Annotated in this window: 44 protein-coding genes, 1 tRNA gene, 1 other RNA gene and 2 pseudogenes; 25 read left to right on the top strand and 23 right to left on the bottom strand. The window is 45.5% G+C overall.

Translation table 11 applies throughout. From position 1 onward, the window contains the following. The 4 genes from ACEW9J_RS13420 to ACEW9J_RS13405 form a co-directional block, all read right to left on the bottom strand. Positions 1-1,022, bottom strand: a 1,022-nt coding sequence (locus ACEW9J_RS13420) for a replicative DNA helicase (RefSeq protein ID WP_373545617.1), incomplete at its 3' end; no start/stop codon positions are given. Then, the gene (locus ACEW9J_RS13415) at positions 1,015-1,872 is read right to left on the bottom strand and encodes a DUF6262 family protein (RefSeq protein WP_373545616.1); all 858 of its coding nucleotides are present in this window, start codon (positions 1,870-1,872) and stop codon (positions 1,015-1,017) included. The genes ACEW9J_RS13420 and ACEW9J_RS13415, both read right to left, overlap by 8 nt. Then, complete coding sequence (locus ACEW9J_RS13410) at positions 1,865-3,958, bottom strand: tyrosine-type recombinase/integrase (protein ID WP_373545615.1); 2,094 nt, start codon at positions 3,956-3,958, stop codon at positions 1,865-1,867. Before ACEW9J_RS13410 ends, ACEW9J_RS13415 begins: the two co-directional genes overlap by 8 nt. Then, entirely contained in the window at positions 3,955-5,058 is a 1,104-nt protein-coding gene (locus ACEW9J_RS13405; RefSeq protein WP_373545614.1) for a tyrosine-type recombinase/integrase, read from the bottom strand. The genes ACEW9J_RS13410 and ACEW9J_RS13405 overlap by 4 nt, the downstream gene beginning before the upstream one ends. Before the next feature lie 486 nt (positions 5,059-5,544). Here ACEW9J_RS13405 and smc point away from each other — a divergent pair, with 486 nt between their 5' ends. From smc to ACEW9J_RS13385, 4 genes are all read left to right on the top strand, one after another. Next, on the top strand, positions 5,545-9,153 hold the full coding sequence (gene smc, locus ACEW9J_RS13400) for a chromosome segregation protein SMC (protein WP_373545620.1): 3,609 nt from the start codon (positions 5,545-5,547) through the stop codon (positions 9,151-9,153). A gap of 165 nt (positions 9,154-9,318) precedes the next feature. Beyond that, positions 9,319-10,008: a TIGR04255 family protein gene (locus tag ACEW9J_RS13395; RefSeq protein WP_373545613.1), complete on the top strand. Its 690-nt coding sequence runs from the start codon at positions 9,319-9,321 to the stop codon at positions 10,006-10,008. Next, a complete protein-coding gene (locus tag ACEW9J_RS13390; RefSeq protein ID WP_373545612.1) occupies positions 10,005-10,364 on the top strand; it encodes a hypothetical protein in 360 nt (119 codons plus the stop codon). Before ACEW9J_RS13395 ends, ACEW9J_RS13390 begins: the two co-directional genes overlap by 4 nt. A gap of 1 nt (position 10,365) precedes the next feature. Beyond that, positions 10,366-10,896, top strand: a complete 531-nt coding sequence (locus ACEW9J_RS13385; RefSeq protein ID WP_373545611.1) for a putative toxin-antitoxin system toxin component, PIN family — start codon at positions 10,366-10,368, stop codon at positions 10,894-10,896. A gap of 145 nt (positions 10,897-11,041) precedes the next feature. On the opposite strand, the gene ACEW9J_RS13380 is transcribed toward ACEW9J_RS13385, so the two are convergent. The 3 genes from ACEW9J_RS13380 to ACEW9J_RS13370 all read right to left on the bottom strand — a co-directional run bounded on the left by ACEW9J_RS13380 (position 11,042) and on the right by ACEW9J_RS13370 (position 14,535). Next, on the bottom strand, positions 11,042-12,433 hold the full coding sequence (locus tag ACEW9J_RS13380; RefSeq protein ID WP_373545610.1) for an Eco57I restriction-modification methylase domain-containing protein: 1,392 nt from the start codon (positions 12,431-12,433) through the stop codon (positions 11,042-11,044). A 2-nt stretch (positions 12,434-12,435) separates the two neighbouring features. Beyond that, a complete protein-coding gene (locus tag ACEW9J_RS13375; RefSeq protein WP_373545609.1) occupies positions 12,436-13,395 on the bottom strand; it encodes a XamI family restriction endonuclease in 960 nt (319 codons plus the stop codon). Between the two features lie 408 nt (positions 13,396-13,803). Further along, positions 13,804-14,535, bottom strand: a complete 732-nt coding sequence (locus tag ACEW9J_RS13370; RefSeq protein WP_373545608.1) for a response regulator transcription factor — start codon at positions 14,533-14,535, stop codon at positions 13,804-13,806. Positions 14,536-14,762: 227 nt separating this feature from the next. On the opposite strand from ACEW9J_RS13370, the gene ACEW9J_RS13365 reads away from it, so the two are divergent. After that, on the top strand, positions 14,763-15,641 hold the full coding sequence (locus tag ACEW9J_RS13365; protein WP_373545607.1) for a 4-hydroxybenzoate solanesyltransferase: 879 nt from the start codon (positions 14,763-14,765) through the stop codon (positions 15,639-15,641). Between the two features lie 145 nt (positions 15,642-15,786). Beyond that, a complete protein-coding gene (larB, locus tag ACEW9J_RS13360) occupies positions 15,787-16,572 on the top strand; it encodes a nickel pincer cofactor biosynthesis protein LarB (protein ID WP_373545606.1) in 786 nt (261 codons plus the stop codon). Between the two features lie 296 nt (positions 16,573-16,868). Here larB and ACEW9J_RS13355 read toward each other — a convergent pair whose 3' ends face one another. Next, complete coding sequence (locus tag ACEW9J_RS13355) at positions 16,869-18,050, bottom strand: histidine kinase (RefSeq protein WP_373545605.1); 1,182 nt, start codon at positions 18,048-18,050, stop codon at positions 16,869-16,871. 339 nt (positions 18,051-18,389) lie between these two features. On the opposite strand from ACEW9J_RS13355, the gene ACEW9J_RS13350 reads away from it, so the two are divergent. From ACEW9J_RS13350 to ACEW9J_RS13340, 3 genes are all read left to right on the top strand, one after another. Then, a complete protein-coding gene (locus tag ACEW9J_RS13350) occupies positions 18,390-19,979 on the top strand; it encodes a glycoside hydrolase family 57 protein (protein WP_373545604.1) in 1,590 nt (529 codons plus the stop codon). A gap of 504 nt (positions 19,980-20,483) precedes the next feature. Then, positions 20,484-20,714: a hypothetical protein gene (locus ACEW9J_RS13345; RefSeq protein WP_373545603.1), complete on the top strand. Its 231-nt coding sequence runs from the start codon at positions 20,484-20,486 to the stop codon at positions 20,712-20,714. Positions 20,715-20,747: 33 nt separating this feature from the next. Further along, positions 20,748-20,990, top strand: a complete 243-nt coding sequence (locus tag ACEW9J_RS13340; RefSeq protein WP_373545602.1) for a hypothetical protein — start codon at positions 20,748-20,750, stop codon at positions 20,988-20,990. Positions 20,991-21,259: 269 nt separating this feature from the next. Here the strand turns inward: ACEW9J_RS13340 and ACEW9J_RS13335 are convergent. After that, positions 21,260-21,388: pseudogene (locus tag ACEW9J_RS13335) on the bottom strand (anion transporter); the annotation flags it as partial. Positions 21,389-21,529: 141 nt separating this feature from the next. Between ACEW9J_RS13335 and ACEW9J_RS13330 the strand changes: the two are divergent. Then, positions 21,530-22,129: a tRNA-(ms[2]io[6]A)-hydroxylase gene (locus ACEW9J_RS13330; RefSeq protein WP_373545601.1), complete on the top strand. Its 600-nt coding sequence runs from the start codon at positions 21,530-21,532 to the stop codon at positions 22,127-22,129. A gap of 2 nt (positions 22,130-22,131) precedes the next feature. Here the strand turns inward: ACEW9J_RS13330 and ACEW9J_RS13325 are convergent, their stop codons facing one another. Further along, complete coding sequence (locus tag ACEW9J_RS13325; RefSeq protein ID WP_373545619.1) at positions 22,132-22,509, bottom strand: MAPEG family protein; 378 nt, start codon at positions 22,507-22,509, stop codon at positions 22,132-22,134. A 162-nt stretch (positions 22,510-22,671) separates the two neighbouring features. Next, positions 22,672-23,250: a PadR family transcriptional regulator gene (locus ACEW9J_RS13320; protein ID WP_373545600.1), complete on the bottom strand. Its 579-nt coding sequence runs from the start codon at positions 23,248-23,250 to the stop codon at positions 22,672-22,674. A gap of 107 nt (positions 23,251-23,357) precedes the next feature. Between ACEW9J_RS13320 and ACEW9J_RS13315 the strand changes: the two genes are divergently transcribed. From ACEW9J_RS13315 to ACEW9J_RS13295, 5 genes are read left to right on the top strand one after another with little or no spacing between them, the layout of a single operon-like run. Further along, positions 23,358-24,080, top strand: coding sequence for a glutathione S-transferase family protein (locus ACEW9J_RS13315; RefSeq protein ID WP_373545599.1), 723 nt, complete (start codon positions 23,358-23,360; stop codon positions 24,078-24,080). A gap of 57 nt (positions 24,081-24,137) precedes the next feature. After that, entirely contained in the window at positions 24,138-25,544 is a 1,407-nt protein-coding gene (locus ACEW9J_RS13310; protein WP_373545598.1) for an HlyD family efflux transporter periplasmic adaptor subunit, read from the top strand. A gap of 18 nt (positions 25,545-25,562) precedes the next feature. Continuing rightward, a complete protein-coding gene (devC, locus tag ACEW9J_RS13305) occupies positions 25,563-26,768 on the top strand; it encodes an ABC transporter permease DevC (RefSeq protein WP_373545618.1) in 1,206 nt (401 codons plus the stop codon). A 36-nt stretch (positions 26,769-26,804) separates the two neighbouring features. Then, a complete protein-coding gene (locus ACEW9J_RS13300; RefSeq protein ID WP_373545597.1) occupies positions 26,805-27,518 on the top strand; it encodes a DevA family ABC transporter ATP-binding protein in 714 nt (237 codons plus the stop codon). Positions 27,519-27,532: 14 nt separating this feature from the next. Then, a complete protein-coding gene (locus ACEW9J_RS13295) occupies positions 27,533-28,048 on the top strand; it encodes a GNAT family N-acetyltransferase (RefSeq protein ID WP_373545596.1) in 516 nt (171 codons plus the stop codon). Positions 28,049-28,181: 133 nt separating this feature from the next. Here ACEW9J_RS13295 and ubiE read toward each other — a convergent pair whose 3' ends face one another. Then, positions 28,182-28,895 carry a bifunctional demethylmenaquinone methyltransferase/2-methoxy-6-polyprenyl-1,4-benzoquinol methylase UbiE gene (gene ubiE, locus ACEW9J_RS13290; protein WP_373545595.1) on the bottom strand — a complete coding sequence of 238 codons (714 nt, stop codon included), beginning with the start codon at positions 28,893-28,895 and terminating at the stop codon, positions 28,182-28,184. A gap of 199 nt (positions 28,896-29,094) precedes the next feature. Then, entirely contained in the window at positions 29,095-29,679 is a 585-nt protein-coding gene (gene hemJ / locus ACEW9J_RS13285; RefSeq protein WP_373545594.1) for a protoporphyrinogen oxidase HemJ, read from the bottom strand. 596 nt (positions 29,680-30,275) lie between these two features. Here hemJ and pyrR point away from each other — a divergent pair. Beyond that, on the top strand, positions 30,276-30,824 hold the full coding sequence (gene pyrR, locus ACEW9J_RS13280) for a bifunctional pyr operon transcriptional regulator/uracil phosphoribosyltransferase PyrR (RefSeq protein WP_373545593.1): 549 nt from the start codon (positions 30,276-30,278) through the stop codon (positions 30,822-30,824). A gap of 43 nt (positions 30,825-30,867) precedes the next feature. Here pyrR and ACEW9J_RS13275 read toward each other — a convergent pair whose 3' ends face one another. The 3 genes from ACEW9J_RS13275 to ACEW9J_RS13265 all read right to left on the bottom strand — a co-directional run bounded on the left by ACEW9J_RS13275 (position 30,868) and on the right by ACEW9J_RS13265 (position 32,302). After that, the gene (locus ACEW9J_RS13275; RefSeq protein WP_373545592.1) at positions 30,868-31,161 is read right to left on the bottom strand and encodes a YggT family protein; all 294 of its coding nucleotides are present in this window, start codon (positions 31,159-31,161) and stop codon (positions 30,868-30,870) included. Positions 31,162-31,320: 159 nt separating this feature from the next. Continuing rightward, on the bottom strand, positions 31,321-32,136 hold the full coding sequence (locus ACEW9J_RS13270; protein ID WP_373545591.1) for a carbon-nitrogen hydrolase family protein: 816 nt from the start codon (positions 32,134-32,136) through the stop codon (positions 31,321-31,323). A gap of 70 nt (positions 32,137-32,206) precedes the next feature. Next, on the bottom strand, positions 32,207-32,302 hold the full coding sequence (locus ACEW9J_RS13265; protein ID WP_373545590.1) for a cytochrome b6-f complex subunit PetL: 96 nt from the start codon (positions 32,300-32,302) through the stop codon (positions 32,207-32,209). A 212-nt stretch (positions 32,303-32,514) separates the two neighbouring features. Between ACEW9J_RS13265 and aroB the strand changes: the two genes are divergently transcribed. The 4 genes from aroB to ACEW9J_RS13245 all read left to right on the top strand — a co-directional run bounded on the left by aroB (position 32,515) and on the right by ACEW9J_RS13245 (position 37,921). Beyond that, the gene (gene aroB, locus ACEW9J_RS13260; RefSeq protein WP_373545589.1) at positions 32,515-33,675 is read left to right on the top strand and encodes a 3-dehydroquinate synthase; all 1,161 of its coding nucleotides are present in this window, start codon (positions 32,515-32,517) and stop codon (positions 33,673-33,675) included. A gap of 90 nt (positions 33,676-33,765) precedes the next feature. Further along, positions 33,766-37,161, top strand: coding sequence for a CHASE2 domain-containing protein (locus ACEW9J_RS13255; protein ID WP_373545588.1), 3,396 nt, complete (start codon positions 33,766-33,768; stop codon positions 37,159-37,161). Between the two features lie 144 nt (positions 37,162-37,305). Then, positions 37,306-37,402, top strand: an RNA gene (gene ffs, locus ACEW9J_RS13250) — signal recognition particle sRNA small type. Between the two features lie 141 nt (positions 37,403-37,543). Beyond that, positions 37,544-37,921, top strand: a complete 378-nt coding sequence (locus tag ACEW9J_RS13245) for a phasin family protein (protein ID WP_373545587.1) — start codon at positions 37,544-37,546, stop codon at positions 37,919-37,921. Positions 37,922-38,121: 200 nt separating this feature from the next. Here the strand turns inward: ACEW9J_RS13245 and ACEW9J_RS13240 are convergent, their stop codons facing one another. Together ACEW9J_RS13240 and ACEW9J_RS13235 are read right to left on the bottom strand one after the other, a co-directional pair. Further along, positions 38,122-38,475, bottom strand: a complete 354-nt coding sequence (locus tag ACEW9J_RS13240; protein ID WP_373545586.1) for an endonuclease domain-containing protein — start codon at positions 38,473-38,475, stop codon at positions 38,122-38,124. Between the two features lie 153 nt (positions 38,476-38,628). Then, positions 38,629-42,306: a DNA methyltransferase gene (locus tag ACEW9J_RS13235; RefSeq protein WP_373545585.1), complete on the bottom strand. Its 3,678-nt coding sequence runs from the start codon at positions 42,304-42,306 to the stop codon at positions 38,629-38,631. Positions 42,307-42,447: 141 nt separating this feature from the next. Here ACEW9J_RS13235 and ACEW9J_RS13230 point away from each other — a divergent pair. From ACEW9J_RS13230 to ACEW9J_RS13210, 5 genes are all read left to right on the top strand, one after another. After that, positions 42,448-42,534, top strand: a tRNA-Ser gene (locus ACEW9J_RS13230). A 904-nt stretch (positions 42,535-43,438) separates the two neighbouring features. Beyond that, complete coding sequence (locus ACEW9J_RS13225) at positions 43,439-45,040, top strand: group II intron reverse transcriptase/maturase (protein WP_373545584.1); 1,602 nt, start codon at positions 43,439-43,441, stop codon at positions 45,038-45,040. Positions 45,041-45,148: 108 nt separating this feature from the next. Beyond that, entirely contained in the window at positions 45,149-45,736 is a 588-nt protein-coding gene (locus ACEW9J_RS13220; protein WP_373545583.1) for a ParA family protein, read from the top strand. A 260-nt stretch (positions 45,737-45,996) separates the two neighbouring features. After that, entirely contained in the window at positions 45,997-47,292 is a 1,296-nt protein-coding gene (gene purB, locus ACEW9J_RS13215; protein ID WP_373545582.1) for an adenylosuccinate lyase, read from the top strand. Positions 47,293-47,473: 181 nt separating this feature from the next. Next, positions 47,474-48,763, top strand: a complete 1,290-nt coding sequence (locus ACEW9J_RS13210; RefSeq protein WP_373545581.1) for a glycerate kinase — start codon at positions 47,474-47,476, stop codon at positions 48,761-48,763. Positions 48,764-49,086: 323 nt separating this feature from the next. Here ACEW9J_RS13210 and dusA read toward each other — a convergent pair whose 3' ends face one another. From dusA to ACEW9J_RS13185, 5 genes and pseudogenes are all read right to left on the bottom strand, one after another. Continuing rightward, on the bottom strand, positions 49,087-50,091 hold the full coding sequence (gene dusA, locus ACEW9J_RS13205) for a tRNA dihydrouridine(20/20a) synthase DusA (protein WP_373545580.1): 1,005 nt from the start codon (positions 50,089-50,091) through the stop codon (positions 49,087-49,089). 38 nt (positions 50,092-50,129) lie between these two features. Then, positions 50,130-50,519, bottom strand: a complete 390-nt coding sequence (locus ACEW9J_RS13200; RefSeq protein ID WP_373545579.1) for a GFA family protein — start codon at positions 50,517-50,519, stop codon at positions 50,130-50,132. A gap of 179 nt (positions 50,520-50,698) precedes the next feature. Further along, positions 50,699-51,520: pseudogene (locus tag ACEW9J_RS13195) on the bottom strand (cation:proton antiporter); the annotation flags it as partial. A 22-nt stretch (positions 51,521-51,542) separates the two neighbouring features. After that, complete coding sequence (locus ACEW9J_RS13190) at positions 51,543-52,049, bottom strand: transposase (RefSeq protein ID WP_373545578.1); 507 nt, start codon at positions 52,047-52,049, stop codon at positions 51,543-51,545. A 55-nt stretch (positions 52,050-52,104) separates the two neighbouring features. Continuing rightward, on the bottom strand, positions 52,105-52,578 hold a 474-nt coding region (locus tag ACEW9J_RS13185), incomplete at its 5' end, for a transposase (RefSeq protein ID WP_373545577.1).

Raw genomic sequence — 52,578 nt, 5'->3', positions numbered from 1 at the left:
TCCTTGAAGGCTCCAGAGAGTTTACCCACTGCTTGCGCTCGATTACCTGCGGCTCTATCGCCTAACTTTTGAATATAATCCATCACCACTAATCCCAAATTACCTCGCTCGGATTTAACCCTTCTGAGTGCAGAGCGCATTCGTGAGGGATTTTGAATGCCAGCAGGAGTATCATCAATAATTAACGGTAGTTGCTTTAATTTCTCCAACCCAGCCACCAATTCTTCATATTCATGCTCGTAGATCTCATTCCTAATTAACCGCTGTGAATCAATACCAGAGTGCATTGCTAAAAACCGCTTAGTCAACTGAGACTTAGACATCTCCGCACTGAAGAAGACTACTGCCTGCTGTTGAGTAGTAGCTAGATAATTAGCTAGATAACACCCCAGCCAAGTTTTACCCATCGAAGCCCTAGCACCAATTACGATTAGGTCTTGCTTGACCAAACCCCCAATCATTCCATCTAGATCTCTCAATCCTGTCGGGTACAGGGGAGGTGAATCTTGACTGATTTGATTGAACACATCAATCAGACAACTTTCAATAGTTTCTGGTTTAAAGCGATCTGCTTTATTGGTACTGATGTTGAATATTTTCTCCTCCGCTTGCTCCATCACTGAATCAATGGGAGTGGCAGTGTCATAAGCCAGATCGGTAATCGATTGAGTAGTGGCAATTAGTTGACGACGTTGGTACTTCTCCTGAACGAGACGTGCTAAATGGTCGATGTTAACAGCACTAACCGTCCGTTCCAACAGTTGAACTAATTTAGCTTCCCCACCTGTCTTCTTTAACAGCTTATGGTCTTTGAGCCAACTGCTGACAGCCAGCATATCTGTTGGCTTTTGCTGCGCGTAAAGGTCTAATATCGCTTGATAGATAACTTGATGCGATTCAATATAGAAAGCTTCAGGGCTAAGGATATCGACAACTCGCAAGATGGCGTGAGGATCTAGTAGCACTCCACCTAGAATGTTTTCCTCAACTTCGATGTTCAATGGTGGTAATTTATCAATCATCGTTATTGAAGATATTGTTTAATGTTTTGAGCTTGTCTAAGGAGACTAATTTAGTCGTCGGTTGTGGTTCGACTAACACAGTGAATATCTCCCTTTGCTGTGGTTGAGATGGACTAATTGGTTCTGCCACTGTCCACCCATCTTGAATAGCAGCAGCTAACCAACCACCAGGATTAGTAACTTCACCTCTAGTTAGTTGGTCTTTTAATGCAGTGATGGCGGCTAAGACTCGTTCCTCGGTCGCGGCTTTTATTCTTTTGGTTAGAGTACTGTTGAGGGATATATTTAGCTGTTCTAGTTCAGTTTTGATTGCGGTACTGACAGATGATTTAGCACCTTGACCGATTGGTGTAACGTTGCTTTGAGCTATTGAGCCTGAACTTATACCTTCATAGGCTTTTAACTGTTCAATGAGATTTTGTATCCGTATTTTTAGAGATTCATTTTCTTTCTTCAATTGTTCGGTTAAGTCGTTAGAACCTTGGACTTGGTGAAGCCTACCTGTTATTGCTTCATTAGCCCGACGGAGTTCAGACATCTCTACCCTAAGTCTTTTTGTCTCTTCCCGCAGAGTATTAATTATTACCGTTTTAGAGTTGTCGGAAGCAATAGGAGCTTGCTTGGGCTTGGCTTGATTCTTTTGCTGGTCGCGTAAAGTGATGATGCGGTTTTTTAGTTCTGGGTACTTGTACAGATAGGCAGTAGAAACATTAGCCGAATGCGATATAGTTTGAAAGTTAATTTTCTGGTTTTGCTTGAGCATCCGTTCGAGAGCTTTCTCTACCCGTTCGGTGGCTTCTTGAGCCTTTAAAGCAGCAGCTTCCTGTAGAGCTTCAATCTTTCTACTCATCGCTACTTACCTCCAAAGATGCGATGACTTTTGCTAGATTATGTTGGATGGGTTCGTTTTTCGTAACCTGTAATTCCCATCCACAGTTACGAGCTTTTTCTATAACTTTAGATGTTCGCTCTAGGGTGTCTCTGAGAACAGGCAAAAAGTGTTTATTAGTCCGCCAATGTGGGCAATTGTAACAGCCATCAAAACCTGGGATATCACAATTACCTAGAAGCTTAGGTCTACCACAATAGCCATGTTCTAACGCCCTGGCTTGAATGTTTTTGGTAAACCATTCGAGATCGTTGTCAGCGGATAGTATAGTTTCCTCTAGCATGACAGTTTCACCTTGAAAGTTAGTTACTCTTGTTTCATGGTATTTCTCCATTTCTTTACGGAGGATATGGTCATGAATGTGGGCATAACGCATAGTCATTTCTGGCGACTCATGCCCTAAATATTTTTGGATAATATGCTGGGGAACACCAGCATTAATCATCCGAGTACCTACTGTATGTCTAAATTGATGTGTCTGAAAATTCCAGATATTGTCTGAACTGTCCTTTATCTTAAAATCTAGAGATAATCTATTTAAATATCTACCAAAAGCTTGTGCAGACATTATCTGCTTAACAGGAATAAATTTGCCTTTATCCTTTCCTTTGCTATGTCCTCTAGCCCTACCACAAAACAAAGAAGAGAAGCTAGTTCCGAACAATTGCTTAATATAAATTTGTTGTTCTTTAATGACTTTAGCTAATTCGTTACTAATAGGCTTGGTATGTTCCTTGTTCATCTTATACATTTGATACTGAATGTACCAACCTTCCTTACCATCAGATTTTAAGCAATCTAATTTCAGCCTAGTTAGTTCTCCAATCCTAAAGCCACATTCTATATCAACCAATAGCATCCGCATCACAGGTTCGGGTAAATGCTCTATATGTTGGGCAACTTGCTTCATTACATATTCTGGAATATATCGCGGATTGTGCTTAGGCTTCTTAGCCCAATCTTCTGGTCTAATTAAAGCAGGTTCAATAATAAACCAGTGGTTAAAAGTTCCTGTTTCAAATAAGGTTTTAAGAGTTGAGATACAATGCGTATATTGGGAGTAAGAGTATTTGTTGATTTTTAAATATGCAAGATAATCTATTATTAAAATCCTGTTTATTTCCTCAAACTCTTGGTTGTAGCCTTGTCCTAAAAGAAATCTAGAAAAAACATTTATGTATCCTACTTTACCAATTAGAGTGGCAAACGCTAATCTAGTGCTAGACAGGTAAAGTATAAATTTCTTGGAGTAATATTTGAGCCAAGACTGTTTGATATAAGAGAAGTTGAGTTTGTAGTGGTGATGGATTCCATCTTCATAGCCTAAATGATTAGCTGTCCAGACATCATGTTCAAAATCAAAGTCTTGAGGGGCATACAAAATATCTGGTCTTTCTGCTCCTACTGTAAATTGTTTTTTACAGTCTTTACATACACACTTTTGCTTTTTCGTTTTGCCTACGCCGCGACGTACAAAATTTTTACTATTGCACCATCGGCAACTTATATTATCCAGGTTCAAATCGTCTCTACCAAAAGCGTTTAAAATATATGTACGCCGACAATCTTTACATCGATACTGCTGCTTTTTTGAAACGATACCATTCAACCAATATTTTATGCTATTACATTGAGGACATACAATCTCTCTTCCTTCTTTATCTAATCTTGGATGAACGCAAAAATATTTATTACAATCCTTACAGCTATAGTTTTGAGTTCCATTTTCCTCTTTACCCCTTCTGAAACAATCATTGCTACTACAGTGAGGGCAAGCAATCGTTTTGTCCTTCTCAAAAATCTTCCATTTTGCATCTGGATAGAACCAATGATTACACTTTTTGCAGTTATATTGTTGTTCTCCATGTCTTGAAAATCCGCGTTTATACAACGCCTTACTATCACATTTAGGACAGCATACTTTTTCCTCTATATCAAGATCTAACTGTGTTTGACTCTCTTGTTCTGTAGTTGGACTACTTTGATGCAATACCTGAAGTTGAAGCGGAGGATTTAACAATTCTTCTATCTGCTTTTCAACTGTCATTCAACTAACTCCCGTTGTTCTAAATACTTGTTGTACTCATTCATCAGATCTTCATTAGATAGATGAACGTAGGTATTAACTGTGGTCTGAATATCAGCATGACCCAATCGCTTTTGAACGTAGGACATATCCCATCCTGCTCGAATCAATTCCGTTGCGTGGGTGTGTCTGAGCAGATGGGGATTGACTTCTATTCCCGTCTTCTTGGACAGTCTTCTAAACAAACTGTTAACGGTCTGATAGCTAAGTGGATTGCCTATTTCCCCTTTACCAGGAGCTTTAGTCACCACAAATACAAAGTCACAATCGAGATCGTCGGGATACTCATCAATTAGATAGGCAGAGTACCACTGCATCAACTCTTTATTGACGTGAACGATCCGTTCTACTCCACCCTTCGCCCTCACAAAGTTGATGTTATCTACTCTAGGTACGACCTTAATTTCGTTGTTATTGCCTGTCACCATATCTTCATGCCTCAACCCCAATGCTTCGCCAATTCTCAATCCACTCTCGTAAAGTAATCGGATGAGGAATTTATCGCGCAGATTGCTACAGGCTTCGACTAGGGTATTAACTTGTTCGGCACTCAAGCAGCCAGGGAAGGTTTTCGGCTCTTTGACTTTGAGCAGTCGGGTCTTGACCTCTTTCCCCTTGCTAATATGGTGGAGGAAGGATTTGTACTTTCGTCCTGGCTGGAGTTGGTAGCGATAGGTTTCAACCCCTGCAAATGTGCCCAGCCGTTCGTGAAACTCGTAGAAGGCGGATACCGTGGTCAAGCAGTGATTGATGGTCTTCTCCGATCGCTTGGAAATCTGCGGCTCGATGGAAATAACCCCTCTGTTTGGGTTTCTGAGCCAATGGATAAAATAAGAAAGGGTTTCTAGGGTGATTTCTCTCCAGTCCTGTCGATTGTCTTCTAGAAACTCCCAGTACAGCTTGAGGTTATGAGCATAGGCAGCAATCGTATTGTGAGAGCGTTGGAGGCTATCCAGATAGTTGAGATACTTTTGGATAGGTTCCACGGGCAGATAATCCCCGTCTAGCACCATCCAGATGAGCTGGTGAGAGTTGGGGATTAGTCCTTTCTGTACCTTCATTGTCTGTTTAGTGGAGATGTACTGACTATATCATAGTTAACAGTAAAGAAATAAAATACATGTGGTTTACATAACGTTGTAGAAATGCTAGTATTTAGTCACGCTGTTGTTGTTGTTAGTATTTATATATTTATAATATATAAAACGGTGCGGCGAACATAATTAGGAAAGTAGCGACAACCTTGGGGCTATGCCTTCGGGGAGTTGGTAGTGGTGCCTTGATGACACCTTTGCGAGTCCGCCTATGGACTGTGCATGAATCCCCTGCCTTAGCCAATCAATCCGCTTGCGGATTGGAGGCGTAGGTATGGGGTACCATCAAGCATCTGGCTCGGTGTCGGCAATTATTTATCTCCAGACTTTGTTCGAGCCTATTCTACATTATCCCCGCTCGAATCCCTCAAACCCACAAACGGACGAGAGTCTGCTAAGATAATCTCTTGGGAAAATGCGGACTCGTGCCGCCAAGGGATGCAGCTAAAACTTATGGTACACATCAAACAGGTAGAACTGTCCCATTTCAAATCCTTCGGTGGTACTACTAAAGTCCCGATTTTACCTGGATTTACTGTGGTGTCAGGGCCGAATGGTTCGGGTAAGTCGAATATTCTCGACGCGCTGTTATTTTGTCTCGGATTGGCTAGTTCCAAGGGGATGCGGGCGGAACGATTGCCGGATTTGGTAAATCACGATCGATCGACTAAGGGCGTGTCTGAGGCGATTGTGACGGTGACTTTCGATCTGGATAATGGGGATGAGCCAGCACCAGAAGTTAAGATCGTCGATATTAGTAGTCTGTCGCCAGCTCCGCCGAAGCAACGGTTGGCGAATGAGTGGGTGGTGACGCGGCGGCTGCGGGTGAATGCTCAGGGTGGTTATACGTCGAATTATTCGATTAATGGGGAGGCTTGCAATCTCGCGGAGTTGCACGACCAATTGAATGCGCTGCGGATTTATCCTGAGGGCTATAATGTGGTGTTGCAGGGGGATGTCACCAGCATCATCTCGATGAATAACAAGGAGCGGCGGGAGATTATTGATGAGTTGGCGGGGGTGGCGGCATTCGATCGCAAGATCGATCGAGCAAAGAGTACACTGGATGAGGTGAAGGAAAAGGTCGAGAAATGCAATATTGTTGCCACAGAATTGGTGGCTCAACGGGACAGATTAGCGCAGGATAAAATTAAGGCTGAAAAGTACCAAAGATTGCGGACGGAATTTCAACAGAAGTCTGTGGAGGAGGTGGTTTTAAAGTGGAAGAATCTGCAACAGAAGCAGTCGAATATTCAGGCGGATTTAGCTAAGGGAAAAGTTGCTCTGGTTGAATTGGATCGACAAGTAATCGATCTTCAAGGTGAGATCGGCACGACAACTACAGAAGTAGAGCGGTTGAATGCTTGTGTGCGGGCATTGGGTGAAGAGAAATTATTAGCGGCTCAAGCGGAATTGGCGACGCAGCAAGCGGAGCAACATCAACTAGTTCAGCAGCAACAAGAGCTAACTATAAATCGCGCGAATACTCATACTAATCAACAGCAATCTGCTACACAATTAGCTAATTATGAGGGCGAGTTTAAAAGTTTAACTAGCACACAACAGCAGTTAGAAACTACCCAGTTGGCGAAACTAAAGATCGATCGCGATGATACTCAATATCAGTTAGGATTAACTAAAGAAAAAGCTAGCTCGATCGCATCCGCATCTACGGCTTGGGTAGAGGAACAAACCCAAGTTAGTCGGCAGATCGAAACCACGCTTCAATTATTAAGTAAACAGCGCACGGCTCAAGCACAACTGACCGAACGTCGCAGTCAGTTAGCTGCAAAAATATCTGAAGAAACCGATCGCTTGGCAACCGTTAGCCCCGAACTAATAGCGAATCAAAATAAAGTCACCCAATTACAAGATAAACTCGCGCAATCGACTGGCGAATTAGCAGTATTAGAAAATAAACTTACCGCCGTTCAAACTAATGTTGATACTCAACTAGAAACCCAAAAACGACTATTACAAGAACAGCGGGATAAACAGCGATTAGTCGATAAATTAGAAGCCCAGAATCAAGTCCAACAAGAAGCACAAGGCACCTTCGCAACCAAGATTATCCAAGAAGCCAAAATCCCTGGCGTACATGGCTTAGTCGCCCAATTAGGTAAAGTCGATCCAGCTTATCAATTAGCTCTAGAAATCTCCGCAGGGGCGAGGCTCGGCAACTTAGTCGTCGAAGATGATGGCGTAGCATCCCGCGCGATCGAAATCCTCAAACAAAAGCGCGGTGGACGAGCGACATTTCTACCATTAAATAAGATTAATCCGCAGCCATTACGCGAGAATGCCTCGTTAAGATCGACCCAAGGTTTCATCGACTATGCAGTTAATTTAGTAGACTTCGATCGCGAGTATGAAAATATCTTTAATTATGTATTTGGTGGGACAATAGTATTCGACAGACTCGATCGAGCGCGGAGTTTATTAGGCAAACATCGAATCGTTACCCTCGACGGCGAATTGCTCGAAGCCAGCGGCGCGATGACAGGGGGAAATATCTCCCAAAAATCCACCCTCCACTTTGGTACAGCCGATGCGAGTGAATCCGCCGAAGTCCGCACCCTCCAACAGCGACTCGCCCAAATCGAACAGATATTGCAAGTCAGCATCGAAGTCGTCAACAAAAGCAACACCGAACTACGTCAACTAAGTACCGCCGTCGCCGATACCCGCCAAAATCAACGGGAAATTAAGCTCAATTTCGATCGCAATCAACAGGAAATCACCCAATTAACCAGTCAACAAACCCAACTCCAGCAGCAGATTTTTAAAAACCAGCAAGATCTAGATCTCACCATCACCAATCTTACCGCCCTAGAACAAACCTTACCCGCCCAAGAAGCCAACCTCGCCGAACATCACGCCGAACTCGCCGAACTCGAAAAATCAGGCGTACATAGCGATTGGCAAGCCATCCAAACCGAGATCAAATCGCTCGAACAACAACTCCAACAACGCCAACAAGCATTAACCAGCGTCGAGCAAAAACTCCAAGAGATCGATCGACACCGCAGTATCTTAACTGAAAAAATCTCTGAAAATCAACGCCGTACTTCAGAATATATCGAACAGATTGGGACACTCGATCGCAAACTCATCGATATTAGGACTAGACTAGCTGGAATTGGCGACTCGATCGCCACCACCAAAGCCGCCCTAGTCATCCTCGACAAAGAACTCGGCACCGACAAACAACAGCGCGACAAAGCCGAAGCCAAACTCCGTCAACTCCACCTCAACCTCCAAGAATTGCAGTGGGAGCAACAAAAACTCACCCAACTCCAACAGCAACGCCAAACCGAAATCGATAACCTGATTATCCAAATCGCCACCCAACGCACCGAACTCCCCGCCGAACTTCCCGAACTCCCCCCCGAATCCCAAACCGACGAATATCTCGCCTCCCTCCAATCCCAAATTCGCCTGCTCCAAAAACGGATGGAAGGGATGGAACCCGTCAACATGCTCGCCCTCGAAGCCTACGAAGAAACCAACAATCGCCTCCAAGAACTCAGCGACAAACTCGGCACCTTGGAAGCCGAAAGTATGGAACTCCTATTGCGGATCGAAAACTTCACCACCCTGCGTTTCCAAGCCTTCAGCGAAGCCTTTGATGCCGTCAACCTCAACTTCCAAGATATCTTTGCCGAACTCTCTGACGGTGACGGCTTCCTCCAATTAGAAAACCCTGAAGATCCCTTCAGTGGTGGTTTAAACCTCGTCGCCCACCCCAAAGGCAAACCCGTCCAACGCCTCTCATCCATGTCTGGGGGCGAGAAATCCCTCACCGCGCTAAGTTTTATCTTTGCCCTCCAACGCTACCGTCCATCGCCCTTCTACGCCTTCGATGAGGTCGATATGTTCCTAGATGGGGCGAATGTGGAACGCCTCTCGAAGATGATTCGCAAACAAGCCAATCAAGCCCAGTTTCTAGTCGTGAGTCTGCGTCGTCCGATGATTGAAGCGGCCGACAGGACGATCGGGGTGACGCAAGCACGGGGAGCTTATACTCAGGTATTGGGCATCAATCTCAAGACTTCGGCTTAAAGGCTGATGAGCTAGGAGAATCAGAAATCCTTTTGTGCTGGGTGTTAATAGTCGGACTGAGTTTGGGTACAATAGCTGAGGTTGCTAATGACCTGCTAAGTTTGCGGTTAAGATCGACTAAACTAGAAATATCACCACCTATTAATATGGCAATGGTTAAAGATAGTGAAAAATCATAAACCTTGGCGCAATGCTCCGTTGCAGGAAGCCGTTTTTGAAATCCGCTTTCCTTCCATCGCCGATTACGCACTTTTTGCTGGAGGCATGGCAATTTCTCAGAAGGGAGACTTTCCTACAACTCTAAAGCTTCATGCCGATCTTCCTGAGATGATTGAATTGGCAGGGTTAGTTAAGCATCGTTTCATATCAGAAGATGAATCTTTATTGTTTCAAACTGGGTCTGATGTACTTAGTATTAACTCTATTAGATATAACGGCTTTTCTAATTTTTTAGATAGTATTCAAAAAATATTAATCGGATCCGAAAATTTCATTAACATATCAAGCTTTACTAGGTTAGGTTTACGTTATATTAATAAATTCTCTAATGTTGAAGATCCATCAACAGTTTTAAACATCAATCTTCCCTTTAATAATATGGATGTTTCTAAAACTCAACTACTTCAGATTCAAGAAATAAATAAAATCAATGATGAAGGAATGTTGCAGGCAATAAATATACAATTTCCGGCAGCACCAAAAGACTTAATATTAGATTTAGATGTATCTCTTAATTTGCCACAGCAATCATGGGATGTTAATAAAATTTCAAGTTGGGCAGATAAAGCACATGATATTATTTGGGATAAATTCCAAACACTGATTTCCGATCGTGAAAAAGAGGTGAGAATATGACATTTAGTACAGAAATAAAATCAAATGATGTCTTTCCATTATCAGCTACAGGACAAGGTAACAAAGCTTATACTAGTAGCTTTTACTATAGATTTCCGGTACAGGTAGGTGTCGTAGTTGCTGCAACTATTATCAACTTAAACTCCGCTGTGACTTTACATCCTCAACCAATTAATCATAGTTCTGCTACAACACTGGAGAAACAGTCTTCTCGTATTGCTCGAACTATCATTGATGCCCAGTATCAAGCTGCGCATATCCAAGTGATAGAGCAAATGCAGATCGAACACCTAGAACCCTTGAATACAGAAGATGATTTTCTGGCTGCTGCGGTTGAAATAACCAAGCGGAAATAGAATGTTGCGGTTGTGTCTGGATCTGAATATTTGGGTTGCTGCTCTACTTGCAGATCGCAAAGGGCGAACGAATACAGGCTCTCAGTATTTGGTTGAAATCGTCAGAAGTGGTTCTTCGCCTGTCGGGGTAGTCAATCTTATTATTTCCTTGGGAATGCTCGATGAACTGAAATCGGTGATTGTCGAGTATCTAGGTTTAAGCATCGAAACAGCCGATGCATATGTATCTGCGATCGAAGAATATGCAAAACTGGGGGCACAATTAACTCTAGGTGGAACTGGGGTAATTGGGATCAGAGACACAGAGGACGCTCATGTCTTAGAAACCGCAATTGCTGGCAGAGCAGATTTTTTGGTTACAGCTAATTTCAAAGATTTTATAGTCAATCGAGATACTAAAATAGAGATTCCCGATCGTCATGCTATTTACTATTCATCAGCCCACAGCCTCCAAATCGTCCATCCCTATCTAATGCTAGAGTGGATTAGAGGAGGAGATATGCCCAAAATATCACCCCAATATCCTCTCTAGTTCTAAGTTAAACCTCTGGGAGATCGATCTTAGTATTTCAGGAGCTGGAACATTAGCAAGCTCCCTCGGCTCTAGCTTGTGCATCCCACCACCATATACTCTCCCCTCATCAATCATCACCTTCTCAGTAATCGAATTCAACGCTTCAAAGAATATTGCTACCATTTCTGAATCTTTGGCGATAACCGCCGCCACTTCCGGCTTTGGATAAAGAATTAGCAACGATCGCTTGTGAATGATTTAGAATAAATCGAAACGACTTCTTACCATTCTTGTTAGATCTACCCATATATGTACAGTAGAAATGACTCTCAGCCCGATTTTCTTGAGCATACCAAAGCTTGCGACTCTTGCACAAATATCGATTGGCAACTCCAGTTCTAATTCCTATCTGAAGATATGCGTACAACTCAGGATATAACTGTTTAACTTCACTAATAGCTAACTTACAATCGAGGACGAACAACTGAGGATCGATCTCTGGATAGCCTAAATCATCAGACTCTACTTCTATCCCAGAAAGATGTCGCGGACTTGGTAAGATCGGTTTGAATTGAGATATTGGCAAACCCTTACTTTCAATATCGCTTTTCGTTAAAATAAAATACTTATTATCACCCGTTGCAATACCACGTTTAACTGAGAAAAAATCACTTAGTCTCGGAGTAATTAAAACTTCCCGTTCATTGCTTACCGGAAATCGTGACCACTTATTTTCATTTTCCAATGTGCCTGCACTGAACATTTTCTCATGTGCGGGAGATTCGATTGAACCACCATAAGTAAACTTGACTTGATGATTTAGATCTGGCTTCTTATTCTGAAACCATACAACAGCAGAAGAAACCAAAGCATCATCAAATTGAGCATCTTTGGGATCGAATCGATGAATTTGCAAAAGGCTTACTTCATTCAGCAGATATTCCTTGACAGCTCGACCATAATTTACATCCATAAATTCACTCGGTATCAACCATACAGCAATACCATTCGATCGCATCCACCGATGAGATAATGCCATAAAATAGCAGTACAAGCCAGCCAAACCAGATAATTTCATATGAGCAGCAGCAATTGCCTCTACATGCAATCTTTCTTTTTGCCCATTGATATGATGGTGGCGAACGTATGGTGGATTGCAAATAATTAAATTAAATTTTTCACTCTCATTTAGTGGTGAAGGTACCTTTGTAAAATCATTTAGCTGATAATCTAAAATACTTTTCGACCATAGAGCGAGAGCAGGTTTTCCGTAATGCTCATCTATTTCATATCCAGTGGCAGATTCAATACATGTAGACGAACAAACATTATTATTTAGCGCACTGAAGAAAGCACCAGTACCAATTGCTGGATCGAGAAAGCGAATTTTCTCACCCGTTGGCATTAGCTTTAAAGCATTCCGCAGAATATCATTAGCCAGGATCGTTGGGGTCGAAAACTGCCCCAAAATATTGCGTTGTTCTTGGGTTTTTAGTAGATAGATTTCTCGCTGAATAATCTGCCTTTGAGCTTCTATTTCCTCGATACATATCATACTCAAAACCCAAATTGTGCTAAATCTTCAATCCGATGCTCCCAAACCAAATCGATACCTTCAGCCGCTTCATACCCCAAGTAACCAGAATCAAAATAGCCACAGAGAAATAAGTCAAATGCGATCTGATTACCGTAGGTTTTACGAAGCTGTTGGATCTTAACAGCCTCTTCCTTTCTCCGCTTATTTGTATTGGTAAAGTCTCCCGCCGACTTTGCCTCAAATAGTGCCGGAAAATCACCCCGCTGGGCATTCTTTCTCATAATTACCGCATCAACCGGAATATTAACTTTCTTACCACCATCCATCGTAATCGGAACATTAAAACGAAATGAAAATGTTCCCGCTGGCATAGTCAGAAAATCTTTAGCATCACCAAGAACAAGCTCACGATAACCCCTTGCTTCCAGCCATGACTTAATTGCTGCAAGTTGGCGTTTTTCCTGAGCATTCCGAATGATGGGATTAGCGACGGCACCACACAATCGATCGGCTACAATTATTGATGCCCGATGAACCTCTTCTGTTGTACCATTGTCGCTGCGCTGCTTCCATACAAAAATATCTGGATCTGCCATTCGCTCGATAATATCGCCGATTCGATTTAATTGTTCCAACAGTTCCGCAGCCTTCATCATTGGTGGAATGCGCTGCTCATCTTCCATACTTTTGACAAGATTAGGCGAAACACCCGCCAGCCCAATCAACCGATCTCGCGCAATCGGTGGACATGTAGCCATTCTCAGCATTGGCAACACCGAAGGATTTGCCTGCAATGTTTCAGGACGAATATTCGTCAAATTTTCAGTGAGCAGTAGTGCCTTTTCAACACGTTTAGTGGTTTCGATCCGAGTTTCCCTAAATGCATTGGGCGCGAAAACCATAAACCATTCATTGTAAAAATCGACAGATCTGGCAACATCAGCTTTCCACAAATCTACCTTATCGCGATTGACTCCCACTAGTTACAGCGGTTTGCGGGTTGATGGGGTACATCGATCTTCAAAAGCCTGATTTGGGAAGAGGTACAGAATTTCAAGTGTCCCCTATGTTCCTGAGAACCGCTGTACTCCTCAAGCTAAATCGACCGCTTTTGATTTGAGCTTACCATTTCCAGATCATCTTTGTGTCACTCTACTGTCGATCGATAATGAACAGATCGCAAACTCACCGATATTAGCACTAGATTAACCGGAATTGGAGACTCGATCGCATCCACTAAAGCCGCCCTAGTCATCCTCGACAAAGAACTATCGATCGAAACTATACCCTCCAATTTTACATAGTCTAATCCACGTCTGTTTAGATCTGGATCGGACTAATTCCCACCACCGATCGATCTAGCCGGAGGAAGCAACTAGCTAAATATATTAGCCAACTGAGATTTTTTCTTCCTCGCGATCGTTCTGAAGCTCTAGACAATAACCCGCACCATAGATCGTCTTGATATATTTGGGGCGACGCGGATCGGGTTCCATCTTGGTGCGGAGGTGGCGAATGTGGACGCGAATTGTTTCAATATCATCATCTGGATCGTACCCCCAGACCTCTTTGAGAATCTCACTAGGCGACACTGTTTGCCCGTGTCGTTGGAGTAAACAGTGCAACAGTTCAAATTCGAGGTGAGTCAGCTTGATCGTGGTTTGTCGCCAAATTGCTTCAAATCTTTCTGGGACTAGGGTAAGTTCGCCATAGTTGAGAATTTCGCTGTGTTTTGCGGCTTGGGGAATCCGATCCGTCCGGCGGAGGAGGGCGCGGACACGCGCCAGCAGCTCTTCGATTTCAAATGGTTTGGTGAGATAGTCATCCGCACCAGCATTGAACCCTTCAACCTTATTCTGGGTTTGGCTCAGAGCCGTCAGCATCAGTACGGGAATATCCGAGGTGCGATCGTCGCGGCGTAATCGTTGGCAAACTGTATAACCATCAACTTTTGGCAGCATCAAATCTAACACGATCAGATCTGGTTGGATTTGGATCGCCATTGCCTGACCTTGAATCCCGTCAGGTGATTGGTTGACCTCATATCCAGCCATTTCGAGGTTAATACAGACTATTTCAGCGATCGCTGCATCATCATCGACGACTAGTATTCGAGGCATTTCGAGTATTTTTGTGTAAATGTATGAAAAGTTTTTAAAAAAATTTAGCGAAAAAAAGCTTTCTGTTAAAGATTATACGCAACTGGATCGAGTCAAGCGAGTTTTTTTTGATATTTCGCAATTTTAGGTAATAGTGACTAGTAGATAGTGGATAGTAAATAGTTGAGGATTAGGTGCACACAATTTTTCTCGACTGCTCCATCGCCCTTTGACAAGCTCAGTAATCTATGACAACCCTTCCCCCTAAAGAACCAACTTGGCTGACTGTATTCCGGCTCCTGCGTTGGGATAAGCCCGCAGGTAGGTTAATTTTGATGATTCCCGCTCTGTGGGGATTGTGCCTAGCTGCCAAAGGGCATCCACCGCTCCCACTATTGGGCGTGATTATTTTAGGTACTTTGGCGACTAGTGCGGCGGGGTGTGTCGTCAACGATTTGTGGGATCGGAATATCGACCCGAATGTAGAGCGTACCAAAAATCGTCCCCTGGCGGCGAGGTCGCTATCGATCGCGACTGGCATCGGCGTGTTAATTGTCTCGCTGATTTGTGCGGCGATTTTGGCTCTATATCTCAATCCGTTGACTTTCTGGCTGTGTGTGGCCGCCGTTCCGGTGATTTTGCTATATCCTGGGGCAAAGCGGGTGTTTCCCGTTCCACAATTGGTACTATCGATCGCCTGGGGATTTGCGGTGTTGATTAGCTGGTCGATGGTGACGGCGAGTATTGCTACTCCGACTTGGTATTTGTGGGGAGCGACGATTTTTTGGACGTTGGGATTTGATACTGTGTATGCGATGTCCGATCGCGATGACGATCGCCGGATTGGAGTCAATTCCAGTGCGCTATTTTTTGGTAAATACGTGGCAGAAGTAACTGCACTCTGTTATGCCGTGACGGTGGGTTTACTGGGCTACATGGGTCAAATTATGAGCTTGGGGTCGATCTTTTGGCTGACACTGGGAATGGCTGCTGGGGCTTGGCTGTGGCAATATCTCCGGCTCAAGAAACCGACAATTCCGCCCGCTTTTTATCCCCAAATGTTTCGCGAAAATGTCTGGATTGGTTTTGGGTTACTCTTGGGTATGTTTTTTGGAATTAGACAATAATTTCAGGTATCCTCACAATTTCCTCAAGTTTATATGTTTAAATAAACTTGCGACTAAACCGACTGGGACAAAATGGTGTGGATCTACTGGCTGATAATGCTGTTAATCTAAGATTGATTCTTATGTGCAGCAAATATCTGAGATTATGTCACAATCGCTTCAAGATCTACTTACAGCCGTTGCTGCTGGAGCAATTACACCCGATCGAGCATTAGTAAAAATCCAGTCATTAGGATACCAATCGATCGATGAATTTGCCAAGATCGATTTGTCGCGTCAACGGCGGACGGGTTTCCCTGAAGTAATTTGGGGTTTGGGTAAAACCCCAGCGCAAATTATCAAAATCATCCAAGTCATGCGCCAACAACAGTCGGTAGTGATGGCGACGCGGATTACGCCTACCGTTTTTGCCGAACTTCACCAACACATTCCCGATCTGATCTATTACGAAATGGCGCAAATTTGCGCTCTGGCACCACTGCAAGTCACACCGATACATCCAGGTAAGATTACCATTCTCACGGCAGGTACAGCCGATTTACCCGTGGCTGAGGAAGCAGCTTGTACTGCTAGTCTGTGCGGTTTTGAGGTGAAGCGGTTATGGGATGTTGGGGTGGCGGGGATCGATCGGCTGTTGAGCAATCGTCAGATTATCGATGATGCCGATGTGTTAATTGTGGTGGCGGGGATGGAGGGAGCTTTACCTAGTGTGGTGGCTGGTTTGGCTGATTGTCCGACGATCGCTGTGCCGACTAGTATTGGCTATGGGGCTAGTTTTGGCGGGATTGCACCATTATTAACGATGCTCAATTGTTGCGCGGCGGGGGTGGGGGTTGTCAATATCGATAATGGCTTTGGTGCTGCTATTTTAGCAGGTCAGATTTTGCGATCGGCTGCCAGGATCGCGCGGATTCCTGCGGTTGAATCTTAGGCTTTACTTGTGCGATCGCATCGGCAAACGATGAGAATTTGTGGGTGGCAATTTTCCTAGTGTGGACAGAACCCGGATCTGGGGGTACCGACCCCCAGACCCCCCGTTGAGAGGCGGAACGCCGCCCCTCAAACTCCCCTGCGTAAGGTTCGATTTGTGTGGAGCGGAGTGCGGCGTTCGCTCCACCCTAAATTTTAGTTGGAGGTTAACCTGAATCTTCGGAGTTATTGCTTGTACGATCGCATCGGCAGCGGCTCGCTGTCAACTGTCAACTGTCAACTGTCAACTGTTTAAACCTAACCCTGATGCACTAATAACGTAAAATTAAACACACTTCCCTTTCCAGGGGGAGATTCGACCCAAATTTGACCGTAATGAGCGCGAACGATTTGCTGACAGACGGCTAAACCGATGCCGTAGCCGGATTGTAGTAGATCGCGATCGAGTCGATGCCGATCTTGGAAGATGCGTTTTTGATTTTCTTCAGGGATGCCTAAACCGTTATCGGCGATGCTCACTTGGATGGTTTGAGCGGTGCGATGTAGGGCACTGATATGGATGCGACCGCGATCGGGTGTATATTTGATGGCATTGTCTAATAGATTTGTGAGCACCTGATGCAGTTTGTCTAGATCGCCATAGACAGATGGGATATCTTGAGGGATGTCAGTGGTAATCGCTTGAGATTTGGTTTGAGATTGAGAATCTAGTTGAGCAATTACGCCGGAAATTAGGTGAGTGAGATCGATTTTTTGGGGACGAAGCTCGCATTCGGTAGTAGTCGATCGCGGTTGGAGAATATCAGTTACTAATCGATCGATCGATTGGAGTTGAGTCCGTGCGCGTTCGATCAGTTTAGCGATCGTTTCTGGAGCTAGAGAGTTGGCACGATAATCCTGCGGATTGTGGACGATTTCTAGAGTTCCTAAGGCTAGAGCGGCTGCTGTAAGAGGATTTCGGAGATCGTGCGCCAATACGGACATCGCTCGATCTTGCAACTTTAATCGATCGAGTAACTCTTGATTTTCTTGTTTGAGTGTGAAAACTTCATCAGTGAGTTTAATCAATTTACTCACATACTCGATCGACTCACTTAATAGTAGCTGCTCGGTGGGCGGACGATCTGAATTTCCATTACCATAATTATTTGACGCGTCCTCTCCAGAAACTAGCTCTTCTTGCCAACGCTCCCACCAATTATCGATTTGATCGCCCAAGTTGCTACCCGCTAAAATCTGACGGGGGACGGGATAGAGCTTGAGTAGTGCTGGCGTGGCAATTACCCGATAGTGTTCGGCTAAATCGGGCTGTTTGCCGACATCGATGACTTGTAGCTCGAAAGAATGTTCGGCTTTGAGCACCGCTAGCTTGTCACGGATTTCTTGATTGTGGATGTGACTAGTCGCACGCTCATCAAGGAACAGCAATAGCTGTAGCGATCTTGGCGGATTACTGGCTGGATAGCGATCGATTGACATTCATTCTCGTTGGCGTACCTCGACTCCGCTCTACACAAGCAACATCTACTGCACAATCGACAGCTCAGTTGGGTAGTAAGAATCTTTAGATTTAATTAAATCTAAGTATGAACTCTCTTTGCGTTTTGTTAACAAAAAATTAATATTAGTTAAAAAATCGTCACGATTCCCGTTCAGGGAGGCTACGCCAACGGGTGACGCAGAGGGCGCGGAGAGGGGGTTAGTGGGTTTAACCAAGAATAAATAACAAGTAACAAATAAAAGAGGATGCAAAGCTTAAAATAAGATTAACGGTAGTGTCTTGCTATCTACCATTTCCTGTTCCCACATGCTATCCCTATGAGTACTCCGCTCGGTTATGTTGCGTTAGTCTTACACGCTCATCTCCCCTTTGTTCGCCATCCTGAAAGCGATTTCGTGCTTGAAGAAGAGTGGCTATATGAAGCCATTACCGAAACATACATTCCCCTACTCCACGTTTTTGAGGGATTAAAACGGGATGGGATCGATTTCAAAATTACCATGAGTATGACTCCGCCGTTGGTGTCGATGCTGCGCGATCCCTTGCTCCAAGAGCGATATGACGAACATCTCGCCAAATTGGAAGAATTAGCCCAAAAAGAGATCGACAGCAACGAACACAATGGGCATATTAAGTATTTAGCAGAGTATTATGTCAAAGAATTTGCCGCCATTCGCAAAACTTGGGAACGACACGATCGAGATTTGATCGGGGCTTTCAAGGGATTTCTCGACAGTAATAACCTCGAAATCATTACCTGTGGTGCGACTCACGGTTATTTACCGTTGATGAAAATGTACCCCGAAGCAGTATGGGCACAAATTCGCGTCGCGTGCGAACATTATGAAGAAAATTTTGGTCGCGCTCCCAAAGGGATTTGGTTGCCAGAATGTGCCTACTATGAAGGCTTGGAGCGGATGCTGGCGGATGCTGGGTTGCGCTATTTCTTGATGGATGGACACGGGATTATGTATGCGCGTCCTCGTCCGCGATTTGGCAACTACGCGCCGATCTTTACCGAAACAGGGGTAGCCGCATTCGGACGAGATCAGGAGTCTTCTCAGCAAGTGTGGTCGTCGATGGTGGGATATCCTGGCGCACCAGAGTATCGGGAATTTTATAAGGATTTAGGTTGGGATGCTGATTACGACTATATCAAGCCGTACATCATGCCCAATGGTCAACGGAAAAATATTGGGATCAAATATCACAAGATTACCTCGAAAACTGGTGGTGAGAAAGCTCTCTACGATCCATATTGGGCGAAAGAAAAGGCAGCGGATCACGCTCAGAATTTCATGTTCAATCGCCAGCAACAGGTGACTAATGTCGCGGGGATGATGCCACGTCCGCCGCTGATTGTCTCGCCTTATGATGCCGAATTATTCGGTCACTGGTGGTATGAAGGGCCTTGGTTCATCGATTTCTTTTTCCGCAAATCTTGGCACGATCAACAAACCTATCAGATGACTCACTTGGCGGACTATCTCCGCGCTCAACCTACCCAGCAAGTGTGTCGCCCATCCCAATCTAGTTGGGGGTATAAAGGTTTTCACGAGTACTGGTTGAATGAAACTAATGCTTGGGTTTATCCTCACCTCCATAAAGGTGCCGAACGGATGATCGAATTGGCGCGGATGGAGCCAGAGGATGAATTGCAATGGCGCGCGCTCAACCAAGCTGCACGAGAATTACTCTTGGCGCAATCTTCCGACTGGGCATTTATCATGCGGACTGGGACGATGGTACCATATGCGATTCGCCGCACTCGATCGCACCTCGTCCGCTTCCACAAACTTTATGACGAACTAAAAGATCGGAAAGTCGATAGTGGCTGGCTGGAAAAAGTCGAAACGATGGACAATATTTTTCCCAGTATTAATTATCGGGCTTATCGGCCACTATAGACCCAAAAATATCGCCCCCGATTTCTTGAAGAAATTGGGGGCGATTTAGTCCAATCAGGGATTAATCACACCTGAAAAAAGACCCAGAAGGATTAAAGTTAAAGGTAATAAAATTAATATACCATTGATAGTCGTACCGATCGATGGCGTGATATTTTCGGGTGGATTTAGTTCGGATGCGTGGCTAGTACTACTCGTTCTCATGTTTTAGGAGATTGGATAACTAAGTGATGTTCTATTCTTGATCGAGCCAGCATAATTTACATCACTCGATCGAAATATTGTTAATCTAGAAGTAGTCAGCCAAAATGAATATCTATTCCCACTGTTAAGGATGCGGTAATTAGAGTAATTAGATCTTCACTATTTATCGATCTAGCAACAACCAAGCTAAATAACGTCAATGTCTCTGACCGGAGATACTCCGCCAACGAGTTAAAGATATTTACTTGGTGCTATTACCGCCAGCGATTGTGTCCGATCTCAAATATCCCAAAATAACCTATGAGTAAGACTCGATCGGTTAGACTGCTAGGTATTCTAGCACCACTACTGCTATATCAGACTAGCTGCGATCGCCCCAACAAAGCCTCTCAAAACCAGCATCGCCAAGGTATCCTTCGAGTCTGGGCACATTCAGGTCAAGCAGCCGAACGGGCGGTGCTAGAGCAACAAATTAAGCGGTTCAACAATGCTCAGAACGCCACTACAGTGCGACTGACTTTTATACCATAGCTGAAATGACCTAGACTCGTTCTGAATTTGGAATTGCTGCTCCAACGATACCCACAGCTAGAACAGGATTTTCCCCAGGAGGAGCTGATGCTCGTGGGGTTACGTCCAGAAGCTTTTACTGTTGCCCACACTGACACCGATAACTCAATTTTAGTTGAAGTGAAAACTATCGAAGCACTGGGTCATGAGATGATTATCTATGCCACAGCCCCAATTGATAAAATTGACACAGACGAGGATCGCTCTGGTGAATTGGCGAGAAATACCGATCGTTAGGATAGTTCGATTTTAACTGCTCGCGTTGCTTCATCACAGACGATTCAAGTAGGTCATCAGCTAACTTTAAGTGTCGATCTCGAAGTGTCGATCTCGATCGGTTATATTTATTTGCGATCGATGGCGAACGTATCCAATAGACTTCCTGCGAAAGTCAGGCTCTAGGCTTTAGGCTTTAGGGGAAACTATAGATGAAAACAATACTAAAAAAGATGATGTTTTTACTTTCGCAATAGGTCTATTCGATCGAGTAAGTTATGATGTAGATGTCAGTAAAACCAGCAGTAAGTCAAGGTTAGGGTTGCGATCGTCAATGGCAACCCAAATCGCAAATGCTCCCAAAATGTTAATGCCGAACCGGACTTGTTGACTGCTTCTGCTACGATCGGATTTGCCACTAATGTTCAAATTGGTAGAAATCATCGACGGAGCAAAATAGTTCTTCTACACTAGGCATAAGGCAATCCAGGTTAGTTGGTGCTTTCAGACTACCTTTGTTGCTTCTTTGCTTATCCCGAATTCACATTAATCCAGATCTGATGATCGCAACTACCAAACCGACTATTAATGCTTTGTGTCAACCCACCTCAGCCGCTTGGCTGGAACAAGCTTTGGGGAATGTCGATACCATCTTGCTCGATCACTCTCACTGTGAGCGCAAAGCAGCAGGAACCGCTGTAAATATGATGTTCCGCTATCCATCCAGCCAGAAACTAGTTCGTCAATTAACGGCAATTGCACGAGAAGAGTTAGAGCATTTCGAGCAAGTCAATCAGATTCTCGAACAGCGCGGTATTCCCCTCGCACCGCTGAATGCGCCACCTTATGGGAAGGGATTGATGAGTCAGATCCGCACTCAAGAACCGCACCGAAGGTTAGATTCACTGTTAATTTGCGGATTGATTGAAGCGCGTTCTCACGAGCGACTGGGATTGCTCGGTACCCATCTCCCCGATCCGAAATTAGCCGCATTCTACCTCAGTTTGATGGCATCAGAAGCCCGTCATTTTGGTATCTATTGGTTACTTGCAGATACTTATTACGATCGATCGATCGTCCAATCCCGTCTCGCCGAACTCGCGATCGTCGAAAGTGAGTTACTCTCTACACTCTATCCCGAACCAAGAATTCACAGTTAAGTTCAGGAATAAGGACTAAGTAGATGAAAAGCATAACTAATGATTAATCCAAGTGATGCAGAGATAATCACTGTAAACGTGATGACTATCCCGATGACTCGATCGCGAAAGTTTTCTTTGACTTGGCGAACCCCGATCGCATGGGCAATCCGTCCGATCGTTAGGGCACTACCTAAAAGGTGAATCAAAAGGTTTATCCGTGTCTGGGCTTCTAGAAAGTAGAGCAATAAGAGTGAAAGCGGGACATATTCTGCGAAGTTTGCATGAACGCGAATGGCTCTTGCCAGCAGGGGCTGATCTCCGTCGCCGATCGCTACACGGAGCTGCCTTCTGAGCAGAAGTGTGCGGATACTCAGTGCTACGAACATCAGACCGAGAATGGCTGCATAAATGGAGGTTGTCAGCCTAAATTTATTCAGGAAGGGGTAGGGTGTTCTAGCTCGGATCGTCTGTGATTTATAACTGTCAGCAACAGCATTAAGGCTTAAATTACAGTTTTGTCAAAACATCGGCATGGTTCATCTATTCATCTTGTGAGATTGTCAACGGGAGGATCGATCCTGCTCGATTGCCTGACGTTTTACAGCCTGCTCGATCGCCCCAATCGCCTCGTCACACCAAGCGACCCACTCTTCTTGATACCGAATGCCGCGCCGAATGACTAAGTGCATATAAATATCTTTCAGGTTTAGCGAATCAAGATGCTGGGAAAAATGCTCATCTAATTTCTTGACGTGCTGTACCATCTCAACGTGTAGCTGTCGCCGTCGCTCAATTTCGCGGAGAACCACTTGAGATGGAACGAGATGACCTGCCAATCCCATCACGCCTAAATCTTCACGAATGGCAGCGGGTTCACAAGGCTTTGTTAACCAATCGAGTAGTTCTTGATGTCCCTGCTCAGTGATGGAATAAATCTTTTTATCGAGTCGTCCTGGTTGGGGAATCGCCTCGTAGCTCACGCTGCCCTGCTGTTCTAGCTTCGTGAGTTCAGCATAAACTTGCTGCTGACTTGCTTTCCAGAAACAACTGCCAAACCCCTCGGCAAACTCTTTCGCCACGTCGTAGCCGCTCAGAGGCTGACGAGACAGGAATGCCAGGATTGTGTGCTTGAGTGCCATAGCCAAAAACTTACTTGACAAATCTGATACCTCGATTATAACATAGTCATGTGTTCAATTTTTTGAATACATGAATTTGAATACATGACTATGTATCTAACAAAAATATGGCGCGGGTGGCTGTCGCCTTGCTGATGAATCCCGATCGAGTCGTCTGTTCCCCTCAAAGTTGGCAAATCCACAATCTAAGGATTAATCTGATGAAACTATATAGTGTGCCGCTTTCACCCTTTGCCGCGCGTGTCCGTTTATCCATCTATCGCAAGGATCTACCGATTGAGATCGTCCCACCACCCGCAGGCGGCATCAAAAGTGACATGTATTTAGCTCTGAACCCGATGGGTCAGATTCCGACGCTGGTGCTGGACTCTGGAGTGGCAGTTCCAGAATCGGCAACGATCTTGGAATATCTAGAAGATGTCTTTCCAGTACCATCTTTACGTCCGTTCGATCCGCTGGAGTTGGCTCATGCCCGTTTGTTCCTCCGCATCCCAGATTTTCACATTCGACCCTCCATCTTTACTTTAAGAGGGTTGCGAGATCCAGCTAACCGTAACAAGGAAGTGGTAAAAACAGAATTTGAAGTTATCGATCGGGGATTGTCCTATATCGAACATTATCTGAGCGGCGATCCCTGGGCTGTGGGCGATCGACCGTCGATCGCTGATTGTGCGCTCGTGCCCGTAATCAATATAGTCAGTTTGATGGTGTCGATTTTCGGGCAGCCGGATCTCATCGGTAAATATAAAAAGCTCGATCTTTATTGGCAAGCGGCAAAGACCGATGAAATTAATGCCAAAGTAATTGCCGAACAACTAGCAGCCTTGTAGAACGCCTGGGAGTCTACATCCGAACAGCAGATCGACCAAAAATTATTACAAAAAGGTATGAACGATATCGATCGAAAAGCGAAATGGCGATCGCCCCAGTGGGGCATAATGCTGGGTGTAGGTGGTCTGTTGATTGCTGGCGGTGGTGTAGCTTATCGGATGTGGCTTAGTCCGCCAGTGCCACAATCGATCGCGGTAGCTGCCAAGCCACTGGTGGAAACAGTCTCTGCGCTGGGACGATTGGAACCAGAAGGGACGACGATCCATGTATTTGCACCTACTGCCGCAGAAGGTGCGCGAGTGGAAAGCCTCAAAGTCATTCACGGTCGATCGATTCGGCAAGGGGACACGATCGCGGTTTTGGATACTTATGCACGTCGTCAGTCGGCGGTGCGATCGTCACAAGAAGAGCTAGGAGTTGCCCGATCGAAGTTAGCTCAAGTGGAAGCTGGAGCCAAACAGGGCGAGATTCAAGCGCAGCAGGCGACGATCGGCAGGTTTCAAGCCGAACGGGACACCCAGACAGCCGCCCAGCAAGCGACACTTGCCAGAGTAGTCGCAGAGACAAATACGCAAACCGCATCACAGCAGGCGACAGTAGCCAAAGTCATTGCCGAAACAGCGACCCAAATCGACGCACAGCAGGCAGCGATCGCCGAATCACAAGCAGGACTCGATAACGCGCAGTTGGAGTACAAACGCTATGAAACCTTGTATCAACAGGGTGTAGTTACGGCATCGATTCGGGATAGCAAACGGTTAACCGCCCAGACAGCCCAGCAAAAAGTCAATCAAGCTAAAGCTAATTTGAATCGGATTACCGATTCTGGCAAGCAGCAAATAAATGAAGCCAAAGCTAACTTACGTCGGATTCAAACATCGGGACAACAGCAAATTAATGAAGCCAAAGCTAATTTGCGAAAGATTGAAACATCGATGCAGCAACAGGTAAAGGAAAGTCAATTTACCCTCAATAAAATTGCCGAGGTGCGTCCGGTGGATGTCACAGTCGCTCGATCTCAGGTTGCTCAAGCCCAAGCGAATGTAGCTCAAGCCCAGGCAAATCTAGATGCGGCAATAGTGCGATCGCCCCAGGATGGAAAAGTCCTCAAAATCCATACTCGTGCTGGCGAACGTGTTGGGAATGACGGCATCATCAGTCTGGGACAAACCGATCGGATGGTAGCTGTAGCAGAAGTTTATGAATCAGATCTCAGCCGGATTCGATCGGGACAGAAGGCAACTGTTACTAGCAAGAACAACGCTTTCTCTGATGTGCTGCAAGGCAAAGTTGTCGAAGTTGGGCTAGAAATTAACAAAAAAGATGTCTTAAATACCGATCCAGCCGCCAAGTTTGATGCACGGGTGGTGGAGGTGAAAGTGTTGTTGGATGAAGCTGCTAGCCGTCGGGTGGCAGGTCTGACTAATTTGAGTATTCAAGTATCGATCGATGTCAAATCTTGAGGGAATATTATGGCGCAGATGATTCGGGACGAGACGGTCGATCGAGAGCAACAGCATAAGGTTGGCAAAAAGAAGAAACCGCTGTTTCTGTCATGGCTACAGTTACGCAAAGAACGGACGAAGCTGCTGGTGGCGATCGCGGGGATTAGCTTTGCCGATGTGCTGATGTTTCTGCAAATGGGCTTTCAGGGCGCATTATTTAGTAGCGCGGTGGAATTTCACCATAGCCTCAACGGTGAAATCGTGATGACGAGCAGTCGATCGCGCGCGTTGATTTCCCTCGACAGGTTTACCGAGCGGCGGCTGTATCAGGCAGCAGGTATAGCGGGTGTCGCCTCCGTCAGTCCGATCTATCTCAATGCCATTCAGTGGCGCAATCCCTACAACAAAGAGATCTGGAGTATTTACGCGATCGGCATCAACCCCGAACATCAGGTCTTGAATATCCCTGGTGTCGAAGCCAACCGTCAAAAACTGCGCGAACCGGATACCGCCCTATTCAATCAGGGTTCTCGCCAAGAATTTGGCCCGATCGCCCAACGGTTTGAGGCGGGAGAGTCAGTCATCACCGAAATTAATAACCGCCAAGTGCAGGTGCGGGGCTTGTTTAATCTCAGCCCGACTTTTGGGATCAATGCCTACCTCGTGACGAGCGATGTCAACTTTTTGCGGATGGATGCCAATCGTCAAGGTGGATTAATTGATGTGGGAGTAATTAAGCTCAAGCCTGGGGTAGATGTGCAGACGGTTTTAACCCAGATCCGATCGCGGTTGCCCGATGATGTCAAAGTGATGACCAGAGATGATTATGAAAAAGCGGAGGTTTCTTTTTGGAAGGCGAGTACGCCCGTTGGTTATACCTTCGATTTAGGTGTGGTCATCGCCTTTATTGTGGGTGCGGTAATTGTCTATCAGATTCTCTACAGCGATGTGACCGATCATTTGCCGGAATATGCCACGCTCAAGGCGATGGGATTTCGCGATCGCTATCTGCTCATCGTCGTTTTCCAAGAGTCGCTGATTCTGGCAGTGCTGGCGTTTATGCCAGGTGTGGCAATTGCATTGGGCATCTATCAGATTACTAATATTGCCACGAAGCTACCGATGGCGATGGATTTGGGTCGAGTTGCTTTCGTTTTTATCCTCACTGCCATCATGAGTGCTTCCTCTGCGGCAATCGCTGTGAGGAAGCTCCAAACTGCCGATCCTGCGGATATTTTTTAGGAGGTAAAGATGTCTCAATTGTCGTCAACATCTAACATGACAAATACTCAAGCTGCGATCGCCATTAATCGCTTGAATCATTACTACGGTCACGGTTCGCTCCAAAAACAGGTTTTATTCGACATCGATCTGCAAATCGATCGGGGCGAGATTATTATTATGACTGGGCCATCGGGTTCTGGTAAGACCACATTGTTAACGCTGATGGGGAGTTTGCGATCGGTTCAGAAAGGAAATCTGAACATTTTAGGTAATGAGTTAGCCAACGCTAGTAAAGAGCAGATGACTCTGATCCGTCGCGACATTGGTTATATTTTTCAAGCCCACAACCTATTGAACTTCCTCACCGCCTATCAAAATGTCGAGATGGCATTGGAAATTCATGATGTGACTGCGGCTGAAGCCGATTTTCGGATTCGACAGGTGTTGACAGCAGTAGGTCTAGACCACCGCCTGGACTACTATCCGAGCGACTTATCTGGCGGACAAAAACAACGGGTGGCGATCGCCCGTGCTTTGGTCAGTCAGCCTAAAATTATCTTAGCCGACGAACCAACAGCAGCATTAGATAAAAAATCGGGACGAGATGTAGTGGAAATTATGGAGAAGCTGGCGAAAGAACAGGGTTGTACGATTCTATTAGTGACCCATGACAACCGGATTCTCGATCTTGCCGATCGGATTATTTATATGGAAGATGGCTATTTGGTCGTTGGCGGAGCCTCGGCTTTTCCGAATCGTGGTGTGTAACAACTAAGGAATTTATGTTCAAACAATATCAAAATTATACGATCCGATCGTGGCAACCTAAAGATCGACTAGTTGCCGCAAAAGTCATCGAGATCGCTCTGGCTGAATATGGATTGGGGTGGGAGCCGACTGGTGCAGATCGCGATGTATTGGCAGTTGAGGACTATTATCTCGATCGCGGGGGTGAATTTTGGGTAGTTGAGGAACAGGGCGATCTGGTTGGTACGAGTGCTTATTATCCCTGCTCGATCGACACATCTGAGCTAGATCTTCGCGGCAAGAAGGCGGTAGAAATTCGGAAAATGTACTTGCACCCGAAAGCCAGAGGGCAAGGCTTAGGCAAGTATTTATTAGGGCAATTGGAACAAGCGATCGTCGATCGAGGTTATCGAGAGATTCGGATTGAAACCGCTAGTGTCCTCACAGCAGCCGTGAAACTATATGAGTCGAATGGTTATCAATCGATCGCCGAAGTAGAGACAGCTAGATGCGATCGAGCATATATTAAACAGTTGATAGTTGATAGTTGATAGTTGACAGCTCGCACTGAGCGTAGTCGTTGGCGTTAGCCTGCCGTAGGCATAGTGTTGATAGTTGACAGCGATTAGCCCGATATTCATATCCCCAACGTTTAAAGGAAGTCGGGGATCTTTTCAATGTTAACTATTTAGTCAATACTAATATACCCATCATCCCACCTGCGATCGGGTAATGAGTTGCATGACTAAACCCAGCCGTAATCCCTAATTTTACCTGTTCTGTACCATTAGGAAAACGGTCTAGACTAGGGTTGAGATAAGCATACTCAGCCATCATGCCCAATTCAGTTGCTTTGGGGACAACGATCGCATCTAGATACCATTGCTGAAAGCGACGAATTAAGTTAATATCGGGACGATGGAAGTCGAGAATTGCGATCTTAGCATCAGGTTTTAAAACTCGGTGTAACTCTGCTAAACATTTAGGAATATCTGTGACATTCCGCAAGCCATAACCCATTGTCGCTGCATCAAAATAATTATCTGCAAATGGTAAATCTAGTGCGTCGGCTTCTACCCAGTCAATTCGATCTAGTGGCGGATAAATATTAGCAATCCTGGCTGCGGCATTTTCTAGTTGCGCGGGGGCAAAATCAGCACCAATAACTGTACCCTTAGTTCCGACTTGTTTTGCCATCAGTTGGGTGATATCGCCACTACCACAACAGATATCTAAGCAAGTATCTCCAGGTGTAGCTCCACTCCAGGATACTGTCATCTGTTTCCATACCCAATGAATACCTAAGCTCAGATCGTTATTCATGCGATCGTATACTGGTGCAATTCGATTAAATATTGCTTGAATATCTGTGGATGTATAATTTGATTTAACTAGCATTAATAAGTATATATCACTAAAAATATTTTGCTCTAAATTCATTCATGTAGGGAGCCTCAGCGATCGGTTAATTTTCATGTAGGGTGTGTAGGCGAAAGCCGTAACGCACCATTACCCGCTCCTTGGGATCGATTTAGGATCGATCGAGAGATATTATTAACAACGTCTCCATCATTTATTGAAGTTAGCAGATTGGAAATCATACGCCAACTTCAGAAGTCGAAACTTCTACTTGTGCTAACTTTTCAGCATCCAGTCTACGCTTACGGGCATAGAGTTGAATTGTTGCAGCCATCAGCACTACCAATCCCACGATTACATAACCAGTTAAATCGGTAGGTAAACTATCTTTAAAGATTGCTAATAGGACGATCGCGACTAAAAATAGCGTCGGTAATTCATTAAGTCCCCGCAACTGTTGACTGCTCCATTTACACTCATCTACTGCAAGTTTTTTCATCAAACTTCTACAGTAGAAATGATAGCCGATTAATAAAGCTACCAACCCCAGTTTAATATGTAACCAACGTTGATGAATAATCTCCGGCTCTGTCGAAATAATCCCGATCGCCATCGCGATCGTCACCAACATTCCAGGCGTGGTAATAATACTATAGAGCCGCTTTTCCATGATTTGGTACTGCTCTTTGAGAATGCTTCGTGCAGGTTCGGGCTTCTCATTTGCCTCAACATGATAAATAAACAACCGCACTAGATAAAACAATCCTGCAAACCAAACTGTAAACCCGACAATATGAAAAGATTTAAACCACTGATATGCCATAAGAGAGGTGTTAGGTGTTAGGGAATAGTGATGGGATTTAACTTTCGACTTTTAACTTTTGCTTGGCAATAGCCGGAACAACTTTCAACTCGTCTTCATCTAGGTTAGGCAAAAAGGCTGACGGTTGCTACGGCGATCGAGATAAGCTTAATATTATGCAATATCAGTAGGAGTTAATGCACCCTTTGATTTGAGGCTCAGACTGGGTGGTTTGGTGCCTGGGAGGCTAGCTAAAATCCTGGGGATTGGTGGTAGATCTAGGCTTTACTCCCATCAATGCGATCGATTGCTACTAAATCGAGCATACCAGCCACGACAAGGCAGAGACTATTAGCAAATCCCCTTACAGGTTATGCGACTGGCTTAGTGACTGGTTTAGTGGGGGTTAGTGGTAGGACAATTTCACTACCTTTACAGATGCTGCTACTGGGAGAGACAATTAAGGTAGCAATTAACAATTTATTTCGCTTCACCCTACTACTAATTTCTATTTGTACTTTGATTCTGGAGGTAAGTCAGTTAACAGTCGATCGGTGATATCTCTGCTACGCTGAGTCCAAGAAGTTGAATTCCATCACTATTCACCATTGCCTAACATGTCTAGTCCCATCGTTGAAATACTTTCTGCTGATGAAATTCGGAGAACGATCGTCAGGTTAGCTTCAGAGATTAACGAACGCTGTCGAGATTTGTCGCAGATAGTGCTAGTCGGAATTCAAAAAAAAGGTGTTCCCCTCACCAGAATGTTAGCAAAACAGATGGAAGTATTGGAAGGGGTAAAAGTACCTGTCGCGACTCTAGATATTACCTTCTATCGTGACGATCTCGATCTAATTGCCGTAAGAACGCCAGGTAAAACCGAGATTCCGGTAGACTTGAGTGGTAAGACAGTAATTTTAGTAGATGATGTGATCTTTCAAGGTCGAACCATCCGCGCAGCAATGAATGCTATCAATGAGTATGGTAGACCTAAACACATTTTACTAGCAGTATTAATCGATCGAGGTCATCGACAAGTACCGATTCATCCCGATTTTGTCGGCAAGAGGCTACCTACTGCACGGGATGAACAGATCAAGGTCTATTTTCAAGATCCCGACGGTAGAGATGCTGTAGAATTGATTCGGGCAACAACTCTGGCATAGACTACTAAAGCTTCATTTTGTCGTTACTTTTACTCGACGATAACTAGCTACCTAGCATGGTAATAATGCCTTGCTGTCCGACTAAAACTTCCCGAATTAAACTCACAATTCCTACCCAGACAATCGGGGTAATATCCACTCCACCAATTGGCGGAATTAGCTTGCGAGAAGGAGCTAAAAAAGGTTCTGTAGGTGCAACAACAAGACTAAATGGTAACTTTTGGCTCTCTACCTGTGGATACCACGTTAGCACGATCCGAAAGATAAATAAGAATGTCATTACTACCAAGATCAGGCTGATAGCGATATTAATTAATTGAATGTTATTAGCAGTCATTTCGGTTTTGGATTTTGGATTGCTTACCCTGTTGGCGTAGCCTTGCCTTTGGCATTGCGTAGCCGTTGGCGTTAGCCTGCTAGGCACAGTGTGGATGTTGGATTTGCCATCGAGATCTAGAGGTTTTCGATCTCGATTGCACCAACTAAGATTACTTCTCTACGCAAAAACTCGATGTTGGAGTGAAGGCATTTGAGCGCGCGCACGATCTAGACGAGTAGGATTGATTTCGGCGATCGCGACTCCAGGTAGATCGCCAGCATCAGCTAAAATGACTCCCCAAGGATCGATAATCATTGCGTGTCCGTGAGTTTGGCGCATGGCATAGTGGGTACCAGTTTGAGCTGGAGCGATGACATAACAGCTATTTTCGATCGCGCGTGCTTGCAATAAAACTTGCCAGTGATCTTTGCCAGTGTATGCGGTAAAAGCGGCGGGAACAAACAACACATCGGCACCTAATTTTGACAGATGGCGGTACAACTCTGGAAACCGGACATCGTAGCAAACAGACATACCAATTCCGCCTAACTGGGGCGAGTGATAGACATCGGGGAGCTTTACCCCTGCCATGACAGTACTCGATTCATGATAAGTATTACCATCGGGAAGATCGACATCAAACAAATGCGCCTTCTCATATCTACTGAGTTCCTCACCGTTGGGGCCGACCAGTAGCGCGGTATTATAAACTTTACCCTCAGTGCCAACCGGAACGGGAAAGCCACCACCGACTAGGGTAATTTGAAATTTCTGGGCGGTTGTTTTGAGAAATTTCTCAGTTTGAGTAGCGATCGCTTCAGCATGACTGATTTTATTCTCTTCAGTACCTAAAAAAGCGAAATTTTCGGGCAGACTAATTAATTCAGCACCCCGACGAACGGCTAATTCGATTAATTCTTCAGCAGTAGCTAGATTTTTCGCTAGATCCGGCCGACTCGTCATTTGAATAGCAGCAGCGAGGTAGGATTTCATGTGGGAGAAAGTAGTAATATGAATAGATATTAGAGCGATTGACTAGCCACAATTGACTAGTCGGCAGAGCCTAGATTACTTTGGCAAATTTTAGTCCAAAGAACAGACCCATCGCAATCACGAACATAATCCCGATAAAACCTAAATAAGCGATCGCACCAGACATATATTTATCCTCCTTTAGAACTATTCTATTACTATTAAATCATTGACTGGAGCCTAGAGTACAGCAGGCAGCCGAATTAGAGATCCGATCTTTGCCTTCGACATCTACAATTTAAGTTAGGGATTAGGCTTTGAGGCTCTGAGGATCTAGAAATACCTCAATTACCTACTGTCTGCAATTAGATCCTACTTTACCCATCACCTCCGAAATTTATGGAATCGATCGTCGTCGATCTAGCTGAAAATACTTATGAAGTCTCGATTGCCTCTGGAAATCTAGATCGATTGGGGGAAAAATGTCGCGCTCTCCGATGGCAACGCAAAGACCATCAGTTCGGCTTGGGGGAAAAGATAATGGTGGTATCCAATCCAGCCGTATTCAAACTCTATGGAGCGCAGACGATCGCCGCACTGGAGCGATCGAACTTCCAGGTATCTTACTGTGAATTACCCGATGGCGAACGGTACAAAACACTCAAATCGATCGAAACCATCCACGATTTTGCCCTAGAGCATGGGCTAGATCGCTCCTCTACCCTAGTTGCTTTGGGTGGTGGCGTGATTGGGGATATGACGGGTTTTGCGGCGGCTACGTGGCTGCGGGGGATTAATGTCGTTCAGGTACCGACGACATTACTCGCGATGGTGGATTCCTCCATTGGTGGTAAAACTGGTGTCAATCATCCCCAAGGGAAAAATCTGATCGGTGCGTTTCATCAACCGCGTTTGGTGCTGACAGATCCGCAAGTTTTAGCAACATTGCCAGAGCGAGAATTTCGCGCGGGAATGGCAGAAGTCATCAAGTATGCGATTATCGGCGATCCTGAACTATTCGAGCTACTCGAAGGCGCAAGTGGACTAAAACAGGATGATGTCAATTCCGAACTCCTCGCTACTATTTTAACGCGATCGGCTAGAGCAAAGGCAGATGTGGTCAGTAAAGATGAGTATGAATTGACTGGGTTGCGGGCAACTCTCAATTATGGACACACGATCGGTCATGCGATCGAGAGTGTCACCAAGTATCAAGTCGTCAATCATGGCGAAGCTGTGGCGATGGGGATGGTAGCTGCGGGACAACTGGCTGTAAAATTGAACCTGTGGACAGCCGCCGCAGCCCACAGTCAGGATGCCGTCATTGCTAAAGCAGATTTAGCCATCAAGCTACCAGCAAAGATCGAGATCGCAGCGATAATTAAGACGCTAAAATCTGATAAAAAAGTCCTCGCGGGCAAAGGTGTATTTATTCTGCCTACCAAGATCGGTAACACCAAAAAGATCGCTTACGAAGTGTCAAATTTTACAAACGATCTAGTTTCAGATCCGTTAATCGAGCAAGTTTTAACCGCTATGTTGCCGATTGCAAGCAACTAGATTCCAGGTATTCTAAGTGAATCTAGGGTAATTTGTAATAATTGAATATTCACAGCCAACGCTAGCATCCATCTACCGTATCCACAGATCTTGAACTATCTCAACCGATTCACCAATTTTTCGGCACAGATCCCCGAAAACCTGCGATCTGCATGGCGGTGGTTGCCAGGCCCCATCGCGGCGGCGATGGCGATTGGATTAGTACAACTGGGTGCAACCGCGCCAGTCGAAGATTTTGCGTACAATCGGTTGACGGAACTGCGCGGGGAAAGAGCTTGGGACGAGCGAGTCGTTGTCGTCGAGATCGATGATGAGAGTGCTGCTAAATATAAAGACTTACCGCACGATCGATCTCACTATGCAAAATTAGTGAAAATTCTGACCAAGTACAACGCCAGCACGATTGCCTTCGAGCAGACTTTTAGCGATATCACACCCAATGATGATGAATTTATCAAAGCAATTAACAACCACAAAGCGGTAATTCTCGCCCAAAGTTGGGACGCCCAAAACAAACCAATTCTACCAACTCGGAGATTGAGAGCCTCGGCTCAAGCCATCGGACACATCGACAAAATTAAAAGTTACGATGGGGTGGTTCGGCAGATCCAAGCGTACAAAAATCGGGTGTATTCTCTATCCTGGATGGCAGTAGAAGGACACAATCTCAGCAACGATCCCGAAATCAAACGTCCGCCAAATGATGGTGATTTCTGGATTAATTGGCCCGGTAAAGTTGCTAACGCCAACCACTATTCATTAAGCACGCTCCTCGATCCCAAAGATGAGCGCGACAAGCAACTGCTCGAAAAGGCATTTAATAACAAAATCGTATTAGTTGGATTGACGGGAAATAATGCCAAGCGGATCGATACTCCATTCGATCGATCTGAAGGTGCGGCGAGTATCTATCTACATGCAGCAGTAGTCGATAATCTGCTCGAACGCGCTCAACTCCAGCTCGTGCCAGATCTCTGGCTGGCACTGGTGCTGCTGGGTGTTAGTCCACTGTTGAGCGACAGGCTCAGTCGGCTGACTCACGGGCAAAGACTGCTAGCACTACTCGGCTTGAGTAGTAGCTGGATCGCGATAGTCACAGTAGCTTTAGCCAATAATTATTGGCTGCCAGTCGCCACTCCGATTGGTCTCCTCCTACTGACTACTGTTGGTGTAGCTTATTGCGAACGACAATATACAGACTTTCTCGTCAAGCGCGAAATCGATCGGTTGTGGCAAACCCATCAAACCAATTTAGTCGCTCATCCACCCCGCTTTGGAGACAAGCTTTCTCCACCAATTCCAGTCGATAAAGTAGCAAAATTAGCCATCATTGCTGCTGAATTGGGACGCGCACAATCAGCTCAGACAGCGATCGCGCATAGCTTATCAATGGGGTTACTCGCGACTGAATTAGATGGTACAGTCTGGTTTTGTAATTCGGTTGCTTCTCAGCTATTAAGTATCAATGTCGGTGACAAAATCGAACACTGTCTGATTCCTAAGTGGTTGACTGCTCGTGAATGGTCAGATTATCTAAGCGATCTACATACTTATCAAAGTTTACCTGCCAAGGAAGTCAAGTATAAAGATAAATTCTTCACGCTTAGATTAGAAGCATTATTTAATTGGCAGGAGATCCAGCAAGAGATCGTTGATGGTAAGAAAATTGAAGAGATCGCCGTGATTTCAGGATTTTTATTAGTAATCGAAGATATCACAGTATCAAAGCAACTTCAGTCATTATTGCTCGAACGAGAACGCCACAGTCGTCAAGAGCTGACTAAAGAAAATATCGCTCTAGAAAAAGCCCGTCAAATGGCTGAATCTGCGGGCAAAATGAAGAGTGCATTTCTGGCAAATATGAGCCATGAAATTCGGACACCGATGAATGGAATTATTAGTTTTACTGAGCTATTGTTGGATACTAAGCTCAATGACGAGCAGCGCAGCTTCGTCGAGATCATTCGGGGTAGCTCTGATAATTTATTAAATATTATTAATGAAATTTTAGATTTTTCCAAAATTGAAGCTGGAGAAATGCAACTAGAAGAGATAAACTTCAACTTGACAGATGCGGTAGAACAAACGATCGAAGTATTAGCAAATAACGCTTACTCCAAAGGAATCGAGCTGAGTTGTCGGATCGAGCCAACAATTTTTAATAATTTACAAGGCGATCCGACGCGATTGAGTCAAATCCTGATTAACCTGATCGGTAATGCGATCAAATTTACCGATCGCGGTGGAGTATCGATCGATATTAGCGCGATCGCCACGATCGATCGACAGACAACGCTTTACTTCCAAGTCCAAGATACAGGCATCGGGATCGATCGAGATAGTCAAGACAAAATTTTTCAATCCTTTTCTCAAGCTGATTCCTCCACCACTCGTCAATATGGTGGTACGGGATTGGGCTTGGCAATCTCCAAGCGGTTGATCGAAATGATGGGTGGGGAAATTGGCGTAATTAGTGCCCCAGGTGCGGGTTCGATTTTCTGGTTTACCCTAACTTGCCGTCTTGCCATCACTCCAGAAATGAGCGACGAATTGTCACTCAGTAGCCAACTAGCCCAAACACTCCAAGGGCAACAGATCCTCATCGCTGGTAATTGGGATCACAGTCGCCACGCGATCGCCTCTGCGGCTGAACATTACGGTGCCACTGTCACCACGACAACCACTAGCACCGCAGCCATGAATCTCCTGCTAGCCGCCGCCGTCGTTGGTAGACCATTTCAGATGCTCATTACCGATCTCGCGTTCCCAGATAGCCCCAACACCACGCTCCCCGAACAAATCAGTCACTATCCCGAACTCAAAAATCTACGGATAATTGCCACGATCGCCTTCAACGAATACGATCGCGCATCCAAGCTCCAGCAGCAAGCGGCGATCTCTGAATACGCCTTCAAACCAGCCAAACCGCTCAATCTGCTCCATAAATGTATCGAAACGCCGCTCATTGCCATCCCCGATCGCAAATCATTTGCCAGTACTACAGATCCCCAACCCCCTCGGCAGCTCCCCCAGCTACCCAGTTCTAATTTACGAATTTTGGTAGCAGAAGACAATAAAGTCAATCAAAAAGTCGCCCTCAATCAGCTCAAAAATTTGGGCTACGCCGCCGATCTCGCCTGTGATGGCGAAGAAGTACTTGCCAAAATTGCCAGCCAAGATTACGACGCGATCTTGATGGATTGTCATATGCCTCGGCTCGATGGCTATGCCGCCACCAAAGAAATCCGAATGCGTGAAGGTAAAGTGCGGCATACAATTATCATCGCCCTCACCGCCAGTGCGATGAAAGAAGATCGCGAATTAGCCATGCTCGCAGGGATGGATGACTTTTTATCCAAACCCGTTCGCAAAGACGAGCTATCAGCCAAAATTGCCCACTGGATGCAGCAGCGATCGCCGAGCCAATCTCCTAGCGATACTCCATCAGAGCAGCTACGCCAACAAGTTCATCACTCCCCAGCCTAGTCTACACCATACCTAGATCGCGATCCGCTGGAATCTGCTGTAGACTGAGACTATTCCGATCGATCTGAGCCACTGGCATTATTTACGTCCGACGCGATCGAGAAATAGCCATATCGATCGAAAACATGTGCTATAGTAAAGACTGATTCGGCCCCGCGCGGTCGTAACGCCCAAACCTTGTCAGGACTGGAAGGTAGCAGCAACATGGGATGCTTATAACAGGCGTGGAATCCGAATCTTAAAAGTATTTGTCCAAGCTGCGTATTGCCGTAACCCGCTACACATCGGCAAACCGTACCCATCATTTCTAGCATTGAATTCGATCGAGCCTTTAAAATAGAAGCTAGATCGAAGATATTTATCATTACCTTAGAACTTAACTATGGCTGGTCTAGGCGATATCGTTCAAAAAGCATTTTATCTTGGTGTCGGACTGGCGACTGCGGCTGGAGAACAAGCTGGTGAGAAACTTTCAACCATCGGTGTTCAGGCTCAAAAACTCGCCGATGAAATGGTAGCTAAAGGTGAAATCACCACTGAGGAAGCCCGAAAACTGGTGGACGATATGATTAAGTCTGCCCAACAACAAAATTTAAACCAAGCTCCAACTGGCAATCCCGAACGCCCTCAAAAAAACACCGAGCCACGGCGGATTGAAATCGTCGCTGACGGCGAAACCAAATCGCCTGAAGATGTCAGCCAGATGCGGAAGCAGGTAGAAGCCCTGCAAGAAGAACTCAAACGGATGAAAAACTCCTAGACTTTGCCGCGCTCTTAGTTAGCGGAAAGTCCATTCAATAACACCCTCATCTTCTAGCTTATTTGCTGGAAATAGTTAGATGGGGGTATTTTAATAGCAAGAGTCACGTCCCTAGCCCCCTCAAAGGGATACCGTGTATGTATAATTCTGCTGGACTTCGTTTGGAGATCTGATTCCCCCTTTTTAAGGGGGAATTAAAATTAGAGTGAATCGGCAATTTGTTGGCATATGCGATCGAAGTCGTTCATTACGTCCTGATTGCTAAATCTGATAACTTTAATCTCATAACCTGCCAAAACTGCGCTCCTCTGTGTATCATAAGTCATTTCTTCCTCTGTATAATGTTGTTGCCCATCAAGCTCAATCGCTAATTTTACAGACGCACAATAAAAGTCCACAATGAATCTGTCGATTGGCTTTTGGCGCAGTATTCTCACTGGCAAATTGTGTAGATATTCTTCCCATAGTTTTCTCTCAGCGGGAGGAGGATTTTTCCGCATTTGTCGAGCAAGTTCGATGAGATTGTGGTTATACGGCAAGTGAAAAGTTGGCATCTTTTACATCTTCCTTGAGAAGCGAAATTGGTGTAAATCCCCCTAAATCCCCCTTTTTAAGGGGGACTAAGATCCGGATCTTAGCCCCCTTTTTAAGGGGGTTTGGGGGATTCAGATCTCCAAACGTAGCTATTAGACTACTCATAAAATTCTCTAGACGGTTTGTTGTAGCTCGGCGTATTGCCAATAGACTATCCCTGTATCTTCTCGATCGATTACAACCCCAAACCATTCTAATCGATCGAGATTTTCCGCTATTGCGTCTAGTTTCTTCTGGGTATTTTTCCCTGTGAATTGGTTGGCTATTTGCACCACCGTCCACTCGCCGCTACTGGTGCGTAAGAGGTCGCGGATGGCTGCGAGTTGAGCTTTTGGTAGTGTTGGCCATTTTTGCTGTTCGACAGGTGTTATGACGGTTTCTGGCTCGACATCGATACCTGTCAGGGCGATTTGGGTGGATTGAATTTGGGTGGGGGCTTGATATTCGGGGCGCAACCAGCGGATATGTCCATTCCGTTCTTCGGCGGCGCGTTCGGCGTTGAGGGCGACGAGGCGTTCGAGGATGGTTTCATCGATTTCAGCGGTGGGTTTGCCAGATAAGTCTTGCCAGCCGTAGGCTTCAAATACAGCTTTGTCGAGTTCGTCGTGGATTTGGTTGAGGGTGGAGACGAGGGCGCGATTGTTGTATGCTCGATCGATATCGCTAAATGGTGTACCAGCGCGGAGTTTTTCCAGCAGGTTATACATTCCGGTGATGGTAATATCGGGATGGGCGGCTTGAACTTGTTTGCGATGGCTGTCTAATCGATCGCCTAATTCTCGAATCTTTTGCTTTTGTTCTGGGGTAGAATCTGGGAAGGGGAAAGGATCGAAACATCGCTTTTTCTTATAACGAGGATCGTTACCAACACCTAATCTACCACCTGTTTCCAAAGCCCATTTCACATGAATTTGGCTAGAAAGAACTCCCAAAAAATAAGCGTCTTCAAGTGCAATGACTGCAAGTTGGACATCTGGCAAAATTTGACTTTCTAAGAAAACAAAAAATCTGTGTTTGGATGTGTCTAAAGTTGCAATATATCGATTCAAAGATGATATGCTTTTTCTTAATTCAGGTCGGTTCCTCTCAAAAAGCCACCATTTATTTCGGAGATTCTCATCTCTCTCAACAATTCGGGTTGGATAAACTCTTTCTAACAATATTTGGTATAGTGCCGGATTATTTTTTTCGATAAAAGCAGGATCGTCTATTCCACAACAATCAATTGCAAATACATTGCGGCTGACCCCAGAAATATCCTTTCCATTCTGATATGGTTTGATAAATCCCATAGATGATGCAGATATTTTTAGTGCTTCTGCTGAATCTAGAATGAATCCCTGTCCGTAGACTTTAACTCCATTGCAACATAGGTCTGATTGGGCTGCAATTGGTTTAGCTACTATTGTATTTACGCCAGAAGTTAAATCCGCAAAAATAGAGCCTACAGATTTATACGATACAACTGTTGATTCTGCTGCTAGCTCTGGATCTTCACTTTTTGATTCATTTACAATTTTGCCAATTTTAAACTGATTTAGGCTTGAATTTTCTACATTATTAGCAACTGTCATTGCGATTCTAACCGCAGCACCGCTATCTGACCAAGGATGATCTGGAATCGCAAAACTTATTTCTAGTGGATTCTTTTTAGCATCTATATGAAATTCTATAATTTTCCTGAGCCGAGGCTGACAAATAGAGTTTGTTGTTATCAAGCCAAAACCTTTAGTTTCTGAAGATGAATCTCTCGCTAATAGTGCAGCTCGATGCCACCAATACATCACATAGTCAACTGTTTCGGGTATGTCTGAATAAGTTTCTCGAAGAGTCTCACTATATCCATCACCTAGAAATTCACGCATTCGTGCATTACCAATAAACGGCGGATTTGAGACGATATAATCTGCCTTCGGCCATTCCGCAGCGCGTGGATTTAAGTATTTATAGATTATGACTCGATCGCTAGCATCTGGCACATCCTCCCCCGTCACTGGATGCTTCATCATTCGCCCACCCCAACGCGATCGAATCTCCCCCGTTTTCGCGTCTAGATCCGGCTCCATCCCGTCATAAGCCAACACCGCATCGCGACATTCGATATTCCCAAAGGCTTGTAATACAGGCTCCGGCGGTGCTGCATTGCCATACCGCTTGAAATACCATTGGAGATACCCAATCCAGATTACCAGCTCTGCGATCGCTGCTGCCCGTGGATTGATTTCGATGCCCAAAAACTGCGCCGGATTAATTTGTTCTAACCCTAATTGTACTTCGCCAGCTACATCTACCAGCCGGGCGATCGCTTCCTGCTCCAGCCCCTTGAGCAAATCCAATGTTACATACAAAAAATTCCCCGTTCCACAAGCCGGATCGAGAATTTTCACCTGACGCAACTGCGTTAAAAAGTCTTGAATCTCCTGAGTCGCTTGCTTCCGCTGCGCCGCCGTCGGCTCCTTCCCAGCCGCCGTTTCCAGCAACCGCTTTAGCTCCAACTCGCTCTCATCCCACTGTTGGCGCAACGGCTCCATCACCACCGGACGCACCAACCGCTCCACATACGATCGCGGTGTATAATGTGCCCCCAACCTACTCCGCTCCTTCTTCTCCAACGCCCGTTCTAATAACGTCCCAAAAATCGCTGGTTCCACCTGACTCCAATCCTTCGCCGCCGCTGCGTACAACACCTCTAGCTGCTCCTTGGGCAAATCAAACGCCGTCGCCTCCTCAAAAAAGCTCCCATTGAACCGCAACACCCGTTCAAAGCCAAATGTCCCGCCCGTATTCATCGTTTGCCAGAGCTGTTCGATTTCCGGCTTAAATAGCTGGGGATTGGGAATCCAGCGTTCGCGCAATGCCTTGGTAAACACCTCCCCCTTGAGCAATTCCACATCCTCGGCAAACATCGTAAAAATGCACCGCATCAAAAAGTTCGCCACCTCATGCGCCGAAACGGGAGATGGTTCGCCATCGATACCGCCTTCGATTGAGATCGAGGCTCGTGGTACAAAGTCCGCCGTCGCGGACTGAGATAAGCTGTTTGCCTTTGTGGACTTCGGATCGGGAGACGCTAAACTACTCTTAGTCCGCGTAGGCGGACTTTGCATCACGAGCGGCGGTTTCAACCGCACGCCACCCCGCATACCCGAATCAACCTGAGCATTCTCCTCCAACCACCGCGACAACTTCGCCAACTCCGCCGCCACCTCCCGCGTCACCCTAGCTCGATACTTCTCAGGATTCAGCGATTGTGGATCGGTGAAAATTGCCACAAACCTGTCGAATATTTCCGGCTGCGCCAAATCCTTGAGATTTATCTGCTGACGCGCCCCATAGCTCCCATACTCACCACTAAACCCCTCCCACACCTCAAAATGCGAACCAATATCGCAAGTAATCAAAAACGGCGGTAACGATGGCAACATCCGATTGTAAGCATAAGACTTCGCCTGATTAAATGCCTGCTGCATCGCATCCCGATAGCCCTTCGTCCCCCGCTTCCCATGCCCCTTCGCCGAATTCGTACTCCCCTGCTTTGCCTCAATCAGAAAGTGACCCTCCTTGTAAAAGTCCGCAAATCGCGTCGTCTCTGCCTTCTCACCAAAAAATTTGATATTCTTGTCAAAACAATAGCGATCGCCCTCCACACTGCCCTTCGGCGGCGGCTCCGGCACATCTAACGCCACACACAGATCGCCAAAAAAGGTTTGGTAATTCGCCCGCTCATTTCCTTCAGAACCCAACCACTTAGCGAGAAAGTCCTCAACTCGTTTACTCTGTGCTGCATTCATGGAAGTTTGAATCCGATCGAAAGGGGTCTAGCTGAGATATTCTACCGCTAAGGGGGTGACGATCGATTGCTTCGATCGAGATGAATGAGATATTTTAGCGATCGCGCCGATGAATAATGTATAATGTTTAGTGAATTACCTGGAGAGGTGTCCGAGTGGTTGATGGTGGCTGACTCGAAATCAGTTTTGGGGTTACACCCAACGGAGGTTCGAATCCTCTCCTCTCTGTAGATTATAGTGTGTCAATCTGGCTCCCTCCCCTGGATAAGGGCTGGGCTGGGAAATCCCCTCCAAGGAGCGGCGTTTTTATTCTGGGGTTCCCCCAGAATAAAAAAACGACAAGACAGGGGTGCCCGTAGGGTGGGGTGGCTAGATCTCAGTACGCGGTAGCCTCATCGAAATGAGAGAGCAAAAAATTGCTCGATTGTGCGTGGGCGATAAAGCTGCCAAACAAACCCCTAATTTATATTAAGGGGTTTGCTAAAGGTACACGCAACCTTTTACAGTAGTGCTAGAAATCGTGCGATTCGTTGAGAGTGAATCACGGTAACCAGCCCGTACATAACCTCTCCAAGCTGGCTACCAGACATGTAGCACTTCAAGGCTTGAACTGTCCGATTGATGGGGGTGCAAGTCCCTCCTCTTAAACTCGAAGATGACTGCTTATCTGCCCATACCGAACAGACTCGGAATTCTGTAGAGTAAAGCTGGGAACAGGACGCAAACAGACATCAATTGCAGATGACACTGGCGTTAATAGCGAGTCCTTATGGTGAAACAGAGCCTTGAAAAGCAACCTAAGCATGGGCAGACGCCAATCCTCAGTCTGACCTCGCCACCTAAAGAAGAAATTCCGAGGGCGTACATATCACTTGTATATCATGTGGATATGAACGGAGAAATCCCGCCGCATAGTGATTTCAATAGCGGTAAGAGTATGGGGTTCTGGCGGTTGAATTGGCTACACCTAACAGGACAATCAATCGATTGGACGGAACGAATAAAAACGTGTTTGAGGTCTGTAGGCGGTCGCGCCGACGGTAGACCAGACGAGGGGATTAATTCCTTAAACGCGGGTAGGATGACCCGTAATTGGGTCAAGGTATTCAGAGTAAATAAACTGGAGTAAATCATGATTGGACGCAGCATAATCGCTAGCGAATTATGGAAAAGCTTCAAATGGAAGAAATTCCAAAAGATACTTTTCCGGTTACAAAGACGAATTTACAAAGCAGTTCGAGTTGGAGACAAGCGGAAAGCGCGGTCTTTACAAAAGCTGATTTTAAAATCTCAAGCAGCTAGATTATTAGCCATTCGGCAAGTAACGCAGTTAAACGCTGGTAAGAAAACGGCGGGAATTGATGGTAAAAAGTCCCTCTCATTTGAGGAACGATTCACATTAGCTCATGAGCTACTTGAACATCACACCGACTGGAAGCACAAGGGTTTAAGAGAAATTCCTATTCCCAAAAAGGATGGAACCATACGGATGCTCAAAGTGCCCACAATAGCGGATAGAGCTTGGCAGTGCCTCGCAAAATACGCCCTCGAACCAGCACACGAAGCAACTTTCCATGAACGGAGCTATGGATTCAGAACAGGACGCTCGGCACACGATGCCCAGAAAATCCTGTTCCTCAACCTAAGTTCTCATAGTAATGGAATAAATAAAAGAGTGATAGAACTTGATATTGAAAAATGTTTCGACAGGATTAACCACTCTGCAATTATGGACAATCTTATCGCCCCAGCAGGACTAAAGCTCGGAATCTTCCGATGTCTAAAAGCTGGAACAAACGTAGGATTCCCAGACCAAGGAACACCACAAGGTGGCGTGGTCAGCCCACTGCTAGCCAATATTGCACTCAACGGGATAGAAAGTCTCCACCAGTCAACAGGCTCAGGCGGAAAAATCACAGAACCATCTATCCGATACGCGGATGACATGGTGATTATCCTCAAACCCAAAGATGATGCAGAGGCAATACTTAACCGAATTAGTGAATTCCTAGCGGAACGAGGAATGAAAGTCAGCGAACGCAAGACTAAACTAACAACTACGACAGATGGATTTGACTTTCTCGGCTGGCACTTCAAAGTCCAGAAAAACGGCAAGTTTCGGAGTACTCTCTCAGTGGACAACTTCAAAGCATTTCGTAAGAAGGTTAAACATATTGTCAACAACTCGAATTATGGTGCCACATTAAAGGCTAAGAAACTAGCCCCAGTGGTCAGAGGTTGGAGGAATTACCACAAATACTGCAAAATGGATGGGTCAAGAAACTCTCTATACTTCATTCAAAGGCGGGCATACACGGTATTCAACAAAGAAACGAAAAAAAATCGCGACACCAGTAAAACATTACTGGATAAAGCATTTCCATCGGTTCCATACTCCGAAAATAAACATATTAATGTTAAAGGAGAGAAATCTCCCTACGACGGCGATATCTCCTATTGGAGTGGGCGTAAAAGCAAACTCTACGACGGGGCATCCTCTGAAGCTATAAAAAAGCAGCACCGTAAGTGCGTCGCATGTGGATTAACATTCATAGGCGAAGAAAAGGTACATCTGCATCACGCGGATGGAAACCACGATAATTGGGACAAGAAGAATCTAGTAGCAATACATGAATCTTGTCACGATTACGTGCATATGACTAACAGAGGCAAAGTTGTAATAATACACGAGCCATTTGAATCTGAGCCTTGCACAAGCAAAAGAGCAATCTAAGAATATCGAGAGCTGTATGCGGTGAAAGCCGCACGTACAGATCGAACAGAGAGGGGCGGGGCTTAATAGCCTCCCTCGACTCTAACAGGAGTATCTCCCCACTAGCCGATGATTATTACCATTACTGCGCTCAAGGGTGGTGTCGGCAAGACAACCACATCAATTCATCTGGCTGCATACCTTCAGGAAAATGCGCCTACATTATTAATTGATGCCGATCGCAATCGTTCCGCGCTAGTATGGTCGCGAGAAGATAAACTACCTTTTACAGTTGCCTCTCAAGCTGGTGCTACGGCGATTATTGCCAAATATACTCACATCATCACCGATACCCAAGCTCGTCCCGAACAAGATGAGCTACACGATCTCGTAGCTAGTAGCGATCTCCTCATCATCCCCACCACCCCCAATCACCTCGATCTCGACACCACGATTAAGTCCACCGAGCTACTAGAAAAATGGGGCGCAAAATATAAAGTACTACTGACACAAGTAGACTCTCGTACCAAAACCGGACGCGCCGCTAGAGCCATTTTGGAAGAGGCTAAATTGCCCCTATTCCAGACCGATATTCCCCTCCTAGTCGCCTTCGAGCGATCGTCCAGTCGGGGAGTAATTATTAAAGATTGTGGCGACCCCCGCGCCCAATTTGGTTGGTCTAAGTACCAAGCTGTGGGGAAAGAAGTATTAGGCTAGGAGTGTCTACCCGAACTTACCTTAGGGTAGCTTGTAGGGTGTGTTAGCGTCAGCGTAACGCACCATTGGCGGTGATTTGGTGCGTTACGCTATCGCTAACACACCCTACGATAGCCACGATGGTGCATCGCGCGGACTAAAAGATTAGTCCGCGTAGGCGGACTTTGCATCATCAGCCACGATTTCAATCGTAGGCTACGATCGAAACGCCATCCATCAAACGTTATACAATGGGTTAGTTGTATTCAAGTGACGGACAAGTGATCGAACGCTATACTCTGCCCGAAATGGGTGAAATTTGGACAGATGCTTATAAATTTCAAACCTGGCTGCAAGTAGAAATTGCTGTCTGTGAAGCTCAAGCCGAATTAGGACATATTCCCCAGGCTGCTGTTGATGAGATTAAGGCTAAAGCGAAGTTTGATGTCGATCGCATTTTAGAGATCGAAGCTGAAGTCCGTCACGATGTAATTGCATTTCTCACCAATGTCAATGAATATGTTGGTGCGGCGGGGCGATATATTCATCTAGGCATGACTAGCTCGGATGTTCTCGATACCGCTCTAGCTCTGCAAATGGTAGCGAGTACCGATGTTTTACTGACTCGGTTGGAAGAAACAATTCAAGCAATCCGGTATCAGGCGCAAAAGCACCGCAACACAGTAATGATCGGGCGTTCCCACGGAATCCACGCCGAACCGATTACCTTTGGCTTCAAATTGGCTGGCTGGTTGGCGGAAATGCTCCGAAATCGCGATCGATTGGTACGAGTCCGCCAGACAATTGCTGTCGGTAAAATTTCTGGTGCTGTCGGTACTTATGCCAATATCGAACCTCGCGCCGAAGCGATCGCTTGTCAAAAGCTAGGATTGACTCCTGACACCGCTTCTACCCAGGTAATTTCCCGCGATATCCATGCCGAATTCGCCCAAGTTTTGGCCCTCATCGGCGCAAGTATCGAACGTTTTGCCGTCGAAATCCGCAACCTCCAACGCACCGATGTCTTGGAAGTCGAAGAATTCTTTTCCAAAGGGCAAAAAGGCTCCTCAGCCATGCCTCACAAGCGCAACCCGATCCGCTCCGAACGCCTGACAGGAATGGCTCGAATCTTGCGTGGGAATGCGATCGCTGCCCTTGAGAACGTAGCACTCTGGCACGAACGAGATATTTCGCATAGTTCGGTCGAACGCGTCTGTATGCCCGATTCCTGCATCATCACGCACTTCATGTTGGTCGAAACCACCAACCTGATCAAAAATCTGCTGATCTACCCCGAAAACATGGCGCGGAATCTCAACTGCTATGGTGGGGTAGTCTTCAGTCAGGGTGTATTATTGGCTCTGGTGGGCAAAGGACTCGATCGTGAAGCAGCATACTCGATCGTCCAATCCAATGCGATGGCTGTCTGGAACACCACGGATGGAGACTTCCGTAAAGTTATCTCCAATGACCCCCGCGTCACCGAACACCTCACGCCAGCAGAGATCGAGCATTGTTTCGATCCCACCCAACATCTCAAGCACCTAGATGAGATCTATCAACGCTTGAGTATCTAAAGAGAAATTTGTTCGGGGCAATGTCTTGTCTCGCTGTCTTAAAAAGTGCGGTCTTGGGTTATGCCCAAGACTGCACTTTTCTCTAAACCCTCTCGGCGAGACGGAGCGCGAGCCGCTTCCTAAATTGCCCCGAACATTTGTTAGGGCGGTCGCCGACTTATTTAAATTAGTGATTTTAAAAATGAACGATCTGATCGATCGGCTTATCAAATCTGCACTAGCCGCCGTTAATCCGTTCGACTCTATTCAAAATCACCTGCGACTAGATGGGGAGGATCTAGTTATTGGCGATCGCGTAATTAATTTAACTAATAAAGATATTCGTTGCGTCGCCATCGGTAAAGCCTCTGTGCCAATGGCTCGATCGATATCTGCACTTTTTGGTAGTCGGATTTCTCAAGGATTAGTTATTGCTAAATACGCACATTTAGGGGATGCTATATTTCCGACTAATTGGGAATGTATCGAGTCAGCCCATCCAGTTCCTGACGAGTGTAGTTTAGATGCTGGCGATCGGGTGTGGGAATTTCTCGCCGATTGTACCGATCGAACTTTAGTTCTTGCTTGTATCTCTGGTGGTGCCTCTGCTTTAGCTATAGCACCGCATAATTGGAGTACACTAATCGAGCTATTGACTAATGCGCCGACTGTCGAAATTAGTCAGGAAACCCAACAGTTAATTACGACTACTTTATCAAAGCGATCGATCGATATTAAGGCTGTCGATCCTCGCTCGAATATTTCTCTAGCAGCACTTCAGTCGATCGGGATGGCACTATTAGCGGGTGGATTATCGATCGAGAAAATTAATACGGTGCGATCGAGGATCGATCGATTAAAAGGCGGGGGTTTAGTCGATCGAGTTGGAGCGGGTAAGGTAATCGGACTGATTTTATCAGATGTCATCGGCGATCCAATTGCCTCGATCGCGGCTGGTTTAACCAATCATCCCGATGCAGACAATCTGCTCGTTGGCAATAATCGTCAAGCCTGTGAAGCTGTAGCAAGAACTGCGCGTAGTATGGGTTACAATTCGCAAATTATCACCACCGAATTGGATGGAGAAGCGCGGGTTCGAGGTGTAGAAATTGTGCGGGAGATCATTACTCATCCGCCCAATACTGTGTTAATTTATGGCGGTGAAACTACGGTCAATTTACCAGAAAATTGTCTGGGTAAAGGTGGGCGGAATACAGAATTAGGATTGGCAGCCGCGATCGAATTAGCTGTTCATAATGTCCCGGCATGGGTAGTTACATTGGCGACAGATGGTACCGATGGGCCGACAAATGCGGCGGGAGCGACGGTAAATGAGACGACAATCGATCGAGCTTTGAGATTAGGATGGGATGCTCGATCGGCACTCGATCGACATGATAGTTATCCATTCTTTCAACAATTGGGGGATCTGCATTTAATTGAGCCGACGGGGACTAATGTTGCTGATATTACGATCGCGATTCGTCCCTAACGGTTTAGGTAAGTTTGGGATCGGGATCTTTTACTAAGCGCAAGCGGTAGGCGATATATACTTGTGGGTTGCGGATATTATTTGTGAGGGCAGAACCCGGATCTGGGGGATCCGTCCCCCAGATCCACCGTGCCAGAGGCGGGACGCTCTCTTGATTCGCTAAACCCTCGGGGAACCCGAGGAGCGCGAATCGCCGCCTTCTCAAACTCTCCTGCGTATAGATGGCTTGTGAGTAGCATGGTGCGGCATTCGCTCCATGTTAGATTTTAGTTGGAGGTTAGTCAATCGAGCGAGATCTATTATCCACCATCTACTCTAGATATCTAATTCGACACTAGCAAGCTATCGCGTGGGATCTGTGCAAGTGCTTGCTCGACGACGGATGCGCCCGCGCCTGACAAGACAGATTGCTCGGTGATGATGCGCTTCCAGATCCGGCTGCCTGGCTGCCCATGAAATAGCTGCAACATATGACGGGTGATGCTGTTGAGCTTACAGCCTTTGCTCATCCAGGTATCGATGTATGGGAGCATGGCGGTGACAATTTGATGGCGGCTGGGGGATGGAGTATCTTCGCCATAGATTTGACTATCTGCAAAGGCGAGTAGATAGGGATTGTCATAAGCAGCTCTCCCAATCATCACCGCATCGACGATTTGAAGTTGGGTTTGGACTTGTGCCAAGTTGGTAAACCCGCCATTAATCTCGATCGAGAGGTGGGGAAAATCCTGTTTGAGCCGATGTACGTCCTCATACCGGAGGGGGGGGACTTCGCGATTTTCTTTGGGACTCAAGCCCTGTAACCAGGCTTTGCGGGCATGAACGGAGAACCGCTGACAGCCTGTTTGGGAAACGATCGATACGAATTTGACTAGATCTTCATAGCTATCGAGATCATCTACCCCAATCCGGTGTTTGATCGTCACGGGCAATTTTGTCGCACTCACCATTGCGGCGATACATTCGGCGACATGTTCTGGTTGAAGCATCAGACAGGCTCCAAAGTTACCGCTTTGAACGCGACTACTGGGACAGCCAACATTGAGATTTACTTCGTCATAGCCGAATTCTGCGGCAATTTGGGCGCATTTAGCCAAGTCTTGGGGATTGTCGCCACCGATTTGTAATGCTAGGGGATGTTCGGCTCGATCGAATCCTAGGAGTTTCTGTTTGTCTCCATGTAGGATTGCCATACTCGTCACCATTTCGGTGTACAGCAGGGTGCGGTGACTGATTTGGCGCAGGAAGTAGCGGCAATGGCGATCGGTTCGATCCATCATTGGGGCTACACTCAAGGGATGTGGATTTGGGGTGGGTGTTTTTAACACGGAGGGGCAATGAGGAGAGGTGTTGTGGGCGGTTGGGTTTAGCTATATCGATCGCGAATTTGGTCGATTTGTTGTTCCCAGTGGGCACCATCGAAGTCAGTAATCTGGAATCGATCGATGGGATGGTCATCTAAACAGCGGAGATTTACATCATATCCGTCTGGATGCGATCGCGGTCGATAGAAGGCATGAATTCCACAATGGCGACAAAATTGATGTTTGGCGATACCTGTATTGAAGGTATAGGTACTTAGAGCGTCTTGTCCCTGGAGTAGGGTAAATCGCGATGCTGGGACAATGAGATGAATGAAGCCTTTTTTACAGCAAATCGAGCAATTACATTTAACAGCTTCGAGTCTTTCGACTTGGACTTGATATCGAACTTGTCCACAGTGACAGCCACCAGCAAATGTTATTAATTTATTCATACTCCCTTACCACCCAAGCAATATAGCAATCCTAACTTATCAGTTAGATTGAGGTAGGGTGTGTTAGGCGTAAGCCGTAACGCACCAGTACACTCACTATTCACCATTCACCATTCACCATTCACTTACTACCCCAGATATTTAATTCCATCCTAGCAATTAAGCAAGTGAATAGATTATTATTCTATCTCAGGGAGTGAATCGTTAGCTCGATCGAAGGCAATTCTTAAAAATGGGGGAGCTAAAAATGTTGTCATAATTACCATCAGAATAATTGCTACTTCCAAGGGTTTATCGATCGCACCACTAGCAGCACCGATACTTGCAAAGACTAAGCCAACTTCACCGCGCGGAATCATCCCCACCCCGATCGCGAGGCGATTGATTCCTGGCTGTCCAAATACAACCCAGCCTGTAACTAGCTTACCAAATATCGCAATTATCATCAAAAAAGCAGCAATTAATAATCCACTGCGATGTTCGGGAATTGCCGGATTGAGAACGCCTAAATCTGCACGCGCACCCACAGTCACAAAGAAAATCGGTACTAGTAGATCGGCAACTGGTTTAATTAGTTCATCTAGTTCATTCCGAGTATCAGTTTCGTCTAATACTAAACCAGCCGCAAAAGCTCCCAAAATTGCCTCTAGATGAATTGCATTACCTAGAAATGCCATAAAGAACGCAAAAATAAATGCGGGAATAGCAATATTACCGCGAGTTTTTAGTGACTCGACAAAGAGCACAAATCCTTTATTAAAAAAGCCAGCTAATAAAATCGAACCGATCGGAAAAACTGTCACACTAACAATTAGATAAATGACATTACTCACGTCGATTTCGCCTGTTTTTGCTAGACTGGCGACGACAGCGAGGACAATAATCCCCAATACATCATCGATTACCGCAGCACCAACGATAATTTGCCCTTCTTTAGATTTGAGTTGCCCTAGCTCGGCTATAGCAATCCTATTTGATTTACTGAGAAAAATGATACTGGTGAATCTTGGGGAAATTAAATTTTTAAGAGTCATAAAATAACTCAAGTAGCTTTTTAACAGCCCAAAAAGACTTACATAAATACCAGTATTTTATCAAGAAGTTCTTCGCTTGTAGCCAAATATCTTCAACCGGATTTTGTTGAGGAGCATTTGGCGCAAATAGGATGCAAGTAACTTCTAGATTATCTGGTGACTTGGATTGATTGACTTCCGTCAAATATTCTCTAAATTCACCTATAGTCGGTGCACCGACTATAAACCTATGGTAACTAGCTCCATCCCAAATTAAGACGATTTTTTGATTCGGATATTTACCCTGTAAATTCTTAACAAACTTTACCGTTGATTCACCATTACCTGCTGGATAAGCTTCAATTGTAAATTCATGCGTTTGATAGTTAAGGGATCCAAAATAAGTTTGTCTATTTTTTTCATTTTTAATTGGGACTTCAATTCTAATTTTAGTTTGTCCCCATACATATCCACAGATATCTCCATTGAGTAAATGATACTCATCTATAAACAACACTGCTATCGCCCCTACCTCAATCTCTGTCTTGTGTTTAGCTAAAAATTCATTAATCTCAGATCGCTTTTTTTACTAGCTTTTCGTCAAATTGTGAATTGACTTTCTGAGACCTTTTCCATCTAATCTTTCCAGTTTTAAATAGATCGTAGTAACTCTGCTTTGATTTGTACACAGCCTCATACTTATCCTCTAAATGATTAATTAATTCATCTAAATGCCAATATTCTGTAGCTTTCAGCCACTCGATTATTTCTCTTCTTTGTTCGGCTGTTAATTTACCGATCGCGCCTTGGTCTCCTAGTTTAATTCCTGCTATTCCTCCGACCTTAAAAGCTCTTTTCCAGTCCCTAACAAAGCTTGTACTTACACCTAATAAGTGTGCTATTAGGCGATCGGAATATCCTTCGAGCGACATTTTCACGGCCAAGGCTCTTTTTAGTTCTCTGGGATCTGAATTGCTTTTAATCAAACCTTCCAGGCGGACGATCTTGTCAGATTTTTCTTGCTGTTTTATCAGGAGATTATCCAT

Source organism: Chamaesiphon sp., assembly GCF_041737865.1.
Classification (GTDB): Bacteria; Cyanobacteriota; Cyanobacteriia; order Cyanobacteriales; family Chamaesiphonaceae; genus Chamaesiphon.
This window is presented reverse-complemented; position numbering and strand designations above follow the sequence as displayed.

Bases quoted from the DNA above. Each gene is read 5' to 3' on its own strand.
- ACEW9J_RS13410 (WP_373545615.1), bottom strand. From the start codon at position 3,958: ATGACAGTTGAAAAGCAGATAGAAGAATTGTTAAATCCTCCGCTTCAA.
- ACEW9J_RS13200 (WP_373545579.1), bottom strand. From the start codon at position 50,519: ATGAATAAATTAATAACATTTGCTGGTGGCTGTCACTGTGGACAAGTT.
- ACEW9J_RS13385 (WP_373545611.1), top strand. From the start codon at position 10,366: ATGTTGCGGTTGTGTCTGGATCTGAATATTTGGGTTGCTGCTCTACTT.
- hemJ (WP_373545594.1), bottom strand. From the start codon at position 29,679: ATGGCATATCAGTGGTTTAAATCTTTTCATATTGTCGGGTTTACAGTT.
- ACEW9J_RS13390 (WP_373545612.1), top strand. From the start codon at position 10,005: ATGACATTTAGTACAGAAATAAAATCAAATGATGTCTTTCCATTATCA.
- ACEW9J_RS13415 (WP_373545616.1), bottom strand. From the start codon at position 1,872: ATGAGTAGAAAGATTGAAGCTCTACAGGAAGCTGCTGCTTTAAAGGCT.
- ACEW9J_RS13240 (WP_373545586.1), bottom strand. From the start codon at position 38,475: ATGCCAACTTTTCACTTGCCGTATAACCACAATCTCATCGAACTTGCT.
- ubiE (WP_373545595.1), bottom strand. From the start codon at position 28,895: ATGCTAGTTAAATCAAATTATACATCCACAGATATTCAAGCAATATTT.
- devC (WP_373545618.1), top strand. From the start codon at position 25,563: ATGATTCGGGACGAGACGGTCGATCGAGAGCAACAGCATAAGGTTGGC.
- ACEW9J_RS13405 (WP_373545614.1), bottom strand. From the start codon at position 5,058: ATGAAGGTACAGAAAGGACTAATCCCCAACTCTCACCAGCTCATCTGG.
- ACEW9J_RS13265 (WP_373545590.1), bottom strand. From the start codon at position 32,302: ATGTCTGGTGCGATCGCTTATTTAGGTTTTATCGGGATTATGTTCGTG.
- ACEW9J_RS13245 (WP_373545587.1), top strand. From the start codon at position 37,544: ATGGCTGGTCTAGGCGATATCGTTCAAAAAGCATTTTATCTTGGTGTC.
- smc (WP_373545620.1), top strand. From the start codon at position 5,545: ATGGTACACATCAAACAGGTAGAACTGTCCCATTTCAAATCCTTCGGT.
- ACEW9J_RS13275 (WP_373545592.1), bottom strand. From the start codon at position 31,161: ATGACTGCTAATAACATTCAATTAATTAATATCGCTATCAGCCTGATC.
- ACEW9J_RS13355 (WP_373545605.1), bottom strand. From the start codon at position 18,050: ATGTCAATCGATCGCTATCCAGCCAGTAATCCGCCAAGATCGCTACAG.
- ACEW9J_RS13370 (WP_373545608.1), bottom strand. From the start codon at position 14,535: ATGCCTCGAATACTAGTCGTCGATGATGATGCAGCGATCGCTGAAATA.
- ACEW9J_RS13225 (WP_373545584.1), top strand. From the start codon at position 43,439: ATGATTGGACGCAGCATAATCGCTAGCGAATTATGGAAAAGCTTCAAA.
- ACEW9J_RS13320 (WP_373545600.1), bottom strand. From the start codon at position 23,250: ATGGCACTCAAGCACACAATCCTGGCATTCCTGTCTCGTCAGCCTCTG.
- pyrR (WP_373545593.1), top strand. From the start codon at position 30,276: ATGTCTAGTCCCATCGTTGAAATACTTTCTGCTGATGAAATTCGGAGA.
- ACEW9J_RS13235 (WP_373545585.1), bottom strand. From the start codon at position 42,306: ATGAATGCAGCACAGAGTAAACGAGTTGAGGACTTTCTCGCTAAGTGG.
- ACEW9J_RS13350 (WP_373545604.1), top strand. From the start codon at position 18,390: ATGAGTACTCCGCTCGGTTATGTTGCGTTAGTCTTACACGCTCATCTC.
- ACEW9J_RS13220 (WP_373545583.1), top strand. From the start codon at position 45,149: ATGATTATTACCATTACTGCGCTCAAGGGTGGTGTCGGCAAGACAACC.
- ACEW9J_RS13380 (WP_373545610.1), bottom strand. From the start codon at position 12,433: ATGATATGTATCGAGGAAATAGAAGCTCAAAGGCAGATTATTCAGCGA.
- ACEW9J_RS13310 (WP_373545598.1), top strand. From the start codon at position 24,138: ATGAACGATATCGATCGAAAAGCGAAATGGCGATCGCCCCAGTGGGGC.
- larB (WP_373545606.1), top strand. From the start codon at position 15,787: ATGTCACAATCGCTTCAAGATCTACTTACAGCCGTTGCTGCTGGAGCA.
- ACEW9J_RS13365 (WP_373545607.1), top strand. From the start codon at position 14,763: ATGACAACCCTTCCCCCTAAAGAACCAACTTGGCTGACTGTATTCCGG.
- ACEW9J_RS13315 (WP_373545599.1), top strand. From the start codon at position 23,358: ATGGCGCGGGTGGCTGTCGCCTTGCTGATGAATCCCGATCGAGTCGTC.
- ACEW9J_RS13345 (WP_373545603.1), top strand. From the start codon at position 20,484: ATGAGTAAGACTCGATCGGTTAGACTGCTAGGTATTCTAGCACCACTA.
- aroB (WP_373545589.1), top strand. From the start codon at position 32,515: ATGGAATCGATCGTCGTCGATCTAGCTGAAAATACTTATGAAGTCTCG.
- ACEW9J_RS13270 (WP_373545591.1), bottom strand. From the start codon at position 32,136: ATGAAATCCTACCTCGCTGCTGCTATTCAAATGACGAGTCGGCCGGAT.
- ACEW9J_RS13210 (WP_373545581.1), top strand. From the start codon at position 47,474: ATGAACGATCTGATCGATCGGCTTATCAAATCTGCACTAGCCGCCGTT.
- ACEW9J_RS13295 (WP_373545596.1), top strand. From the start codon at position 27,533: ATGTTCAAACAATATCAAAATTATACGATCCGATCGTGGCAACCTAAA.
- ACEW9J_RS13330 (WP_373545601.1), top strand. From the start codon at position 21,530: ATGATCGCAACTACCAAACCGACTATTAATGCTTTGTGTCAACCCACC.
- ACEW9J_RS13300 (WP_373545597.1), top strand. From the start codon at position 26,805: ATGACAAATACTCAAGCTGCGATCGCCATTAATCGCTTGAATCATTAC.